The organism is Citreimonas salinaria, assembly GCF_900107235.1.
Lineage (GTDB): Bacteria > Pseudomonadota > Alphaproteobacteria > Rhodobacterales > Rhodobacteraceae > Citreimonas > Citreimonas salinaria.
In genome coordinates this window covers 54673-100716 of record NZ_FNPF01000016.1, presented here as the reverse complement: position 1 = coordinate 100716, position 46044 = coordinate 54673, and the positions used below count along the sequence as shown (strand labels likewise).

The window sequence follows — 46044 nt, the reverse complement described above, 5'->3', positions numbered from 1 at the left end:
GGCGAAGGTCGCCACGGTAAGCATGCTGGTCGCGACGATGGTCAGGATGGTCTGCGTCGCGCTTTCCGGTATGTCCACCGGCAGGTCCTGCGGCAACAAGGCGGCGGAATAGTGCGCCGCCGCCACCGTCGCCAGCGCCGCGAGCGAGAGGACCGCCGGCAGGAACCACATCTGGAGCGCGAGCTGGCGCAGTCTGACAAGGAGCTTCATGCGGCGTCCCGGACCAAGGAGGCGAGGCTTGCGGCCGTGCCCGACCGCCGGTGACGGGCGCGTGCGTCTGACTCACTGCTTTGGGAACATCCCTGCGCGGGTCGCTGTTCCCCCGTGCACGAGATTTCAGTATGGTGCCGTTGGACGGTCGGGCGTGCAAGGGAGTGCGGCAAGGACCACCGAGCTACCGGCGAGACTTCTATGGCGCCGTCGAACGTCCGGCGTCGGATGCCATGCTGCGCCTGCCACGCCGCGCCACCGCAAGTCCGCTTTCTGCCTTTCGTGACGGGCGGCTCGGCGGGGGCGGCAGCGATCGCGTCGCCGCCGCGAAAGACTTGGAGACCGCCCAGCCGACGTTGAGCTTCGGCTTGATGCTACAGGTGGGGAGGGGTTCGAACCTCCGAGTAACGGTTTTCGAGACCGTTTTTGGGGCAGGGTGGGGATGTCGCATCCTTATTTATATGGGTCCGCTCGAACAATATGCGCGGGTTCGGCACGCTGAGCGGTGTAAGACGGCATAGTTGGGCGGCATAGCATCCAAGCGTCGCACTACCTCCCTGTGAGGCGGCTTCCCTCAGCCGACGCGGGCACTTGATCAGGAGGATATTGGCACTATCACCATCGGGGTGCGATGGTCTGCTTCGAGCCCAAGTTGACCACGGCGTTCCAAGTCAAGTTCGCGTGTGCAGCGAAGCAAGCTTCGTCGCAATCGGCCCGGAGCGGACCTTCAGTTTGATCCGCCGTTCCCTGAGGGTTTGCCGAAAGCCTCCCTCAGATCTTCTCACTGACCGTCAACCCCAGTATGCGAATCAAGCTTGCGCGAATTCCGCGACCATGTGGTAAACTGCGCAGGTATCGTGACGGTGCCCCATGGCATGTTGCCATAGCTTTCAGGACCGCGAAGATGGCGATTCTCGCTTACGCCACCCCCACGGACGATCAGATTGCCTGGCTCGACGCGGCCAGCGCGCCGGATCTCCTGCCTGCCCATCTTGTTGCGTTCCTGCAATGCGGCGTCAGCATCACCTTGGGCGCGTGCGGCCGGACCGGGCGGCCTGTTGTCGGGTCCGGCGTCGCCTGCCGCGTGAGCGGGATGAACACCGTGCGCGTCCTGCTCTCGCGGCGCACCGAAGCGGCCGTGATCGACGCCGTCGAGGGCGGCAGCGCCATCGCGGCGACCTTCTCGCGCGCGCGGGACCACAGGTCGATCCAGCTGAAGGCCTCGCGCGCCCTTGTCCGGCCGGTCGCGCCGGATGACGCGAGCGAGGCGGCGCGGCAATGCGCACTCCTGGCGGACGATCTCGTCGAGCTTGGCTACGCGCGGGCCCAGGCGGACGTCTATGCCTTGCTGGGGGCGCCGGACCTCGTCTCGCTCGAGTTCCGGCCCGAGCGCGTCTTCACCCAGACGCCCGGTCCCGGTGCCGGGGCGGAGTTGCCGCGATGAGCGCCGTCGACCTGCGCGCGCTCCGCGGATCGATGGAGGGCTTCTGCGCGTCCACCTTGTGCACTTGCGACGAGGAAGGCCTGCCCAACGCCTCGATGATCAGCCAGGTGCACTGGGTCAACGAGGACCACGTCGCGCTTTCCTACCAGTTCTTCAACAAGACGCGTCGGAACCTGCTCGCCACGCGACAGGCTTGCGTTCAGCTCTTCGACCCCTCGACCCTCGCGATCCATCGGCTCGACCTCGACTACGTGGAGACGCGCACCTCGGGCCCGCTCTTCGAAACAATGAAGGCCAAGCTCGCCGGCATCGCCTCGCATCACGGGCTCGAGAAGGTGTTCCGGCTGCTCGGCGCGGACGTCTTCCGCGTGGTGGCGGTGGAGCAGGTGCAGCCGCCATCGGCGCCGCCTGCCTGTCGCAGCGTCTCGCTTCTCACGGCGGTGCGGGCCTGCGTCGACGACCTTGCGCGCTGCCGGGACTTCGATGACCTCGCCGATGCCGTGCTCGACGGCATGGTCCGTCACCTCGGTATCTCCAATGCGATACTTCTGATGGCGGAATGCGACGGGCGTCTCTTCGCGCTCGGCTCGCGCGGCTACGCGGTCTCCGGCATTGGGGCCGAGATCCTGCCGGGCGAGGGTGTCATTGGCATTGCTTCGCGCGAGGGCGTGCCGATCCGCATCGGCCACATGAGCGCGGAATATCGCTACGGCGCAGCACTTGGCGCCGCGGCGCGCAGTGCGGGCCTCATCGCAGAGGAACCGCCCGGTGTCCCCTTCCCAGGCCTCGGCACGCCGCACAGCCAGATCGCGGTTCCCGTCATGGCGGCGGGCCGAGTCCTCGGCGTCCTCTTCGCGGAGTCGGACGAGGTCATGCGCTTCGACCACGAGTGCGAGGACGCGCTTCTGCTCGTCGCGACCCACCTTGGGGCGATGATGGCGCTCCTGCGTGAGGAGGACGCGGAGGAGACGCCGCCCGCACACGTTCCGGCTGTCCTGCCAGGGGGTGGCGTGACGGTCCGCCGCTACCCGCGCGACGACAGCTTGTTCATCGGCCACGACTACCTCATCAAGGGCGTGGCGGGCGCGATCCTCTGGCGGCTCCTGCGGGAGCACACGACGACCGGGCGCACCGACTTCACCACCCGGGAGCTGCGTCTCGACCAATCACTGAAGCTGCCGGACCATGCCGAAAACCTCGATGCACGTCTCGTGCTCCTGCGTCGCAGGCTTGAGGAGCGCGGAGCTTGCCTCCAGATCGAGAAGACGGGCCGCGGCCTTTTCCGCCTCGTCTGCCGCTGCCGGATCACGCTTGAGGAAGTCGGAAAAGCGGACGCGATTGAGGTCGCCTGAGGCATCTCACGATCCTGTGAGTATTTCTTTAGCATCCATTTAGGCTTTCGTGACGCGAGACTTAGCAAGCCTCGCGCCGTGGCCCACCTTATAGAGCTCCACAGGAGGCGGAACCGCCAGAGCAGCCGGCGGAATCGCCCCACCCGACACCACCGAAACCGACGGCGCGGCATGCGCCGCCTTCCACCGACCCGAGAGGGCCCGGCCCTGAAGCCGTGCCCGGAAGAGAGACGAGATGAAGACCGACATCCTCAAGACGCGCCTTCGCGGCACGCTCATCACGGCGTTCGAACCGCGCCTCGGCGCAGAGACCGACGCGCTCACCTGGAACGGCCGCAAGCCGGCGCGCCGAGCGAAGCTCATCGTCCGTGCGGCCTGCGCCCAAGACGTGGCCGAGGCCGTGCGCTTCGCATCCGTGAACGGCCTGAGCGTGTCGCCCAGGGGCGGCGGGCACCAGTTCACCGGCATCGCCGCGCAGGCCGACATGGTGATCGACCTTGGCGCCCTCGACGGCCTGAAGCTCGACACCGCGGCGCGCACCGCCCGCGTGGAGCCTGCCGTGACCAATGCCCGCCTGGCCGCCGCGCTGGAGCGCCACGGCCTCGCCTTCCCGCTCGGCCATTGCGGCAGCGTGCCGATGTCGGGTTACCTGCTCGGGGGCGGCGTCGGCTGGAACTCGGCCGAATGGGGCTTCGCCTGCTTCTCGGTCACGGCCGTCGAGGTTGTCCTCGCCGACGGGCGCATGGTGACTGCCAGCGCCGAGGAGAACGCAGACATCTACTGGGCCGTGCGCGGCGCGGGGCCGGAGTTCTTCGGCGTCGTGACCCTCTATCACCTGAAGCTTCAGGAGGCCGCGAAGGCCACCAGCACCACGATCAGGATCTACCCGGCCGCGATGGTCGCCGAGGTCGCGGACTGGGCGGAGACCGTCATGGCGAAGGCGTTGCCTTCCGTCGAGTTCACGACGAAGGTCACGCCGACGCCGGACGGCCCCGTGCTCGCCGCGATGGCCACCGTCTTCGCCAGGACCGACGCCGAGGCCTGCGCGATCCACACCGCCCTGGGGGAAGGCGCCCCCGAGGCGCTCCAGGTCATCGGCCCCATGCCCACGCCCATCGGCGCGCTCTACGAGGCGACGGAGCCTTCCATGCCGAAGGGACGGCGCTACGCCGTCGACACACTCTGGTCGGAAGCCCGTTACGGCGAGATCCTGGCGCGCGTCGCCCACGGCATGACGCTTGCGCCTTCGGAGGCGAGCATGGCGCTGGTCGTTCTGCGTTCGAACGCCGTCGCAACTCCGACAGACGCCGCCTTTTCCTGCCACGGGCGTGTCTTCGGCGCGCTCTACGCGATCTGGGAAGACGACGACGCAGACGCGGCCAACATCGGATGGCTCCGGGCCACGATCGACGGCGTCGCGCCCCTCTGCACCGGCGCCTATGTGGGCGAGGCCGATCTCGACCGTCCCGACCGGGTCCTGCGGACGCTGAGCCCGGAGGCTCGGTCGCGCCTCCAGCACCTTCGCGGACTCCACGATCCCCGCGGCCGCTTCCTGCGCCGCGCCGGCACCTCGGCCATTGCCGCCGAGTGAAACGATCCCGCGCGGAGCCTCCGCGCCGGAACCACCACAACAACCATTTACCCAGACGAAGGAGAGACCCTCATGACCATCCACCGCACCCTCCGCGCCGCGCTCCTGGCGGGCATGGCGCCGCTTGCCGCCGCAGCGCAGGGCATTGAGTTCGGCCCAGACATGCAACTCGGCGAAGGCACCGTGCGCGCCTTTGCCGAGACCGACGCCGCGGGCATCGCCACGCGCATCGGCATCGAGATGAGCGAAGACGCCGTTGGCACCCTCGGCCACGACATGATCTTCGTCACGGTGCCGCTGCCCGAGGTCGCGCTTGAAGCGGGCTACGACCACGTCTCGCTTGACTGGATGCCACACGGCCACGCTCCCGGCGATCTCTTCGGCGTGCCGCATTTCGACGTGCACTTCTACATGACCACGGAGGCCGAGCGGCTGGCCATCGACCCCGCCGATCCATTCTTCATGGAGAAGGCCGCGAACCGACCCTCCGCAGACCTCATGCCGCCGAACTTCATGCCGCCGCCGGAGCTCGATCCAATCCCGGCGATGGGCGAGCACTGGCTCGATGTCACGGACCCGGTCTTCGCAGGACAGCCCTTCGAGGCGGTGCTGATCTACGGCGCCTGGGACGGCGACGTGATCTTCGTCGAACCGATGGTGACGCGCGACCTCCTGCTTTCCCGCCGCGACTACGGCGGGGCGCTCGGCCAGCCCGCCCGCGTCGAGGCGCCCGTGTCGCTCCCGAACGCGTGGAGCGTGTCCTTCGACGCAGAGACCGGCGTCCACGTCGTCTCGATCGACGCACTCGAGGCGCGCGGTCCGGACGAAGGGATCGCCGCGCCGGCCACGAACTGAGCCATCGTTTCCGGGCGGCACATCGCCGCCCGGGACATCTGGAGCGCCTGCATCGGGCTGAAGCCGGCCGACACGACCGGCACCCTGCGCGGCCCCCGTCATAATGCCCTTGGGCACCGAGAGGAGACTTGCAATGACCATCCACTTCACCCCCGCCAAATCGGCTACGGGAAAAATCCGCCTGAGCCGCGTGCTCGGCCACCACGAGATCCGCCGCCGGCCTTCCGGGCCGAGTTGATGCGGATCCCGCGGTTTTCGCGCGCGCCTTGACCTCGGGTGCCAGAAACGGTCTCAATCGTGGCAGGGACTTTCGTCCGCAACGATACAATCTGAGGGAGACAACCGATGACCAGACCGATCCTTGGGGCCGCGCTGGCTGCGGCAACCGCGCTGGGCGCAGCAGGCGCAGCGACCGCGCAGGACGCGCAAGAGACGTTCATCAGCATCGGCACCGGTGGCGTCACCGGCGTCTACTACCCGACCGGCGGCGCGATCTGCCGCCTGGTGAACCGCAACCGCTCCGAGCACGGCATCCGCTGCGGCGTCGAATCCACCGGCGGGTCGGTGTTCAACATCAACGCCATCCGCAACGGCGAGCTCGAGTTCGGCGTGGCGCAATCCGACTGGCAGTACCACGCCTACGAAGGCACCTCGCGCTTCGAGGAGCAGGGCGCGTTCGAGGAACTGCGCTCGGTCTTCTCGGTCCACCCGGAACCCTTTACCGTGGTCGCGCGTGCAGACGCTGGCATCGAGACGTTCGAGGACCTCAAGGGCAAGCGCGTCAACGTCGGCAACCCCGGTTCCGGCCAGCGCGGCACCATGGAGGTGCTGATGAACGAGATGGGCTGGACCATGGACGACTTCGCCGTGGCGTCCGAGCTTCAGGCCGCCGAGCAGAGCCAGGCGCTGTGCGACAACAACATCGACGCGATGGTCTATACCGTCGGCCACCCGTCGGGCTCGATCCAGGAGGCGACCACCGCCTGCGACAGCGTGCTGGTCGACGTCGACAACGAGGCCGTGGACACGCTGGTCGAGGAAAACCCCTTCTACCGCAAGGCGACCATCCCGGCCGGCATGTATCGCGGCAACGACGAGGATACGCAGACCTTCGGCGTCGGCGCGACTTTCGTGACCTCGTCGGAGGTGTCCGAGGACGTGGTCTACCAGGTGGTCAAGGCGGTGTTCGAGAACATCGACCAGTTCCGCAGCCTGCACCCGGCCTTCGCCAACCTCGACCCCGAGGAGATGGCCAATGACGGCCTGTCCGCGCCGCTGCATGCCGGCGCCGAGCGCTACTTCCGCGAGGCCGGCCTGATCGAGTGATTCGGTCCGGCGGACCGCTCTCGGCGGTCCGCACGCGAACAGGGGGCTGCCGACCGGCGGCCCCCATCTGCCAGTCAGGCCGCCGCGGCGGCTCGAATCGGGGGCCGATGCGCGGCCCCTGCATGACCAGGCCGGGGCTGGGACAAGGCGCCGGGCGCAGGGGAACGGGACGGCGGCGGTCAAGGTCCGGCCGCAGTGCAGGGGAGCCGGGATGAGCGAACGGAACGAGGCCGGCGGATCGGGTCGCCATTTCACGGACGAGGACCTGCAGGATCTCGTCACTTCCAGCGACAGCGGGGCGCGCAGCCCGTCCTCGCGTCCGGTCGCGCTGCTGATCGCCGGGCTGGCGCTGGCGTGGTCGCTTTTCCAGCTCTGGATCGCACAGCCCCAGCTTTGGTTCGCCGAGTACCTGCCCGCGCTCAACTCGTCGCAGACGCGGCCGATCCACCTGACCTTTGCGATGGTTCTGGCGTTCCTGGCCTATCCGGCTTTCACGTCTTCTCCGCGCCATCGCATTCCGCTGGTCGACTGGGCGCTGGCAGCGATCGGCGGGTTCTGCGCATTCTACGTCTTCCTGGCATCCGACACGCTGGCGATGACCGCGCGGTCGGGCCTGCCGACCGAGTTCCAGGTCTGGGTCGGCGCGATCGGGCTAGTCGTGTTGCTCGAGGCGTCGCGTCGCGCGCTCGGCCCCGCGCTGACGATCGTGGGCGCGCTTTTCCTGCTCTACGCCTACATGGGGACCGGCTGGCTGATCCCGGAACTGATCGAGCACGAGGGCCTGAGCTTCACCGCGCTGATCAACGCGCAGTGGCTGGACACGGCGGGCGTGTTCGGCATTCCGCTCGGCGTTTCAACAGCTTTCGTGTTCCTCTTCGTGTTGTTCGGTTCGCTGCTCGACAAGGCCGGGGCCGGCAACTACTTCATCAAGTTGGCCTTCGCGGGCCTTGGCCACCTGCGCGGCGGGCCGGCCAAGGCCGCGGTGGTCGGCAGCGCGATGACCGGCCTTATCTCCGGCTCGTCGATCGCCAACGTGGTCACCACCGGCACCTTCACCATCCCGCTGATGAAGCGCGTAGGCTTCACCAGCGAGCAGGCTGGATCGGTCGAGGTCGCGTCCTCGGTCAACGGGCAGATCATGCCTCCGGTCATGGGCGCGGCCGCCTTCCTGATGGTCGAGTTCATCGGTATCAGCTATCTGGAGGTCATCAAGCACGCCTTCATACCGGCGGTCATCTCGTACATCGCGCTGGTCTACATCGTGCATCTCGAGGCGCTGAAGAAGGACATGCCGGCGCTGGGGAAGGCCAAGAGCTTTCCGCTGATGATCCTGAAGTTCTTCGTGGGCTTCGCCGTGGCGGGCGCGGGCTTCACCGTGCTGATCTACGCGATGAACGCGCTCGAGGCGGCGCTGCCGTCGCTCGCCGCGCCGATCTCGATCGCGGTGCTGCTGGGTGTCTATGTCCTGCTGGTCGCCATCGCAGCGCGGCGCCCCGATCTGGAGGTCGACGATCCGAACGATCCCGAGATCAAGCTACCCACCGTGGCCGAGGTCTACGCCACGGGACTGCACTACATCCTGCCGATCCTGGTGCTGGTCTGGTTCCTGATGGTGGAGCGGCAAAGTCCGGCGAAATCAGCGTTCTACGCCACGTCTCTCATGCTGTTCATCATCGTCACGCAGCGCCCGCTCAAGGAGCTGTTCCGTGGTGAAGGGGGCGCCTTGGGAGCAGAGATCAGGAACGGTTTCATCGACTTGATCGACGGTCTCATCGCGGGCGCGCGGAACATGATTGGCATCGGCGTGGCCACGGCGGCGGCGGGCATCATCGTCGCCACGGTGACCAAGACGCCCATCGGGACCGAGCTTGCCGGCCTGGTCGAGCAACTGTCCTTCGGGATCCTTTTCCTGATGCTGGTGCTGATCGGGCTGTTCTCTCTGGTCCTCGGGATGGGGCTGCCGACGACGGCGAACTACATCGTCGTGTCGTCGCTGATGGCGTCCGTGGTGGTCAGCCTGGGCGCGCAGGAAGGCTTGATCGTGCCGCTGATCGCCGCGCACCTGTTCGTGTTCTACTTCGGCATCATGGCGGACGTGACGCCGCCGGTGGGGCTGGCCAGTTTCGCTGCCGCCGCGGTATCTGGCGGCGACCCGATCAAGACCGGCTTCACGGCGTTCTTCTACAGCCTTCGCACCGTGGCGCTGCCCTTCCTGTTCATCTACAATCCCACGCTGATCCTGTACGGCGTCGACCTGGGCACCTGGGCCGGCATTGGCGAGGCGGTCTTCGTTTTTGTGGTCGCCACCTTCGCCATGTTGCTGTTCGCGGCGGCGACGCAGGGCTATTTTCTGGCCCGGTCGCGGATCTTTGAAAGCGCTGCGCTGCTGCTGGTGGCCTTCACGTTCTTCGTGCCGAACGTTTGGCTGGACATGGTGCAGCCGCGCTTCGAGGAGGTACCGCCGGCGCAGTTCGAACAGGTCCTGGCCGAAGTCCCCGAGGGAACGCGCCTGCGCCTTCGGATCGAGGGGCCGGACTTCAACACCGGCACGGTGGCCGAGACAACGCTGGTCATGTTCGCCGAGGGCGACAGCGCGCAGGAGCGGATCGCCAATTCAGGGCTTCTGCTGATGCCCGAGGGCGACACCGTGCGGCTGGACGAGCCCATGTTCGGGACCGAGGCCGCCGAGAAGCTGGGCAATTTCGACTTCTACGCCGAGGAGCCTGTCCGGCTGGGGCAGGTGCAGGTGCCGCGCGACAGGCTGCCCGCGCAGGTTTTCTACATTCCCGCGCTGCTGCTGCTGGCCCTCGTGATCGTGTTGCAGCGCCGTCGCCAGACCAAGCCGGCCTTCTGAGGATCGCACCGATGTTCAACACCATCCTTCTGCCGATCGACCTGTCGGACGAAACCACCTGGGCCGCCGCCCTTCCGGCTGCATTGCGTCTGGGGGGCGACGACATCGTCCTGCACGTTGCCACGGTCCTGCCGGATTTCGGCATGTCTGTCGTCGGCAGCTTCTTCCGCGAGGGCTACGAGGAAGGCGCGCTCCACGAGATGGGCTCGCATCTGGCCGCCTGGGTCGACGCGCATGTCCCGGAAGGGGTCGAGGTGCATCCGCATGTCCTGCACGGCCGCGTATACGACGAGATCATCAAGGCCGGCGAAAAGCTGAACGTCGACGCCATCGTGTTGGCCTCGCACCGCCCGGAGCTGTCGGATTATCTGCTGGGCCCGAATGCCGCGCGGGTGGTCCGGCACGCTCGGCAATCCGTGTTCGTGGTGCGCGGCTGATGGGAGGGCACGTCTTCGGCCGCAGCTCGGCGCCGCTGCCCACCGCGGTGCGGGGCGAGGGGTGCTATATTTTCGATGCAAACGGGCGTGCTTGGCTCGACGGCTCGGGCGGGGCGGCGGTGTCCTGCCTTGGCCACTCGGATCCGGACGTGCGCGCCGCGGTGCATGCCCAGCTTGACCGGCTGGCCTTTGCCCATACCGGGTTCTTCACGTCCGAGCCCGCCGAGGCGCTGGCCGACCTGCTGGTCGAGAACGCGCCCGAAGGCATCGACAAGGTCTACCTGCTGTCCGGAGGCTCCGAGGCCGTCGAGGCCGCGATCAAGCTCGCGCGACAGTATTTCCTCGAGATCGGGCAGCCCGGCCGGCACCGGGTCATCGCCCGGCAGCAGAGCTACCACGGCAACACGCTGGGCGCGCTGGCCGCCGGAGGAAACGCCTGGCGGCGCGAGAAATACGCGCCGCTGCTGGTCGAGACGTCGCACATCGCGCCCTGCTACGAATACCGCTTCCGCGAGGACGCCGAGAGCGCCGAGGCCTACGGTCTGCGCACCGCAAACGAGCTGGAGGCCGAGATCGAGCGCCTCGGTCCCGAAAGCGTCATGGCCTTCATCGCCGAGCCGGTGGTCGGCGCCACCGCCGGGGCCGTCCCGGCGGTCGAGGGCTATTTCAAACGCATCCGCGAGATCTGCGGCCGTCACGGCGTGTTGCTGATCCTCGACGAGGTCATGTGTGGCATGGGGCGCACCGGCACGCTCTTTGCCTGCGAACAGGACGGCATTTCGCCCGATATCGTGACCATCGCCAAGGGGCTAGGCGCGGGATACATGCCGATCGGCGCCATGCTGTGCAGCGCCGCGATCCACGACGCGATCGCGCAAGGGTCGGGAAGTTTCCAGCACGGGCACACCTATCACGGCCATCCGCTGGCTGCCGCCGCGGGGGGCGCCGCGATCCGCGCGATCCTGGATCGCGGGCTGCTGCCTCGCGTGAGAGAGAAAGGTGCGGTGCTGGACGCCGCGCTGCGCGCCCGCTTCGGGCAGCATCCGCATGTGGGCGACATTCGCGGCCGTGGCCTGTTCCGCGCCATCGAGATCGTCGAGGATCGCGGGACGAAAGAGCCCTTCGATCCCGCCCGCAAGATCAATGCCAAAGTGAAGGCCGCCGTGATGAGCGAAGGCCTGATCTGCTACCCAGCCGGCGGCACGGTCGACGGACGCAAGGGCGACCACGTGCTGATCGCGCCGCCCTACATCATCGAGGACGACCAGATCGACGAGCTGACCGACAAGCTGGGCCGCGCGGTCGAGACCGCGCTGGGGTGATCGACGAGGCCGCCTTCAGGACCGGTCCCGCCGTTTCGCGCGCAGGGTCGGGTCCGCCTGTGTCGGGTCCTCGGGCCAGGGGTGGCGCGGATAGCGGGCGCGCATGTCCTTGCGCACGTCGACATAGGACCCGGCCCAGAACCCCGGCAGGTCCATCGTCACCTGCACCGGGCGTTGCGCAGGCGACAGCAGGGTGATCTTCAGCGGGCGCCCGGCGACCTGCGGATGCGTGGTCTGGCCAAACAGCTCCTGCAGGCGCAGGGCTATCTCGGGTTCGTCGCCCGAATAGTCGATGGGGATTTTCCGGCCCAGCGGCGTGGTGAAGCTGCCGGGCACCGATGCGTCCAGCGCCTGCCGTTGCGCGAAGTCCAACTGCGCCTCGAGCGCGGTCAGGATGTCGAAGCGTTTCCACTGCTCGGCGGTGGCGATGCCGCAAAGGAAGGGTAGCAGCCAGCCCTCGAGCGTTGCCATCAGCGCGGGCTCGGACAGGTCCGGCAGGTCGAACCCGCCGCCGCGGGCCAGCGCCACGCGCGCCATGAAGCGGCGCGCCCTGTCGCCGGGCGACAGGCCCAGCAACCGGACGCCGTCAAGCATGGCGCGCGAAAGTGCCTCGGGCGGCGCGTCGGCCCAGATCCGGTCGTCAAGAGCGATGGCGCCCAGCCGTTCCTGCTGACGCGCGATCACGCGGCGGTCGCGGCGCGACCACTCGCAGACGTCCATCCAGCCGATCCGGTCGGGGAACAACGCTCGTACCGCCGAAAGCGGGATCTCGATCGCCTGCCGGATGCGCGCCTCACGGGGGTTGCCGTCGGTGTCGGTCACCACGATCAACCGCGCGCCGGCCAGTGGGTCGGCATCGTCCATGCAGGCGCCCTTGCCGCCGGAAAGCTGGAAGCGCGCCGCATCGCCTTTGCGCCGCAACCCGATCCGGTCGGGATAGGCCAGCGCCGCCATCTCGGCCGGCGACAGGCCGGGGCGGATGCCCGGCCCGGCGGCCTTGGTGAGGCGTTTGGCCTCCGTCCGAATGCGCTCGATCCCGGCCCAGTCCATCGCGTGCGGGCGCGTCTCGGCATAGCGGCGCGGATCGCGCAGCGCCTCGAGCCGCAGCGACAGGTCGGCGGGTGCGCCGCGCAGGGGGTCGCGTTCGGACAGCAGGGCAGCCAGCGGCGCGGCGTCGGGTCCGACCTCGGTCAGCATATGCGCCAGGCGGGGGTGCAGCGGCAGCGTGGCCAGGCGCTTTCCGCGCGGCGTGATCAGCCCTCCTTCGTCGAGCGCGCCCAGCATCGTCAGCAGCGCGCGCGCCTCGGCGAAGGCGCCCTCGGGCGGCGGCGTGGGAAAGTTCAGCTGCTCGGGCGTGGCACCCCACACCGCCAGTTCCAGCGCGAGCGGTGCGAGGTCGGCCGCTTCGACCTCGGCCGGGGGGAACGCGGCCAGCGCGCCGTCCTCGCCCCTTGTCCAAAGCCTGTAGGCCACGCCCGGCGCGACGCGGCCCGCCCTGCCGGCGCGCTGCGTCGCCTCGGCCCGCGTCACGCGTTCGGTCACCAGCCGTGACATGCCGGCACCCGGGTCGAAGCGCGCCCGCCGCGCCCGGCCGCCATCGACCACCACGCGCACATCCTCGATCGTCAGCGAGGTTTCGGCGATGGCGGTGGCGAGCACCAGTTTTCGCTCCTCCGGCTCGGGGCGGATCGCGGCGCGCTGGTCCTTGAAGGGCAGGGCGCCGAAGAGCGGCCGCAGGCGCACGCCGGCAGGCAGGCGACCCTTCAGCGCGGCCTCGGTGCGGCGAATCTCGCCCTCGCCGGGCAGGAAGGCCAGCACGCCGCCTTCGGTCTCGGCCAGCGCCTGAACGATTAGGTCGGCCATGGCGGCCTCGAAGCGCGCACCCTTGGCGACGGGCCGGTCGAGCCAGCGCGTGTCGACCGGGAAGGCGCGGCCTTCGGACGTCACCACCGGCGCGTCCATCAGCGCGCCCACCGGCTCGGCATCCAGCGTCGCGGACATCGTCAGCAGCATCAGGTCGTCGCGCAACGCGCCCGCAATCTCGAGGCACAGCGCCAGCCCCAGATCCGCGTTGAGCGAGCGTTCGTGGAACTCGTCGAAGATGACCGCGCCGATGCCGGGGAGCTCGGGGTCGGACTGGATCATGCGGGTCAGGATGCCCTCGGTGACGACCTCGATCCGGGTGGCCTTCGACACCTTCGCCTCGCCCCGGATGCGGTAGCCGACGGTCTGGCCGAGATCATCACCCAGCGTCTCCGCCATCCGGGCGGCGGCGGTGCGCGCGGCGATGCGGCGCGGCTCGAGCATCACGATGCGGCCCTGCACCAGCCCGGCGTCCAGCATCGCCAGCGGAACGCGCGTCGTCTTGCCCGCACCGGGCGGCGCCTGCAGCACGGCACGGCCGCGCGCGCGGAGCGCGTCGAGCAGGGCGGGCAGGGCGTTGTCGATGGGCAGGCGCATGGGGCGCGTTATGCGGCAGCGCGTCGGGCTTGGCCAGCCGGGCTGGACTTCGGCCCACGCGCGGGGCATCCCAAGGGCATGGATATCGAGGATCTCGCGACCCGCATCGAGGCGGGCGAACGCCGCGCGCTGGCGCGCGCCATCACGCTGGTGGAAAGCGGGCGCGCGGATCATCGCGCTGACGCCACGGCGCTGCTGGAGCGCCTGAAGGACCGGCCGGCGCAGGCGCTGCGCATCGGGTTGTCGGGCACGCCCGGCGTGGGCAAATCGACCTTCATCGAGGCGTTCGGCCTTATGCTGACCGGACAGGGGTTGCGCGTCGCGGTGCTGGCGGTCGATCCAAGCTCGGCACGGTCGGGCGGCTCGATCCTGGGCGACAAGACGCGGATGGAGCACCTGTCACGCGACCCGAACGCGTTTATCCGCCCGTCGCCGGCGCAAAGCCAGCTGGGCGGCGTCGCCCGCCGCACGCGCGAGGCGATCGACCTGTGCGAGGCCGCGGGCTTCCACGTGGTGCTGGTGGAAACCGTCGGCGTCGGCCAGTCAGAGACCATGGTGGCCGAGATGGCGGACCTGTTCCTGCTGCTACTCGCGCCGGGCGGCGGGGATGAACTGCAGGGGGTCAAGCGCGGCATCATGGAGATCGCGGACATCCTGCTGGTCAACAAGGCCGACGGCGACCTGCGCGCCACCGCGACGCGCACTTGTGCCGATTACGCAGGAGCCCTGCGGTTGCTGCGCAAGCGGGCGCAGGACCCGCAGGGCTTCCCCAAGGCGATGACCGTCTCGGCGGTCGAACACGCGGGGCTGGACAAGGCTTGGTCCGAGATGCAGGCGCTGGCCGATTGGCGCCGCGAGGCCGGGCATTTCGCCGCCCGCCGCGCCGACCAGGCCCGGTTCTGGTTCGAGGCCGAGGTCCGGGAAGGCCTGCTGGCCCGTCTCAAGCGCGAGCCGGTGCGCGGCGCGATGGCGACGCTCGGCCGTCAGGTGGCCGAGGGCGCGATCACGCCCACCGCCGCGGCCGAGGAACTGCTTATTCAGTACCTGCAGCTGGGCCTTGCCGACCGGGCGCCGGACGACCCGCAATCGCCTTCCCCCAAGGCTTGACGCCCGCACCGGCCGCGTCTAGAGAAGCGCGACGAGATTCCGGGCGCCATCAGGCGGCCCTGCATATTGGTTGCGCGGGACCATGCCCGCTGCCCGAAGAAAAACGAGGATGATCCCATGTCGCGTGTCTGCGAACTGACCGGAAAAGGGCCCGTGGTCGGCAACAATGTCAGCCATGCCAACAACCGCACCCGCCGGCGTTTCCTGCCGAACCTGAACGATGTCACGCTGCAGTCCGAGGCGCTGGGCCGCGGCATCAAGCTGCGCATCTCGGCCCACGCGCTGCGCTCGGTCGATCACCGCGGTGGGCTCGACAAGTTCCTGTTGAAGGCGAAGGACACCGAGCTGTCCGACCGCGCGTTGAAGGTCAAGAAAGAGCTGACGAAGGCGCAGGCCGAGGCCTGATCCGTCGCTCCGGCGAATATCTCGGCCCTGTGGTGATGCGCCGCAGGGCCGTTTGCGTTGCGGGGTTGCGCTGCGCTCGGTTGGGTAGAAGCAACCTTCCGACGGGTGCCGGGGCCCGCATCGAAAGCGGCCGCGCCAGCCGCACACTGCACGGCTACCAGTTCAAGGGCGTTATGATGCTGACCAAGATTCTTTCCGCCGGTGCGCTTGCGCTCACCGTGGCAAGCCCGGCCTGGGCCGAAATTGTCGTGACTGACGCCTATGCCCGCAGCACCATGCCCGGTGCGCCGACGGGCGCGGCCTTCATGGTGATCGGGAACACCGGCGAGACCGACGACCGCCTGGTCGAGGTCTTGTCGGACGTGGCCGAGAGGGTCGAACTACACACCCACCGCGCCGAAGGCGACGGGGTCGTGCGCATGGTTCACGTCGAAGAGGGCATCGTCATTCCCGCCGGCGGGCAGCATGCACTGCAGCGCGGAGGTGATCACGTGATGATGATGGGATTAACCCGCGACCTGAAGCAAGGCGACACGTTCGCCCTGACGCTCGTGTTCGAAAACGCGGGCGAAAGGAAGATCGAGGTTCCCGTCGATCTCAAGCGCGTCGCCGACCATTCCGGCATGGCGCACGACTGACCTAGCGCATCGGGGCGAGCACCGCCTCGACCCAGTCCGGCACGATTTTTGAGGCGGGGCCGGTCAGCCGGTCGTCGAACAAGTCCGACAGCTCGGTGAGTTCGAGATTGAGTTCGACCTTGCGGGCGCCTGCGCGGGCGGCCTCCTGCACGAAGCCGGCGGCGGGATAGACGTTGCCCGAGGTGCCGATCGCCGCGAAGAGGTCGCAGGACAGCAGGTGCCGCGCGATCTCGTCCATGTGATAGGGCATCTCGCCGAACCAGACCACGTCGGGGCGCGTGGCACGGGCGTCGCAGGCGGGGCAGGAATCGTCGTGGCGCATGGCGGGCGGGGCGGGCCAGCGGTGATCGCAGGCATGGCACTTCGCGCGGCCGAGCTCTCCGTGCATGTGGATCGCGGTGGCGCCGGCGCGTTCGTGCAGAGCGTCGACGTTCTGGGTCACGATGGTGACCGAGCCGGGATGCTGCGCCTGCAGGCGGGCCAGGGCCACGTGAGCCGCGTTGGGTCGCGCGGCGGCGGCCTGGGCGCGGCGTTCGTTGTAGAAGGCGTGGACGCGGTCGGGGTCGCGGGCGAAGGCGTCGGGGGTGGCGACGTCCTCGATCCGGTGGCGGGTCCAGATGCCGCCCTTGTCGCGGAAGGTGCCGAGGCCGCTTTCGGCGGACAGGCCGGCGCCGGTCAGGATGACGATCCGGTCGGGCATCGGGGCCTCGTGGGCGGCGGGAAAAGAAAAGGCCCGGCAGCGCGGGGCGGCCGGACCGGGAATTCAGTCGCGCTGGGCGAGGGGTGGCTTATGCCAGCTCGATGTTGGTCGCGCTTTCGCGGCCGTCACGGCCGGCCTGCAGGTCGAACGTGACCTTCTGGTTGTCGGCGAGGCCGGTGAGGCCCGAACGCTCGACCGCCGAGATGTGGACGAATACGTCCTTGCCGCCCGAGTCGGGCGCGATGAAGCCGTAGCCTTTGGTGGTGTTGAACCATTTCACGGTGCCGGTGGCCATCGTGAGATCTCCTGTCAGTGTCTTCCCGCTCGCAGTAGTGCAGCGGCGCGGCGTAGTCAGAGCAGTATCGGTTGCTCCGTCGCCGGATCGGCGGACAGGATAGGCGATAGTGGTAACATAGCGGGTTCAGTATGACAGGTTGTTTTCGACCGGGCAAGATATCTTGAAACGGGGGTGTCCCACGGTGGGACATCTTTTCGGCCCAGTAAAATCAATGACTTGAAGAAGCGGATTCACGATCTGTCAATCCTTGGGCGTCGTCCGGGCGGCACCGTGCGTGCCGTTAAGGCACCTTGGCGGGCGGGCGGAAAGGGGCCGATTCCGACGGTTGATTCCGGGATCGGGACCACCCGCGCCGCGCGGGTGAACAATCGGGGGCGGCCTGCGTTGAGAGGGGGACACATCAGCCCAAGGAGGTTCGAGATGCTACAGCGACTGATCCGCACCCTGACCGGCGCAATGCGCCGCCGTCGCCGCACCCCCGGCCGCACCGCCAGCCCCAAGGCGCGGGCGGCACAGAGCGCGGTTCGCACGGCGAAGCGAAAGATATGAGAGACGGGACTGGGTTCCCGGTGGGTGCCCAGTCCGCGCAGCATGCAAAGTAAACGAATAATCGAGTTGAAGAGCGATGTTGCACCCGGCTCGTGCTATGAATGCTCTAGTTGCGTAGTGCCTATCTTCGTCAGCGATGCCGGCGATGTGGTTTGCCCTTAAGTTCTTTTTCTCTTGAGTTCTCTAGTTATCTCCGATTGATTTGCAGCCACATTTGTAGGGCAAGCTGTCGACGAGGTCGCATTGGATACTTCTGCATCTAAACTTCGAGCTGTCTTGAAAGAAGTCTCCACTTATAAGCCAGAGGAAGAGACCGTGGCCAAAGCGGCCGCATCAGTTCTCGGCCTCAATGGGGAAGATAGTGACATTGAAGCAGCTGGCGTATTGGCACGAATTGTGCGGGAGATTAATGATCAAATCGCGAAAATAGATGCTGACGAAGAAACGAAGAGGTTTGTAAGAGAGCGGTTCAAACAGTTTAAGGGCCTTGGAAATTTAGGCGGCGTCAATCAGCCTGTTAAAAATGCGAGAGGGAGCATTCTAAAGGCAGAAGTTCTAAACGAATTGCTGGCCGTCCATGCGACGCTTTCTGGCCATTTTAGAATGCTGGAGAACCCGGAACTCAACGGTATTGCAAGCGACCTAAGGAAAATGGCCGAGCAGTTGGGTGCGATGGATGCACCCGTAGAAATTCGAGAGTATCTTTACGGCATATTGAGCAATGTAGCGACCATCTTGGATGGGATCGACGTTTTTGGGCCTGAATATGCTGAGCGGAAAATTCAGGAAATGATAGGCGCCCTAGCAATGAAGGGCGGTGCCATTAAGGAAGCCGAGCCCAAGTACTGGGAAAAGTTAAAGAATAAGCTGTCGCAAGGTGGCCGCGCTGTGCAGGCTGCCGCGCGGACCACTGATGCAATCGACAGAATTGGCCAATCAGACATCGCCAAGAACGTGGTTGATTTTCTTGGCAATGGAGCCTCTTGAACGTCACCGCGCAAACTTCTTGAACTTCACCCGCTTCGGCTCGACGGCGTCGGGGCCAAGGCGGCGCTTCTTGTCTTCCTCGTAGTCCGAGAATCCGCCCTCGAACCATTCCACGTGGGCTTCGCCTTCAAATGCAAGGATATGCGTGCAGATGCGGTCGAGGAAGAAGCGGTCGTGCGAGATGACCACGGCGCAGCCGGCGAAGTCGACGAGGGCGTCTTCCAGCGCGCGCAGGGTCTCCACGTCGAGGTCGTTTGTCGGTTCGTCGAGCAGGATGACGTTGCCGCCGGATTTCAGCAGGCGGGCCATGTGGACGCGGTTGCGCTCGCCCCCCGACAGGAGGCCCACCTTCTTTTGCTGGTCGCCGCCCTTGAAGTTGAAGGCCGAGCAATAGGCGCGGGAGTTCATCTCGGCGTCGCCCAGCTTGATGACCTCGGCGCCGCCGGTGATCGCCTGCCACACGGTGTCGTCGGGCGCGAGGTCGTCGCGCGACTGGTCGACATAGGACAGGTCGACCGTGTCGCCGTACTCGATCGTGCCGGCGTCGGGCTTTTCCTTGCCGGTCAGCATCTTGAACAGCGTGGACTTGCCCGCGCCGTTGGGGCCAATCACGCCGACGATGCCGCCGGGGGGCAGGCTGAAGGACAGGTCCTCGATCAGCTGCTTGTCGCCCATGTGCTTGGCGAGGTTCTCGACCTCGATCACCTTGTTGCCGAGGCGCTGGCCGTTGGGGATGATGATCTGCGCGCGGGCGAGTTTCTCGCGCTCGGTCTGGTTGGCGAGTTCGTTGTAGTTCTGGATGCGGGCCTTGGACTTCGCCTGACGGGCCTTGGCGCCCTGGCGCATCCAGTCGAGTTCGCGTTCCAGCGTCTTCTGCTTGGCCTTGTCCTCGCGCGCTTCCTGCGCCAGCCGCTTGGCCTTCTGTTCCAGCCAGGCGGAATAATTGCCCTCGTACGGGATGCCGCGGCCGCGGTCGAGTTCGAGGATCCAGCCGGTGATGTCGTCGAGGAAATACCGGTCGTGGGTGATGATCAGGATCGTGCCCTTGTACTCGACCAGGTGGTTCTGCAGCCAGGCGATAGTTTCCGCGTCGAGGTGGTTGGTCGGCTCGTCCAGCAGCAGCATGTCGGGCGCGTCGAGCAGCAGCTTGCACAGCGCGACGCGGCGGATCTCGCCCCCCGACAGGGTGGTGACGTCGGCGTCGTCGGGCGGGCAGCGCAGGGCCTCCATCGCGACGTCGATCTGGCTGTCGAGGTCCCACAGGTCCTGCGAATCGATCTCGTCCTGAAGCTGCGCCATCTCGTCGGCGGTCTCGTCCGAGTAGTTCATGGCGAGCTCGTTGAAGCGGTCGAGCTTGGCCTTCTTGGCGGCGACGCCTTCCATGACGTTCTCGCGCACGGTCTTGGTCTCGTCGAGCTTGGGTTCCTGGCTGAGGTAGCCGATGCGCGCCCCCTCGGCGGCCCAGGCCTCGCCCTGGAAGTCCTTGTCGATGCCGGCCATGATCCGCATGAGCGAGGACTTGCCGGCGCCGTTGACGCCGACGACGCCGATCTTGACGCCGGGGAGGAAGTTCAGGCGGACGTCCTCGAACACCTTCTTGCCACCGGGGTAGGTCTTGGAGACGCCATCCATGTGGTAGACGAACTTGTACGATGCCATTGGGCCGGACTCCTGAGGGCTGGGTTGGGGGCGACTGATACCGAAGGGGCGCGCGCGGGGCAATCACCTTGCGGCGGGCGCGGGCGGCGCGGTATCCGGGGCGCATGGTGGACGAGCCGATACGGGATTTGCGCGCGGGGATGCGCGTGGGGCTGCTGGGCGGGTCGTTCGATCCGGTCCATGCGGGGCACGTGCACATCGCGCGCGAGGCGCTGCGGCGGTTCGGGCTGGACCGGGTGATCCTGCTGGTGAGCCCGGGCAACCCGCTGAAGGCGAACCCGCCGGCGCCGCTGGACGTGCGGATCGCGCAGGCGCGGGCGGTCGCCTTGCATCCGCGCGTGCAGGTGAGCGGGATCGAGGCCGAGCTTGGCACGCGGATGACGGCGGACACTCTGGCGCGACTGGTGGAGCGCTGCCCGGGCGTGCGGTTCGTGTGGCTGATGGGGGCGGACAACCTGGCGCAGTTCGACCGCTGGGCGCGCTGGCGCAGGATCGTGCAGATGATGCCGGTGGGGGTACTGGCGCGACCCGGGCACGGGCTGGTGGCGGGCCGGGCTCCGGCGGCGCGGATCCTCCGGGGCGCGCGGATCCCGGCAAGCGCGTCGCGGCTGCTGCCGCTGCAGGAGCCGCCGGCCTGGTGCTACGTGACTGTGCCGCTGATCGGCCTGTCGTCGAGCGAGATCCGCGCGGCGCGTCGCGGCGCAACACCCTAGCGCCGCGTCACCTTTTCGGGATGTGGTTGTCGAACCTGCCCGGGTGCGCTTAGATCGCCGTCATGACACGCCACATCTCTCGCCGGGCCTTCGTCGCCGCGCTGGCTTCGGTGCCCATCGCGGCCCGCGCCGCCGCGCCGCAGGACTCGTCGCGCCCGGTCCCGCGCCCCGGGTCGGTGCCGCCGCCGCCGCCGCCGGGAATCGACGAACTGATCGAACGCTCGGGCCTGACGGGGCAGGTCAGCTGTGCCGTGGCCGACGCGGAAAGCGGCCGGCTGCTCGAGTCGCACAACGGGGCGCTTGCGCTGGCGCCCGCCAGTGTCGCCAAGGCGATAACGGCGGCCTACGCACTGGAGCATCTGGGAGCGGATCACCGCTTCGTCACGCGCGTCATCGCCACCGGGCCTGTCAAGGACGGCGTGGTCGAGGGCGACCTGGTGCTGGCGGGGGGCGGCGATCCGACGCTGGACACCGACGCGCTGGGCGCGCTTGCGGGCGAGCTGGTCGGGCAGGGCATCACCGGCGTGTCCGGGCGGTTCCTGGTCTGGGGTGGCGCGCTGCCCACGGAGCGCGCGATCGACCCGATCCAGCCCGAGCACCTGGCCTACAATCCATCCGTGTCGGGGCTAAACCTGAACTACAACCGCGTGCATTTCAAATGGGAGCGCGCGGGCGGGGATTACGACCTGAGCCTGGGCGCGCATTCTGCCAATTACCGCCCGGCGGTGCAGGTGGCGCGGATCAGCGCGGCGGACCGCGCCGGCCCGGTCTACACCTACGAGGAGGTAGAGGGCCGCGACGAATGGACGGTCGCGCGCGGCGCGCTGGGCGATGGCGGCAGCCGCTGGCTTCCGGTGCGGCGCCCGGAAATCTATGCAGGCGAGGCGTTCCAGGCGGTGGCGATCGCTGCCGGGATGGCGCTGCCCGCCCCTGAACCGGTCGAGGACCTGCCAGCGGGCGTGCTGCTGGCCGCGCACGACAGCGCGCCGCTGCGCAACATCCTGGGCGACATGCTGGAATGGTCGACCAACATCACCGCCGAACTGGTGGGCATGGCGGCGACCAAGCAAATGACTGGCCGCGCGCCCGAAAGCCTGCACGCCTCGGCCGAGGCGATGAACGCCTGGGCGCGCGACCGCTTCGGGATGCACACGATCGCGCTGGTCGACCATTCGGGGCTGGGCGACGAAAGCCGCATCTCGGCCGAGGACATGATGGTGGCGCTGCAGGCGCTGCACGTCGACGAAGTGATCCAGCCGCTGCTGAAGGAATTCACGTTGCGCGACGAGGCTGGTCGACCGATGCCCAGCCACCCGATCGTGGTCAAGGCGAAGACCGGCACGCTGAACTTCGTCAGCGGCCTGGCGGGCTATGTCGAGCCGAAGGGGGGCGACGAGCTGGTCTTTGCCATCTTCGTGGCCGACCTCGACCACCGTGCCACCCTGTCGCGCGAGGAGCTGGAGCGGCCGGAGGGTGGGCGCGCGTGGAACCGACGCGCCAAATGGCTTCAACAGGCGCTGATCGAACGCTGGAGCGCGCTTTACGCCTGAGGCGGCGCACGGCGTTCCGCGTTTCTTCTTTCCCCGAATCCCGGGGGGGCGGCGGGGCAGAGCCCCTGCCACGTCCAGTCGGCCGCGCGCCTCAGCCGTGCATGTGGCGGGCGCGGGCGCCGCGCTCGATCGCGGCGGCGTGAAGCCGGTCGAGTTCGAGCTCGTAGCGGATTTCCTCGAGCAGGCGAAGCTCGGCATCGGCCAGGGTGCCGTCGGCTGCGGCCACGTCGCAGGCCAGCGCGTAGGCGGTCTCGTACAGGCGCTGGGGCAGGTCGCGGCGCAGCAGGTTGAACAGGGCGTCGAGCCCGTCCTCGCGGGCCAGAAGCTGCATGACCAGGGTCGAGACCGCGCGCACCCGGTCGGGATCGTAGGCGCCGAAGATCGGCAGCGTCCTGACGGCCGTGTCGATCTTGAGCAGTTCGGTCGTGCGCATCGTCTCGTCCGAGGCCGAGACGACGATCATCAGCGCGACCAGGCAGTCCTGCGGGCTGAGCGGGTCTTGGAGGTCGGTCATGGCAATCCCCTTGTTGCTGGCCGGGCTTTGCCCATGCGTGTGGCGGCCGGGCCCTTGCGTCACGCGCTGTTTATTGACGCGGCCCCTGCGCGGCAATAGGAAGCCCGCCTGAACCCCCCTTAGGAGTGAACGGGATGTCCGAACTGCGCGACGCAGGCATGAGCGCCAAGGCCTGGCCCTTCGAAGAAGCGCGCCGGATCCTGAAACGCTACGAGGCGGCGCCGCCCGAGAAGGGCTACGTGCTGTTCGAGACGGGCTACGGCCCGTCGGGCCTGCCGCATATCGGCACCTTCGGCGAGGTCGCGCGGACGACGATGATCCGCCGCGCCTTCGAGACGATCAGCGACATCCCGACGCGGCTGATCTGCTTCTCGGACGACCTGGACGGGATGCGCAAGGTGCCCGAAAACGTGCCCGACCCGGACATGCTGCGCACGCACCTGCAGAAGCCGCTGACCAGCGTGCCGGACCCGTTCGGCACGCATGACAGTTTCGGCCACCACAACAACGCGATGCTGCGGCGGTTCCTTGACACGTTCGGGTTCGAGTACGAGTTCATCAGCGCGACCGAGTTCTATGCCTCGGGGCAGTTCGACGAGGTGCTGGTGCGCGCCGCGGAACGCTACGACGCGCTGATGGAGATCATGCTGAAGAGCTTGCGCGACGAGCGACGCAAGACCTATTCGATCTTCCTGCCGATCCACCCCGAAACCGGCCGCGTGCTGTACGTGCCGATGAAGCACGTGGATGCCGCCAAGGGCGAGATCACGTTCGACGACGAGACCGGGCGCGAGTGGACGCTGCCGGTGACCGGCGGAAACGTGAAGCTGCAGTGGAAGCCCGATTTCGGCGCGCGCTGGGCCGCGCTGGGCGTCGATTTCGAGATGTACGGCAAGGATCACAGCACCAACACGCCGATCTACGACGGGATCTGCAAGGCCTTGGGCGTGCGCCCGCCCGAGCATTTCACCTACGAGCTGTTCCTCGACGAGAACGGCGAGAAGATCTCCAAGTCGAAGGGCAACGGGCTGACCATCGACGAATGGCTGACCTATGCCTCGACGGAGTCGCTGAGCTATTACATGTTCCTCAAGCCGCGCACCGCCAAGCGGCTGAGCTGGGACGTGATCCCCAAGGCGGTGGACGAGTACCACCAGCAGCTGCGCGCCTACGAGGGGCAGGACATCGCGGCGCGGGTGAACAACCCGGTCTGGCACATCCACAACGGCAACCCGCCGGAAAGCCGCATGGTGGTGCCGTTCTCGATGCTGCTGAACCTCGCCAGCGCGGCGGGGGCCGAGGACAAGGACGCGCTGTGGGGCTTCATCCGCCGCTATGCGCCCGATGCCTCGCCCGAGACGCATCCCGACCTCGACCAGGCGGCGGGCTTTGCGGTGAAGTACTACGAGGACTTCGTGAAGCCTTCCAAGACCTACCGCGCGCCCACCGAGGCCGAGCGCGCGGCGCTGTCGGACCTGGCCGCGCGGCTGCGCACCCATGGGGGACCGCAGGACGACGAGATGCTGCAGACGCTGGTCTTCGCCGTCGGCAAGGAGCACGGCTACGACCCGCTGCGCGACTGGTTCAGGACGCTCTACGAGGTGCTGCTGGGCCAGAGCCAGGGCCCGCGCTTCGGCGGGTTCATCGCGCTTTACGGCGTGGCCGAGACGGCGTCGCTGATCGAGGTGGCGCTGGAAGGGCGGCTCGCCTCGGCGTGATCGCCTGAAACTTCGCGCGGTTTTGACGCGTGTCTCTCCCGGCTTACCTTTGGGCAAACCGGGAGAGACACGCATGAGACAGACGCTGTTGGGGCTGGTCGCGGCATTGGCGCTGGTGGGGGCGGTGCGGGCGCAGGATGTCCTGCCGCCCGAGCCCGGGATCGAGGCCACGATCCAGAGCCAGATCGACGCCTTCCTGCGCGACGACCTCGAGACGGCCTTCGGCTATTCCGCGCCGTCGATCCAGGGGATGTTCCAGACCCCCGATAATTTCGGAGCGATGGTGCGCAACGGCTACCCGATGGTCTGGCGCCCCGAGGACCTGCGCTTCGGCGATCTTGTCGACCTGCCGGGCGGCGTGGCGCAGACGGTCATCGTGACCGACGCGGCGGGCGTCGAGCACTGGCTGGAATACCGCATGACGCGGACCGGGGAAGGCTGGCTGATCGCCGGCGTCCGCATCGTCGAGGCGCCGGGCCTGAGCGCCTGACCCGGGCATGACCTTGGCGCCCTGCCGCGCAACACCCCTGCGCACGGTGGCCGCAGGGCGCGTTAAGCCGCGATCGCTACATCCTTTTCCCAAGCGGGGCCTGCGCGCCCATTTGATGAAAGGGATAGCGATGAACAAGGCAGTCACCGAAGGTCTGGTCTTCATGCCGCCGGCGTTTTCGAGCGACACGCTGAACCAGTGGTCGCGCAGCGACGGCTCGCCGGGCTCGGACACCTACGCGTATTTCTCCGGCGCGGCCTTCGTGCCGGCCGATGCGGATTTCGGCGGCTGCCTCGAGATCCAGAAGCTGGACCAGACGCAGCGGCTGCGCTTCATGGGACAGACGCCGATCCCGGCGGGTTGCTATCTGCGGGTGACGGTGCGGATCAAGGCGATCGCCGGCGCGCTTCCGACCATCGCGATCGCCGGTCGTCCGGTGCAGGCGAACGACAGCACGGTCACCGGCGTCGCCACGAGGGCGCAGCCGGTGACGATCGCGCGCTACGGGCAGATCTACGAGGTCAGCGCCATCGTCGGCGCGGGCGCGCGGCGAGGCGTCGACCTGGTCTGGGGGCCGCAGGCGGCGTTCGGCCATTTCGGGTTCGACCTGACGGGACCGAACGGCGGCGTCGTCCGCGTCGACGACATCCGGATCGAGGACGTGACCTCGGTCTTCCACCGCGAGATGATGGACTGGGTCGACGTGCGCGACTTCGGCGCCATCGGCGACGGCTCCACCGACGACAGCGCAGCCTTCGAGGCAGCCGACCAGGCCGCGCGCGGGCGCCGGGTGCTGGTGTCGAAGGGCACCTACCGCCTGGCGCAATCGGTCACGCTCGACAGCCGCGTACAGTTCGAAGGCCGCGTGACCATGCCCGACGCGGCGATCCTGTCGCTGACCAAGGACTACGACCTGCCGAAATACATCGACGCCTTCGGCGGCGACGAGGCGCTGGCGCTGAAGAAGGCGCTGCAGGCGCTGATGAACAATTCCGACCACGAGAGCCTGGACATGGGCGGGCGCCGCGTGTCGGTGTTCGAGCCGATCGACTTGCGCGCCGCCGTGCCCAACCGGTCGAGCTACGCGCAGCGCCGGGTGCTGCGCAACGGCCAGATCCGGGCGGAAACCAGCGCGGCCTGGAACCCGACGGTGGTCACCAGCCAGGCCAGCTATGCCGCCTCGAACCGCTGGCGGCTGACCAACGTGGCCAACATCGCCAACATCCCCGTGGGCAGCCTTGTGGAAGGCGCGGGCGTAGGCCGCGAGGTCTACGTGCGCTCGGTCAACGTGGGCGCCCGCGAGGTCGGCCTGTCGCAGCCGCTGTCGGACGCGCAGGGCACCCAGACCTACACCTTCACCCGGTTCAAGTACCTGCTGGACCTGAGCGGGTTCGACCGGCTGGACAAGTTCGAGATCGACGACGTCGAGTTCCAGTGCTCGGAGGTGGCCTCGGGCGTGCTGCTGCCGCCGTCGGGGGTGGTGAACGTGATCCGCAACTGCGTGTTCAACCGTCCCGGCCATCGCGGCATCAGCTCGCACGGGGAAGGGTGCCAGGGGCTTCTGATCGACCACAACCAGTTCATCAGCTGGGAGCCCGACAAGCTGACGCAGGACCGCTACACGATCGGGTTCAACGTCAACGCCAACGACGTGAAGATCCGCAACAACCGCGCCAGCCAGTTCCGCCATTTCGCGGTGATCAGCGGCGCGCACAACATCATCTCGGGCAACCACTTCTTCCAGGGCGACCCGGCATCGAGCGGGTTGCGCAGCGCGGGGATCGTGCTGTGCCTGCGCGCCTGCAACACGCAGATCACCGGCAACTACGTCGACAACTGCTTCATCGAGTGGACGAACGAGCGCGAGCCCGACCCGGACTTCACCGGCGGCTGGGGCTTTGCCGGCCTGTCGATCACGAACAACGTGATGCTGTGCTCGAACGTGCCGACCTGGTTCTCGTTCATCGTGGTCAAGCCCTACGGCTCGGGCCACCGGATCTACGGCATGAATGTGACGGGCAACACGTTCCGGTCCACCGGGATCGTGATCGACCGGGCCGAGCGGGTGGACACGTCGTTCGCGCCGCTGGACCTTGCCAGCATGCGCAGCGTGCATTTCAGCGGCAACACGTATCACAACGTGCATCTTGCCTCGGCCAATCCGCTGTTGGTCCAGCACGCGCAGAACAGCGCCGCGTCGGTCTGGCAGGTCGAGACGGGCGCCGCGCTGCCCTTCGACGGCTACGCGATGGAGGTCGAGAGCGTCGTGACGCGCGGTCCTTCGCGCACCGGGTCCAACGCGGTGCGTCACCACATGCCCTATGCCAGCGTCCGCGCCGGCGCGTCGCAGAACGCGGTCCAGCTGACCTGGCCCGAGGCGATGCAGGGCGCGGTCACGCTGCGGGTGCGGATGGACGTCTGAGGTCATCCGTCCGGTGGGCCCCCGGGGAGTTTCCGGGGGCCTTCGCGTAGCTGGGCGGGGGCGGGTTCAGAACTCGGACCAAAGCCCGGCGGTGACGCCCATAGACGTGTCGCCGGCCACCCCCCAGGCGACGCCGCTTTCCAGCCGCAGCCGACTGTTGATCGGGATGACGAAGGACGGGGCGAGCCGCGCGAATGGCTCGTCGGTCTGCGTGTCGCCGGTCTGAAGCTGGACGATCAGCTTGGCGTCGCGGCGCAGGTTCCGGCCCCAGGTGATGTCGAGCTTGTAGTCGATGGCGCCGTCCTCCAGCCCGATCTCGGCCACGCCGTCAAAGGACAACCAGCCGTGCGGCAGGCTCCAGCCGACCGACAGGCCGGGCCGGACGATCTGCGTTTCGGCGATCCGGCCGAACCCCATCTGCGCGGCAATGGCGGGCCCGGTGTCCCGCTGGCGCAGCGGGTACTGCACGAAGGCCACCGTCTTGCCGGCGCCCGACACCGCCCGCCCCAGGTCGAGCCCGACGGTCACTTCGGACGTCAGCCCGTATTCGACGTAGATCGTCCGGTAGACCTGCGTGGGGTCTGTGCTGGTCCAGGTGGCGATGTCCTGCGGCCAGGCCAGCCGGACCGTCGCGGCGGCAAACAGGCTGCCCTTGTCGCGCGGCCAGGCCCCGGCCTGCGCGATGCTCGCGTACAAACCCGCCAGCATCGCCCATGTCAGCAAGATCCTCAGGCGCATCGCAGACCCTTTCGCGGCAAAGCTTGTGCCTTTCATGGTTAATGGCGGGTTAACGGCGGGGCGGGCTGGATTTCGCCATGCCGCACGTGCAAGGTCGGACCGAAGAGGGACAGGAGCACGCGATGAGCGGGCAGGTGATCACCATCGCGCAGCAGAAGGGCGGCAGCGGCAAGACCACGCTGGCCGCGAATCTGGCGACCGCGCTGCGCGCGCAGGGCAAGCGCGTGGCGCTGGTCGATCTCGACCCGCAGGGCAGCCTGGGGCGCTGGTTCATGACGCGGCTCGAAAGCGACCCTGCCCTGTGCGAGGGGCTGGAATTCGCCACGTCCTCGGCCTGGGGGGTCAGCTACGAATGCCGTAAGCTGGCCGGCAGCCACGACATCGTCATCATCGACACGCCGCCCAAGGCCGACAGCGACCTGCGCCCGGCGCTGCGGGTGGCGGACCTGGTGATCGTGCCGGTCGCGGTCAGCCATGTCGATCTGTGGGCGACCGAGTCGGTGCTCGACCTCGCCGCGCGCGAGGGCAAGCCGGCGCTCGTGGTGCTGAACCGCGGCCGGCCCGGCACGCGGCTGGGCGCGCAGGTGGCCGAGGCGGCGGGCAAGCTGGAGGCCACCGTGGCCAAGTCGTCGCTGGCGGCACGGGTCGTCTACGCCGAGGCGCTGGGCCTTGGCCGCGGCGTCGGCGAGATGCCCAAGGGTCCGGCGCGCGAGGAAGTGGCCGCGCTGGCCGCAGAGGTGGCCAAGGCGCTGCCGCCGCGCTAGGGAAGCGGCGACACATCAAGGCGCCCAGGGAGCCCGCCATGACCGACCTTTCCGCGCTGACCGACCTCATCCGCCGCGACGCCGCAAGCCGCGGGCAGACCGTGTCGAAGCTGGGCTATTTCTGCGCGCCGTTCCGCCCCTCCGAGGGGCCTTTCGCGGACAAGGTGATCAAGGTCTATCGCGGGCTGGACGACGACGCGGCGCTGGACCGGCTGGCGCGGTGTCACGACGATTACGTCGCGGCCCTTCTGTCCGCCGACGTGCCGATGCCGGGGACCGAGTTCCACCTGCTCGACATCTCCGGCCGCCGCGTGCCGGTGATCGTGCAGCAGGCGCTGCCGGCCGACAGCCTGATGCGCCCGCTGATGCAGACCGGCACGCGCGACGAGACGCTGGCGATGATGCAGGCGGCGGGGCTGGTGATCGCGCGGTTCTGGCACTGGGCCGCAGGGCGCGACGAGCGCGTCGGCTTCCACCCGTCGATCCGCAACTTTGCGATCCGTGGCGAGGAGGCGGTGTTCTTCGACACGTTCCCGCCGCTGATCCACTACTCGCGCGAGGAAATGGGCCGGATGCTGCTGCAATTCTCGGACAAGCGGCTGATGCGCCTGGTCGGCCCGCTGATGCAGGCCCGCGTCACGGGCATCCAGGAGGAATGGTACTCGCCGCCCGAAACGCTGGTTGGCCTCGTCGGCTCGGCCTGTCGGCTGCGGCCGGAATTCGCGCAGGACTACCTGGAATGGGGCCGCGGTTTCGCCACCGCAGAGATGGCGCCGTGGGCGGACGAGGCGCTGGCCGGCCTTCGCGAACCGCCGCGCCTGCCGGGCTACTGGACCGGCTTTCGCAAGCTGCTGGGCCTGCAGGGCGAACCGAACGTCTGACCGCCGAACTGCCCGCGAGCTGCCCGTTCCCGTCTTCTTTGGTCCAGAAATATCCCGGAGAAGTCCCGAAGGGACGGGGGCAGCGCCCCCGATCCTGAATTTTATCCGCCAGGCGGAAGGGGCAGCGCCCCCGCCACGCTCAGACGATCTTGATGCCGGCCTTCTTCGCGTCCGCGACGAACGCGTCCAGACCCTTGTCGGTCAGCACGTGGTTCGCCATCGCGTGGATCACCGCCGGCGGCGCGGTGGCCACGTCGGCGCCGATCTTGGCGGCGTCGCTCATGTGGTTGGCGTTGCGGATCGACGCGGCGAGGATCTGCGTCTCGAACCCGTAATTGTCGTAGATCTGGCGGATATCGGCGATCAGCTCCATCCCATCCAGGTTCAGGTCGTCCAGCCGGCCGATGAAGGGAGAGATGAACGTCGCCCCCGCCTTGGCCGCCAGCAGCGCCTGGTTTGCCGAGAAGCACAGCGTGACGTTCACCATCTGGCCGTGGTCGGTGAAGTGCTTGCACGCCTTCAGGCCGTCCCAGGTCAGCGGCACCTTGATCGCGATGTTGTCGGCGATCTCGGCCAGCTTGCTGCCTTCGCGGACCATCGAGTCGTAATCGAGCGCGATCACCTCGGCCGAGACGGGCCCGTCGACCAGGTCGCAGATCTCCTTGGTCACCTCGTGGATGTCGCGGCCCGATTTCAGGATCAGCGACGGGTTGGTGGTCACCCCGTCCACCATGCCAAGCGCGTGCAACTCGCGGATGGCGTCGATGTCGGCGGTGTCGACGAAGAATTTCATTGGGGGCTCCGTTGATGGCTTGGCCTCTGACACCCAGCGCTTTAACCCGGTTTCATGCCACCCGAAACCCCGGACATCATTCCCGAACCGCCCGCCTTCTACGACGAGGGCGCGCTGGTTGGCGTTCTGACCACGCAGCCGCTGGGCAAGCCGCTGGATTACCGCGCGCCCGAGGGCGGCGCGTGGGCCGGCGCCTTTGTCGAGGTGCCGCTGGGCCCGCGCAAGGTGGCGGGCGTGGTCTGGGGGGCGGGGCAGGGCGACTACGACATGTCCAAGGTGCGCTCGGTCATCCGCGTGCTGGACGCGCCGCCGATGCGGGACGAACTGCGGATATTCATCGAGAAGGCTGCAGCCTACACGCTGACGCCGCTGCCGGCGATGCTGCGGCTGGCGACGCGCGCGCCGGGGCTGGGCGACCCGCCGTCGATGCGCAAGGTCTACCGCCGGGGCGAGGGCGAGCCTGAGCGCATGACCGATGCCCGCGCCCGCGTGCTGGACGCGGCCGAGGAGATCGGCGGCCTCGCCCTGACGCTGAAGGAGCTTGCCGACGCGGCGGGTGTGACCCCGCAGGTGGTCAAGGGGCTGGTGAAGACCGGCGCCATCCTCGAAGAGGAAAGCCCACGCGACACGCCGTTCCCCCGGCTCGACCCCGACCTGCCCGGCAAGCCGCTGACCGACGACCAGGCCCGCGCGACGGAAACCCTGCGGGCGGGCCAGCGCTCGGGGCGCTACGGCACCACGCTGCTGAAGGGCGTTACCGGGTCGGGCAAGACCGAGGTCTATCTCGAGGCCGTGGCCGAATGTCTGCGGCAGGGACGGCAGGCGCTGGTCCTGCTGCCCGAGATCGCGCTGACGGCGGAATTCTTGACGCGCGTCGAGGCGCGGTTCGGCGCGAAACCGGCCGAGTGGCATTCGGGCGTCACGATGACCGAGCGCCGCCGCGTCTGGCGCATGGCGGCCGAGGGGCGCGCGCAGATGATGATCGGGGCGCGCTCGGCGCTGTTCCTGCCGTTCCAGGACCTCGGGCTGGTGGTCGTCGACGAGGAACACGACACGTCCTACAAGCAGGAGGACGGGGTGCTTTACAACGCGCGCGACATGGCGGTGCTGCGGGCCTCGATCCTCGATGCGCGGGTGGTGCTGGCCTCGGCCACGCCCAGCCTGGAATCCTGGGCCAACGCCGACGCGGGCAAGTACGAGCGGCTGGACCTGACCTCGCGCTTCGGTCCGGCGATCCTGCCCGAGATGCGCACCATCGACATGCGCGACCAGGACCTGCCGTCGAACCGCTGGGTGTCGCCCGCGCTGGCGCGCGCGGTCAGGGACCGGCTGGCCAAGGGCGAGCAGGCGATGCTGTTCCTCAACCGCCGCGGCTATGCGCCGGTGACGCTGTGCCGGGCCTGCGGCCAGCAGATCGCCTGCGAGCACTGCGACGCGCGCATGGTCGAGCACCGGTTTCTCAAGCGCCTGGTCTGCCACCAATGCGGCGAAAGCCGACCCATCCCCACCGCCTGTCCGTCCTGCGAGGTCGAGGGCAAGCTGGCCGCCGTGGGCCCCGGCGTCGAGCGCATGGCCGAGGAGGCCGCGGCGCTGTTTCCCGACGCGCGGGTGGCGGTGCTGTCCTCGGACCTGTTCGGTACGGCGCGCGAGTTGAAGGCGCAGATCGAGGCCATAGCCGCGGGCGCGGCCGACATCATCATCGGCACGCAGCTGGTCGCCAAGGGGCACAACTTTCCGCTGCTGACGCTGGTGGGGGTGATCGACGCCGACCTCGGCCTGCAGGGGTCGGACCTGAGGGCTGCGGAACGGACGTTTCAACTGATGCGGCAGGTCGCGGGCCGCGCGGGGCGGGCGGAAAGGCCGGGACTGGCGCTGCTGCAGACCTTCCAGCCCGAGCACCCGGTGATCCGCGCGATCCTAGGCGGCGACGAGGAAGCCTTCTGGCGCGCCGAGGCGGCCGAGCGCCGGGCGACCGGAATGCCGCCCTATGGGCGCCTCGCGGGGATCATCCTTTCGGGGCCGGAGGCGGGTCCGGTCTTCGACCTCGGCATGGCGCTGGCGCGCAACGACGCGCCCCTGCGGCGGGTCGGCGCGCAAGTCTTCGGCCCGGCGCCCGCGCCCATCGCGCGGGTGCGCGGCCGCCACCGGGTGCGGCTGCTGGTCAAGGCGCCAAAAGGCGTGGCGTTGCAATCGGCGCTGGCAGAATGGGTGGCGCCCGTCAGGCTGAAGGGCGACCTTCGGCTGGCCATCGACATCGACCCGCAAAGCTTCTTCTGACGGGGCGGGAATGGACACCCCGCCCTTCCGCGACACAGTCGTCGGCAGGATCGCTTGCCCTCGCAAATTCCTTCCCGAAGATTTTCGAGGCGCAATGAGACACATGACCCGGCGGCGCGGCTTGCTTCTTTGCGCCGCGCGGCTTGTTTCATCCCGCGCACCCCTCTACATCGCTGACCATGGCAGGATGGAACCTCTTCAACAGAAAGCGCCCCTTGGTCGCCGTGGTGCGGCTGCAGGGCGCGATCGGCATGGCCGGCCGAACCACCATGTCCGACCGGTCGACGGCGTCGCTGCTGGAAAAGGCGTTCAAGCGCGGCAAGCCCGCGGCGGTCGCGCTCGAGATCAACTCGCCCGGCGGATCGCCGGTGCAATCGGCGCTGATCGGTGCGCGCATCCGGCGGCTGGCGGACGAGCACAAGGTGCCCGTCTTCGCCTTCGTCGAGGATGTGGCGGCCTCGGGCGGGTACTGGCTGGCGGCGGCGGCTGACGAGATCTGGGTCGACGACAGCTCGGTCGTGGGGTCGATCGGCGTCATTTCGGCGGGCTTCGGCGCGCATGGCTTCCTCGACCGCCACGGGATCGAGCGGAGGGTGCACACCGCCGGCAAGTCCAAGAGCATGATGGACCCGTTTCGCCCCGAGAAGGAAGAGGATGTCGCCCGGCTCAAGCGCCTGCTCAAGCAGATCCACGGCAATTTCATCGACCACGTGCGCGCCCGCCGCGGGCCGAAGCTGGCCGACGATCCCGACCTGTTCACCGGCGAGATCTGGGTCGGCCGCGCCGCGGTCGAGAAGGGTCTGGCCGACGCGGTGGGCCACCTGGCGCCGCAGATGAAGGCGCGCTTCGGCGACAAGGTGCGCCTGCGCCGTTACGAACAGAGACGGCCGCTGCTGCCGCGCCTCGGCATGGCGCTGGCAGGCGGCGTGATCGGCGACATAGAGGAACGCGCCCAGTTCGCGCGGTTCGGGCTTTAGATGCTCGTCAAGATCGTCGCCCTGTTCCTTGTCTTCATGGCCGTGCTGGCCATGTTCGGCCGGCTGCGCATGCCGGGCGCCAAGCGCCTGCGCGACGCGCGCTGCACCCGGTGCGGCCGGTTCCGCATCGGCAAGGGCCAGTGTCCCTGCACCAAAGGATAGGCTTTTCATGGTTTTCGTCTACGCGGCCCTCGGGCTGATCATCCTTCTGCTTGCCGGCGACGCGCTTGTGAAGGGGGCCGTGAACGTGAGCCTGCGGCTGGGCGTGCCCGCGCTGATCGTTAGCCTGACCATCGTCGCCTTCGGCACTTCGGCCCCCGAACTTCTGATCTCGGTCCAGGCCGCGCTGGCGGGAGTGCCGGGGATCGCGCTGGGCAACGTGGTGGGATCGAACACCGCCAACGTGCTGCTGGTGCTGGGCATCCCGGCGCTGATCGCGGTCATGCACACGTCCGAGCACGATACCCGCACCAGCTATGTGCAGATGCTGGCCGCGTCGGTGCTGTTCATCGCGCTGGCGTTCCGCGGCGTGTTCGACTGGATCGCGGGGCTCGGCCTTCTGGCCGGGCTGGCCGTCATGCTGTTCGTGGCGTTTCGCGACGCGCGCGCGCACCGCAAGTCGTCGCCGAAGCCCGAGCAGGTGGAGGGTGCGGACCCGGACATGCCGTGGTGGAAGATCATCGTCTACCTGATCGTGGGCCTTATCGGCCTGCCGATCGGCGCGGACCTGCTGATCGACAGCGCCACCGAGATCGCCCGCATGTTCGGCCTGTCCGAGTCGGTGATCGGGCTGACGCTGGTGGCGGTGGGCACGTCGATGCCGGAACTGGCGACGACCGTCATGGCCGCGATCCGCCGGCAGGCGGACGTGGCGCTTGGCAACGTGATCGGGTCGAACATGTTCAACCTGCTGGGCATCATCGGCATCGCCGCGCTGGTGGCGCCGATCCCGGTCGATCCGGCGTTCCTGCGCTTCGACCTGTGGGTGATGCTGGGCGCGTCGCTGCTGCTGATCCCGTTCGTCTACCTGCGCCGCGACATCGGCCGGGTCTGGGGCGTGGCCTTGTCGGCGCTCTACGTGGGCTATGTGGCCATCGTGCTGACCGCCTGAGAGGGACGACGACGATGCCAGACACTCCACGCGCGCTGGTGACCGGCGCGGGCAAGCGGCTGGGCCGCGAGATGGCGCTGTACCTGGCGCGACGGGGCCACGACGTGGCCGTGCATTACGCAGGCTCGGCCGACGCCGCCGAGGACACCCGCGCCGAGATCGAGGCCATGGGCCGACGGGCGGTGACGCTGCAGGCCGACCTGCTGGACGAGGACGCGATGCACCGCCTGCTGCCGCGTGCCGCCGAGGCGCTGGGCGGGCCTGTCTCGGTGCTGGTCAACAACGCCTCGATCTTCGAATACGACAGGATCGACAGCGCCACCCGCGAAAGCTGGGACCGGCACATGGAAAGTAACCTGCGCGCGCCCTTCGTGCTGATTCAGGCGCTGGCCGCGCAGATGCCCGAGCCCGCGCGGGATGACGCCGGAGAGCCGCTGGCGCGGGGGCTGGTGGTCAACATGATCGACCAGCGCGTGCGCAAGCTGACGCCCGAGTTCATGACCTATACGCTGGCCAAGGCGGGGCTGTGGACGCTGACGCAAACGGCCGCACAGGCGCTGGCCCCGCGGGTGCGGGTCAACGCGATCGGCCCGGGCCCGACGCTGCAGGGCGCACGCCAGTCCGACCGCCATTTCGCCGCGCAGCGCGCCGCGACGGTGTTGGGACGGGGCGCGAACCCGGACGACATCACCGCCGCGCTGGGTTATTTCCTCGACGCGCCGGCGGTCACCGGGCAGCTCCTGTGCATCGATGGCGGGCAGCACCTTGCCTGGCAGACGCCGGACGTTCTTGGCATCGAGTGACCCGCGCTGCGACACTTTTGCACCCTTGGTCGAGCCGTCGCGAAAGCGTTACAAATCGCTTAATGCTTTCAAAGGTTTGCGGCGGGGGAGCGAGAAATTGACGCTTTTACAGGGCTTTATGGCAATGCTTAATTTTTGGGCAACCCGGTGAAAGGCATGTGGAACAAGGCAAATTCGAGAAACACCCGAATTTGCCTACAGACTTGTCCACAGATTGCGTGGATGCCTTAACGCTTGCAAACCGGCGGCGTCCGGCGGCGGAGAACGGGAATCGGGCCTGACATGGCAGAGAACGAAACGCAGACCACCGAAGGCGGGCAGGGGGCACCGGCGCAGCCCGTCCCGACGGGCCACGCGGTCATCCAGGACTACCTGCGGACGCTCGACAATTCGCCCGGCGTCTACCGGATGCTGGATGCGCAAAGCCGGGTTCTCTATGTCGGCAAGGCGCGCAACCTGCGGGCGCGGGTGTCCAACTATGCCCGGCCCGCGGGTCATTCGCGGCGCATCGCGCGGATGATCTCGGAAACCGCGTCGATGATGTTCCTGACCACGCGGACCGAGACCGAGGCGCTGCTGCTCGAGCAGAACCTGATCAAGCAGCTCAAGCCGAAGTTCAACGTGCTGCTGCGCGACGACAAGTCGTTTCCGAACATCCTGATCTCGAAGCACGCCTATCCCCAGATCCGCAAGCACCGCGGCTCGAAGCGCGACGAGGGCAGCTATTTCGGCCCCTTCGCCAGCGCGGGTGCGGTGAACCGCACGCTCAACCAGCTGCAGAAGGCGTTCCTGCTGCGCAACTGCACGGATTCGATGTTCGAAGGGCGCACGCGGCCCTGCCTTCTGCACCAGATCAAGCGGTGCAGCGCGCCCTGCGTCGGCAAGATCTCCGAGGCCGAGTACGCGCAGAGCGTGCGCGACGCGGAACGCTTCCTGTCGGGCAAGTCGACCCGCATCCAGGAACAGCTGGCCGCGCAGATGGAGGAGGCGTCCGAGGCAATGGAGTTCGAGCGCGCCGCAGCCCTGCGCGACCGGATCCGCGCGCTGACGAACGTGCAATCGGCGCAGGGCATCAACCCGCAGGGCGTGTCCGAGGCCGACGTGATCGCGCTGCATCTCGAACACGGGCAGGCCTGCGTGCAGGTCTTCTTCATCCGGGCGAACCAGAACTGGGGCAACCAGGACTTCTATCCCCGGGTGGGCGAGGACGTGGATCATGCCGAGGTGCTCGAGGCGTTCCTGGGCCAGTTCTACGACCAGAAGGACCCCGCGCGCCGCATCCTGCTGAGCCACGAACTGGAGAACCGCGACCTGATGGCGGCCGCGCTGAGCGAGAAGCTGGGCCGCAAGGTCGAGATCGCCGTGCCCCGGCGCGGCGAGAAGGCTGAACTGGTGGACGGCGCGCTGCGCAACGCCCGCGAAAGTCTGGGCCGGAAGATGGCCGAGAGTGCCGCGCAGGGGAAGCTGCTGCGCGGGCTGGCCGAGGCGTTCGGGCTGGAGGCGCCGCCGGCGCGGGTCGAGGTCTACGACAACTCCCACATCCAGGGGACGAACGCGGTGGGCGCGATGATCGTCGCGGGGCCGGACGGGTACATGAAGAACCAGTACCGGAAATTCAACATCCGCGGCGAGGAGCTGGTGCCGGGTGACGATTTCGGGATGATGAAGGAGGTGCTGGGCCGGCGGCTGAAACGCCTGCTGAAGGACGACCCGGACCGCGACAAGGGGCTGTGGCCCGACCTCATGCTGATCGACGGCGGCGCGGGACAGGTCAGCGCCGTGGCCGAGATCATGGCCGAGCACGGGGTCGAGGACGTGCCGTTCGTGGGCGTGGCCAAGGGCGTGGACCGCGACCACGGCAAGGAGGAGTTCCACCGCCCCGGGCAGCGGCCCTTCGCGCTGCGGAGGAACGACCCGGTGCTGTACTTCGTCCAGCGGCTGCGGGACGAGGCGCACCGCTTCGCGATCGGGACCCACAGGGCCAAGCGGGCCAAGGCGCAGATGGCCAACCCGCTGGACGAGGTGCCCGGGGTGGGGGCGTCGCGCAAGCGGGCGCTGCTGGCGCATTTCGGCTCGGCCAAGGCGGTGAGCCGGGCGAACCTGGCGGACCTGCGGGCCGTGGACGGGGTCAGCGAGGCGCTGGCGGAACGGATCTACGCCTTCTTCCACGAGAAGGGGTGATCCGGTGTCCCACGGTGGGACAGGAATGCGCCGTAAGGAAATCAAGGGCTTGCAGAGACGGATTCAGGATCCGTTAACGCTCGGGGTGCGGAGGGGGCATCGCGCAAGGTGCCGGCGGGCGTGTTGCCGGTTGGCGGGCGGGGCGCGCCTGCGGCGCGCGCATGGCTCTCGGCCCGCGCTTGGGCGCGGGCCTCGGGGCGAGGGGCTGCGCCCCTCTGGCGCCTGCGGCGCCATTCACCCCGGGCCGCGCGCGGCCGTGCCGATCGCGCCCGGTCGGGCGGCGCGGATCACGCGGGAAGGACGAGGGTCTGGAAGGTGCGGCGCAGCGCGTCCGGCAGCGGCGCGGGGCGGCCGGCGGGGCTGGTGTGGACCTCGGTGAAGAAGCCCTCGGTGCAGGCGGTTCGGTCGTCGTTGCGGAAGAGGCCGATCTCGAACCGGACCGAACTTTTGCCCAGGTGGCCGACGCGCAGGCCGGCATGCAGCGTGTCGGGAAACCCGGCCTCGGCATGGTAGCGGATGCCGGATTCCACCACCAGCATTCGGGTGGCCCCGGGGCCCCGCAGGACGAGGCCGTTTTCCATCTGCCACAGGCTGACCGCGGTGTCGAATATCTCGAGATAGGTCGCGTTGTTCATGTGCCCGTACTCGTCGTTGTCGTTCCAGCGCGTGGGCATCGCGCGGAAGGCGGTGTAGGCGTCGCGGCCGGCCGGGGGCTGGCGGGTCATTGCGGGCGCATCAGGCGGAAGGCGGCCGAGGCGGCCCAGCCGGCGGCGATGGCGATGGCCAGCGACATCAGCCCGTAGAGCAGCGGCTGCTGGTGCGACAGGGTGAACAGCCAGCGCTCCAGCCCGACCTTGCGCACGGGGATCGTCGTGTCGAACCGCGCCACCACGGCCCGGTCGCGGGTCAGGAAGACGCGCGTCGTGTAAAGCCCCTCGGTCAGGTTCGCGGGCAGGGCGATCGCGGTGTCGAACAGGGTCTGTTCGCGAAGGTCGACGGCGCCTTCCTTGTGGATGTAGAGGCCGTTCGCCCGCCGGATCCGGATCACCGCGTCGGTGAAGGCCTGTGGCTCCAGCACGCCAGAGGGCGCGCCCACCGAGCGGATCGCGCGCGGGATCGAGACCGCGTGGCGCAGGTCCTCGGTGTGGCTGATGACCTCCTCCCACGGGCCGGACGTGGCGACGGCGTAGAAGCTGGGGGCGGAATCGACCTCGACCGCGTCGACGTTGACCCAGATGCCGGCGCGGCGTTCCTTGCGGCGCACGGTCACGGGGCGGTCGGGCCCCTGGACGGTCACGACCACCTCGAGCGGCGGGCCTTCGGGAATCGCGGTTTCGCGCTTGACGGCGCCGAAGATCAGGATTTCCGAGCCGGAGAAGCTGGTGGAGATCGACACCTGGTCCTGGCTGAGGCCGAGCACGACCTCTTCGGCGGTGCGGGCGGGCCCGGCGGCGAGCAGCAGCAGTAGGGCGAGCCAGAGGCGCATCACACAGCCCCCGTGCTGAGGGTGTAGAGTTCCTCGGGGCGCAGCAGCAGGTCGAGCGCGAGCTTGCCGCAGACCAGCAGCACCAGCGTCGCCAGCAGGATGCGCAGCTGCTCGGCCCGCATGCGCGCGCCGAAGACCGCGCCGAACTGCGCGCCCAGCACGCCGCCCACCAGCAGCAGCACCGCCAGCACCACGTCGACCGTCTGGTTCGTGACCGCGTGCAGCAGCGTGGTGAAGGCGGCGACGAAGATGATCTGGAACAGCGAGGTGCCGATCACCACCTTGGTGGGCATCCCCAGCAGGTAGATCATCGCCGGCACCATGATGAAGCCGCCGCCCACGCCCATGATCGCGGCCAGCATGCCCACGGCGACGCCCACCAGGACCGGGGGGATGACCGAGATGTAGAGGCCGGACGTGCGGAACCGCATCTTGAGCGGCAGGCCGTGGATCCAGGTGTGCTTCTTGCGCGGGGCGATCTTGCCGCCGCGGGTCTTGCGCAGGGCGCGCAGGGATTCGACGAACATCAGCGCGCCGATGATCCCGAGGAAGACGACGTAGCAGAGCCGCACCAGCAGGTCGACCTGGCCCATCTCGCGCAGGATGTTGAACACGACGATCCCGAGGCCTGATCCGACAAGGCCGCCGGCCAGCAGCACGAAGCCCATGCGCAGATCGACCGTGCGGCGCCGGAAATGCGCCAGCACCGCCGAGAAGGACGCCGCGACGATCTGGTTGGCCGAGGTGGCCACCGCGACCGCCGGGGGGATGCCGATGAAGAACAGCAGCGGCGTGATCAGGAATCCTCCGCCGACGCCGAACATGCCCGACAGGATGCCCACCAGCCCGCCCAGTCCCAGCAGCAGGAACGCGTTGACCGAGACCTCGGCGATGGGGAGGTAGATCATCATGGGGATTGTTAGCGCGCGCGGTGCAGGCTTGGCAACGGGGCGGCGTCAGCGCTCCTTCACGTAAGGCTGGCCGCCGGCGCGGGGCGGGATGGCCTTGCCGACGAAGCCCGCAAGGATCACCACCGTCAGGATGTAGGGCAGCGCGTCCATCACCTGCACCGGCACGGTAAAGGCGCCGAGGTCGATGTTCTGGTAGCGCAGCGCGATGGCCTGCAGGAAGCCGAACAGAAGGCACGCCCCCAGCGCGTACCACGGCCGCCACTTGGCGAAGATCAGCGCGGCGAGCGCGATGTAGCCGCGCCCGGCGGTCATCTCGCGCACGAAGCCGGCCTGCAGGCCGGTGGCGAGGTAGGCGCCGGCAAGGCCGCACAGAAGGCCCGCGATGGCCAGCGCGGCGAAGCGCAGGCCGGCGACCGAGACGCCGGCGGTGTCGACAGCCTCGGGGGCCTCGCCCACGGCGCGCAGGCGCAGGCCGAAGCGGGTGCGCTGCAGCACCCACCATGTCAGCGGCACCATCAGAAAGCCCACGTAGACCAGGATCGAGTGCCCCGAGATGAGCTCGGCGTAGATCGGGCCGAGGACGGGGATGGGGCGGAGGGTTTCGGCGAAGGGCAGGGCGATGTCGGAAAAGCGCCCGCCGGTCATCAGCGACGGCGTGCGGCCGCCTTCGGAGAACCAGACCTGGGCGATCATCACCGTGAGGCCCGAGGCGAGAAAGTTCAGCGCCACGCCCGAGATCAGCTGGTTGCCGCGGAAGGTGATCGACGCGAGGCCGTGGATCGCCGACAGCACCATCGACGCCGCGATCCCCGCCAGCATGCCGAGCCAGACCGAGCCGGTGGCGAAGGCCACCGCGGCCGAGAAGAAGGCGGCGATGAGCATCTTGCCCTCGAGGCCGATGTCGATGATGCCCGAGCGTTCGGAAAACAAACCCGCCAGACAGGCCAGCAGCAGTGGGATCGCCAGCCGGACGGTCGAATCGAGCACCTGCAGGATAGTCGCGAGATCCATTGGTCTAGTCCCTCGGGCTGGTGGGCTTGGGTTTCGGGCCGCGGCGGGCGCGCAACGCGCCGAACATCGCCTCGAGCGGCATGCGGACCATGTTGTCGAGCGCGCCGGTGAACAGGATCACCAGCGCCTGGATCACGGTGATCAGCTCGCGCGGGATGTCGGTCCAGAGGGCAAGCTCGGCGCCGCCCTGGTAGAGGAAGCCGAAGAGCAGCGCCGCCAGGAACACGCCCACGGGATGCGAGCGGCCCATCAGCGCCACGGCGATGCCGATGAAGCCCGCGCCCTCGGTCGCGTTCAGCACCAGGCGCTCGGCCTCGCCCATGGTGGTATTGAGGCCCATGAGGCCCGCCAGCGCGCCCGAGATCAGCATCGCCAGCACGGTGATCCGCACGGTCGAGATGCCGGCGTAGCGCGCGGCGGTGTCGGAATGGCCGAAGGCGCGGATCTCGTAGCCCAGCCGCGTGCGCCAGATCAGCAGCCAGACGGCGATGCAGGCCAGCACCGCGAGGAAGAAGGTCACGTTCGCGGGCGAGCCGCGGAACAGCGTGCCGCCGAAGGCGAACATGTCCTGGAAGGTGGGCAGGTGGGTCGCGGGCGGGAAGGTTGCGGAGGCCGGCTCCATCGCGCCCACGGGGCGCATCAGGTTGACCAGCACGTAGTTCAGCAGCGCCGCGGCGATGAAGTTGAACATGATCGTGGTGATCACGATGTGGCTGCCGCGCGTCGCCTGAAGCCAGGCCGGGATGAAGGCCCAGGCCGCGCCAAACAGCCCGCCCGCGAGCGTTGCGCCGGCCAGCGCCAGCGTCCAGTGCGGCCAAGGGATGTAGAGCGCCACCAGCGCCACGCCGAGGCCGCCGATCATGGCCTGCCCCTCGCCGCCGATGTTGAACATGCGCGCGTGGAAGGCGACCGCCACGGCCAGGCCGGTGAAGGTGAAGTTCGTGGCGTAATAGAGCGTGTAGCCCCAGCCGGTCGAGCGCATCAGCGCGCCCTCGACCATCAGCGAGAACGCGGCGACCGGGTTCTCGCCGATGGCGAGGATCACCAGCGCCGACAGGATCGCGGCCAGCAGGATCGAGATCAGCGGCACGAGCACCGCGTCGGCCCAGGCAGGCATTCGGTTCATGGGCAGGGTCCGGTGGTTCGGGCCGTCGTGCCCGGGACGCGGGCATCGGCTGTTGTCTGGGTGGCGTGCGCGCGTGCCGCGTGCGCGGTGCGCGTGCAGCCTGCGGCGGCCTCCGGCGGGAGTATTCGTGCCAGAAAGAAGCCGCCGACCTGCATGAAGCCGTCCGCCTGCGCGCTTGGTGGAAGGGCGGGTCCGGCGCGGCGGAACGCGGAGGCAAGGCCGCCGCGCCCTCCCACCGGTTGCGGATCGTCAGTCATGGCGGGCAGCCTCGCGCCTTTCCTTGTCGCGCAGCGACTCTTCGACCGCGTCGAGACCGGACCCGGCGGGCGCCTCGGTCACGCCGGCCATCAGCAGGCCAAGCTCGCGCTGGTCGGTCTCGGACGGCAGGCGTTCGCCCATGATGCGGCCGTCGAACATCACCGCGATGCGGTCCGCGAGGCCCAGGATCTCGTCCAGCTCGACCGAGACGAGCAGGATCGCCTTGCCCTTGTCGCGCAGGCGCACGATTTCCTGGTGGATGAACTCGATCGCGCCGATGTCGACGCCGCGGGTGGGCTGGCCGACCAGCAGCACCTCGGGGTCGCGCTCGATCTCGCGGGCAAGGACGATCTTCTGCTGGTTCCCGCCCGAGAAGTTCCGCGCCTCGAGCCAGGGGTCGGGCGGGCGCACGTCGTAGCGCTTCATCTTGTCCTCGGCATCGCGGCGCAGGGCGACGTTGTCCATCAGTGTGCCGCGCCCGTAGCGGTCGTCGTGGTGATAGCCGAAGGCGATGTTCTCCCATGCGTGGAATCGCATGATCAGCCCTTCGTGCTGGCGGTCCTCGGGCACGTGGGCGATGCCCTGCGCGCGGCGTGTCTTGCCGTCGGCCTTGCGCCCGGTCAGCGGGATCTCGTGGCCGTTCAGCCGCACGCTGCCGGTGGCCGTGGCCATGCCGCCCAGCACCTCGAGCAGCTCGGACTGGCCGTTGCCCGATACGCCGGCGATGCCGACGATTTCGCCGGCGCGGACGGTCAGCGAGACGTCGCGCAGACGCTGCACGCCGCTGGCATCGGTGTGGCTGAGATTCTCGATCTCGAGGATCGGGCGGCCGGGCTGCGCCGGCGCCTTGTCGACGCGCAGCAGCACCTTGCGGCCGACCATCAGCTCGGCCAGCTCGGACGGATTGCTTCGGGCGGTCTCGACGGTGGCGACCATCTCGCCCCGGCGCATGACGCTGACCGTGTCGGTGATCTCCATGATCTCGCGCAGCTTGTGGGTGATCAGGACGATGGTCTTCCCCTCGTCCCGCAGGCCGCGCAGGATGCGGAACAGGTGGTCGGCCTCGGCCGGGGTGAGCACGCCGGTGGGCTCGTCCAGGATGAGGATGTCGGCCTCGCGGTAGAGCGCCTTGAGGATTTCCACGCGCTGCTGGTGGCCGACGCTGAGGTCCTCGATCAGGGCGTTGGGGTCGACGCGCAGCTCGTAATCGTCGGCCAGCTTCTTCAGCACGCCGCGGGCCTTCGACAGCGAGGGTCTGAGCAGGCCGCCCTCCTCGGCGCCGAGGATGACGTTTTCCAGCACGGTGAAGTTCTGCACCAGCTTGAAGTGCTGGAACACCATGCCGATGCCGGCGCGGATCGCGGCCTGGCTGTCGGGGATCTCGGTCTTCCTGCCGCCGATGAAGATCTCGCCCGCGTCGGCCTTGTAGAAACCGTAGAGGATCGACATCAGCGTCGACTTGCCGGCGCCGTTCTCGCCGATGATGCCGTGGATCGTGCCCGGCATGACGCGGATCGAGATGTCCTTGTTGGCCTGCACGGGCCCGAAGGCCTTCGAGATGCCCTTGAGCTCGATCGCGGGGGTGTCGGTCATTGCTGTCGGCCTTTTCGGCAGGTCGTGCTGGTGGTCGTGCAATGGTGCAGGGGCCGCGTCGCCGCGGCCCCTGCATCGGGCCCGCCGCGTGGCGGGCCATCGCGTCGCGCGATCAGAACGTCAGCGCCGGGCAGCTGTCGTCGCTGGTGTAGTCGTGCACCGTGATCTCGCCGTCGATGATCTTGGCCTGCGCCTCGTTGACGGCGGCCTGCATCTCGTCGCCGATCAGTTCGGCGTTGTTCTCGTCCAGCGCGTAACCCACGCCTTCCTCGGCCAGGCCCAACACCTGGACGCCGGTTTCCAGTTCCTCGCCCGCGCTCATCGCCTCGTAGACGGCGACGTCGACGCGCTTGAGCATCGAGGTCAGGACCGAGCCGGGGTGCAGGTAGTTCTGGTTGCTGTCCACGCCGATGGACAGGATGCCCTCGTCCGCGGCGGTCTGCAGAACGCCCAGGCCGGTGCCGCCGGCGGCGGCGAAGATCACGTCGGCGCCCTGGCTGATCTGCGCCTTGGCCAGTTCCGAGCCCTTGACCGGGTCGTTCCAGGCGGCGGGTGTGGTGCCGGTCATGTTCGAGATGATCGTCGCGTCCGCGTTCACGGCCTTGACGCCCTGGGCGTAGCCGCAGGCGAACTTGCGGATCAGCGGGATGTCCATGCCGCCGACGAAGCCCACCGTGCCGGATTCGGAGGCCATCGCCGCCAGCATGCCGACGAGGAAGCTGCCTTCGTGCTCGGAGAACAGGATCGACAGGACGTTGGGGTGCGCCTCAGGGTCGACGTAGCCGTCGATGGTGACGAACTTGGTGTCGGGATAATCGGGGGCGACGTTGGCGATGATCGTCGAATAGCTGAAGCCGGTGGTCACGACCGGGTTGAAGCCGTTCTCGGCGAAGCGGCGCAGGGCCTGCTCGCGCTGGGCCTCGGACTGGATCTCGATGTCGCGGAACTCGCCGCCGGTTTCCTCGGCCCAGCGCTGGGCGCCGTTGAAGGCGGCCTCGTTGAACGACTTGTCGAACTTGCCGCCCAGATCGTAGATCAGCGCGGGGTCGGCCAGTGCGGCGCCGGCGCTCAGCGCCAGTGCGGCGACCGAGCCGAGGGTCTTGCGAACGAAGGACATTTGGTAGCTCCCTGGGGTGGACCGGGCGGGGTTGGCCCGCCTCGTGAGGTGGCGCCAATTTAGGCCTTGGGTGCAAGGGGTGGTCAACCGCTTTTTCGGCGGACGCAGCGTTCGGGCCGCGGTGCCGGGCTGCCTGCCTCAGGCCAGGTCCCTGGTCAGGATCAGCGCATCGTCGGTCATGCCGTCCGGCAGCCGGTAATAGGCGCGGCGGCGCCCGGCCTCGGCGAAGCCGCGCGCGGCGTAGAAGGCACGGGCGGGCGCGTTCCGGGCAGCGACCTCGAGGAACAGGCGCGTGGCGCCACGGGCGCGCGCCGCGGTCTCGAAGGCGGCCAGGGCGGCGCTGGCCTGACCGGTGCGCTGCGTCGCGGGGTCCGCGGCCAGCGCAAGGATCTCGGCCTCGTCCGCGATCGCGCGGC

General features: G+C 68.4%; 41 protein-coding genes (1 of these 41 only partly in view). 25 read left to right on the top strand and 16 right to left on the bottom strand.

Translation table 11 applies throughout. The annotated features are described in order from the left end of the window. The coding region (locus BLW27_RS16635) for a DUF2254 domain-containing protein (RefSeq protein WP_143042315.1) at positions 1 to 210 on the bottom strand (210 nt) is incomplete at its 3' end. 904 nt (positions 211 to 1114) lie between these two features. Here BLW27_RS16635 and BLW27_RS16630 point away from each other — a divergent pair. The 8 genes from BLW27_RS16630 (at position 1115) to BLW27_RS16595 (ending at position 11391) form a co-directional block, all read left to right on the top strand. Further along, positions 1115 to 1654: a hypothetical protein gene (locus tag BLW27_RS16630; protein ID WP_089885002.1), complete on the top strand. Its 540-nt coding sequence runs from the start codon at positions 1115 to 1117 to the stop codon at positions 1652 to 1654. Then, on the top strand, positions 1651 to 3006 hold the full coding sequence (locus BLW27_RS16625; protein WP_089885000.1) for a GAF domain-containing protein: 1356 nt from the start codon (positions 1651 to 1653) through the stop codon (positions 3004 to 3006). The genes BLW27_RS16630 and BLW27_RS16625 overlap by 4 nt, the downstream gene beginning before the upstream one ends. 235 nt (positions 3007 to 3241) lie before the next feature. Continuing rightward, positions 3242 to 4597 (top strand): FAD-binding oxidoreductase, encoded by a 1356-nt coding sequence (locus tag BLW27_RS16620; RefSeq protein ID WP_089884997.1) that lies wholly within the window; start codon positions 3242 to 3244, stop codon positions 4595 to 4597. A gap of 72 nt (positions 4598 to 4669) precedes the next feature. Further along, complete coding sequence (locus BLW27_RS16615; protein ID WP_089884995.1) at positions 4670 to 5452, top strand: hypothetical protein; 783 nt, start codon at positions 4670 to 4672, stop codon at positions 5450 to 5452. Positions 5453 to 5797: 345 nt separating this feature from the next. Further along, positions 5798 to 6778: a TAXI family TRAP transporter solute-binding subunit gene (locus tag BLW27_RS16610; RefSeq protein WP_089884993.1), complete on the top strand. Its 981-nt coding sequence runs from the start codon at positions 5798 to 5800 to the stop codon at positions 6776 to 6778. Positions 6779 to 6989: 211 nt separating this feature from the next. Then, complete coding sequence (locus tag BLW27_RS16605; RefSeq protein WP_089884991.1) at positions 6990 to 9632, top strand: TRAP transporter permease; 2643 nt, start codon at positions 6990 to 6992, stop codon at positions 9630 to 9632. A gap of 11 nt (positions 9633 to 9643) precedes the next feature. Then, a complete protein-coding gene (locus BLW27_RS16600) occupies positions 9644 to 10069 on the top strand; it encodes a universal stress protein (RefSeq protein WP_089884989.1) in 426 nt (141 codons plus the stop codon). After that, positions 10069 to 11391 carry an aspartate aminotransferase family protein gene (locus BLW27_RS16595; protein WP_089884987.1) on the top strand — a complete coding sequence of 441 codons (1323 nt, stop codon included), beginning with the start codon at positions 10069 to 10071 and terminating at the stop codon, positions 11389 to 11391. The genes BLW27_RS16600 and BLW27_RS16595 overlap by 1 nt, the downstream gene beginning before the upstream one ends. 15 nt (positions 11392 to 11406) lie before the next feature. Here BLW27_RS16595 and hrpB read toward each other — a convergent pair whose 3' ends face one another. After that, positions 11407 to 13851, bottom strand: a complete 2445-nt coding sequence (gene hrpB / locus BLW27_RS16590; RefSeq protein WP_089885022.1) for an ATP-dependent helicase HrpB — start codon at positions 13849 to 13851, stop codon at positions 11407 to 11409. 78 nt (positions 13852 to 13929) lie between these two features. On the opposite strand from hrpB, the gene meaB reads away from it, so the two are divergent. The 3 genes from meaB (at position 13930) to BLW27_RS16575 (ending at position 16001) form a co-directional block, all read left to right on the top strand. Beyond that, a complete protein-coding gene (gene meaB, locus BLW27_RS16585) occupies positions 13930 to 14958 on the top strand; it encodes a methylmalonyl Co-A mutase-associated GTPase MeaB (RefSeq protein WP_089884985.1) in 1029 nt (342 codons plus the stop codon). Positions 14959 to 15075: 117 nt separating this feature from the next. Then, positions 15076 to 15363 (top strand): 50S ribosomal protein L28, encoded by a 288-nt coding sequence (gene rpmB, locus BLW27_RS16580; RefSeq protein ID WP_089884983.1) that lies wholly within the window; start codon positions 15076 to 15078, stop codon positions 15361 to 15363. Positions 15364 to 15539: 176 nt separating this feature from the next. Then, positions 15540 to 16001: a copper chaperone PCu(A)C gene (locus BLW27_RS16575; RefSeq protein WP_342708082.1), complete on the top strand. Its 462-nt coding sequence runs from the start codon at positions 15540 to 15542 to the stop codon at positions 15999 to 16001. Between the two features lies 1 nt (position 16002). Here the strand turns inward: BLW27_RS16575 and BLW27_RS16570 are convergent, their stop codons facing one another. Both BLW27_RS16570 and BLW27_RS16565 read right to left on the bottom strand, forming a co-directional pair. Then, positions 16003 to 16701, bottom strand: coding sequence for an NAD-dependent deacylase (locus BLW27_RS16570; protein WP_089884981.1), 699 nt, complete (start codon positions 16699 to 16701; stop codon positions 16003 to 16005). A gap of 88 nt (positions 16702 to 16789) precedes the next feature. Further along, positions 16790 to 16996, bottom strand: a complete 207-nt coding sequence (locus BLW27_RS16565; protein ID WP_089884979.1) for a cold-shock protein — start codon at positions 16994 to 16996, stop codon at positions 16790 to 16792. A gap of 867 nt (positions 16997 to 17863) precedes the next feature. Between BLW27_RS16565 and BLW27_RS20870 the strand changes: the two genes are divergently transcribed. Further along, positions 17864 to 18535 (top strand): hypothetical protein, encoded by a 672-nt coding sequence (locus BLW27_RS20870; protein WP_143042314.1) that lies wholly within the window; start codon positions 17864 to 17866, stop codon positions 18533 to 18535. A gap of 3 nt (positions 18536 to 18538) precedes the next feature. Here the strand turns inward: BLW27_RS20870 and ettA are convergent, their stop codons facing one another. Continuing rightward, a complete protein-coding gene (ettA, locus tag BLW27_RS16555) occupies positions 18539 to 20194 on the bottom strand; it encodes an energy-dependent translational throttle protein EttA (protein ID WP_089884975.1) in 1656 nt (551 codons plus the stop codon). Positions 20195 to 20298: 104 nt separating this feature from the next. On the opposite strand from ettA, the gene BLW27_RS16550 reads away from it, so the two are divergent. Both BLW27_RS16550 and dacB read left to right on the top strand, forming a co-directional pair. Then, positions 20299 to 20907, top strand: a complete 609-nt coding sequence (locus BLW27_RS16550; RefSeq protein ID WP_425429303.1) for a nicotinate-nucleotide adenylyltransferase — start codon at positions 20299 to 20301, stop codon at positions 20905 to 20907. A 62-nt stretch (positions 20908 to 20969) separates the two neighbouring features. Further along, positions 20970 to 22457, top strand: a complete 1488-nt coding sequence (dacB, locus tag BLW27_RS16545) for a D-alanyl-D-alanine carboxypeptidase/D-alanyl-D-alanine endopeptidase (RefSeq protein ID WP_089884971.1) — start codon at positions 20970 to 20972, stop codon at positions 22455 to 22457. 91 nt (positions 22458 to 22548) lie between these two features. Here dacB and BLW27_RS16540 read toward each other — a convergent pair whose 3' ends face one another. Further along, on the bottom strand, positions 22549 to 22971 hold the full coding sequence (locus tag BLW27_RS16540; RefSeq protein WP_089884969.1) for a tellurite resistance TerB family protein: 423 nt from the start codon (positions 22969 to 22971) through the stop codon (positions 22549 to 22551). Between the two features lie 134 nt (positions 22972 to 23105). On the opposite strand from BLW27_RS16540, the gene BLW27_RS16535 reads away from it, so the two are divergent. The 3 genes from BLW27_RS16535 (at position 23106) to BLW27_RS16525 (ending at position 27601) form a co-directional block, all read left to right on the top strand. Beyond that, complete coding sequence (locus BLW27_RS16535) at positions 23106 to 24689, top strand: lysine--tRNA ligase (protein ID WP_089884967.1); 1584 nt, start codon at positions 23106 to 23108, stop codon at positions 24687 to 24689. 73 nt (positions 24690 to 24762) lie between these two features. Then, the gene (locus BLW27_RS16530; protein ID WP_089884965.1) at positions 24763 to 25179 is read left to right on the top strand and encodes a DUF4864 domain-containing protein; all 417 of its coding nucleotides are present in this window, start codon (positions 24763 to 24765) and stop codon (positions 25177 to 25179) included. Positions 25180 to 25309: 130 nt separating this feature from the next. Continuing rightward, positions 25310 to 27601 carry a right-handed parallel beta-helix repeat-containing protein gene (locus BLW27_RS16525; RefSeq protein ID WP_089884963.1) on the top strand — a complete coding sequence of 764 codons (2292 nt, stop codon included), beginning with the start codon at positions 25310 to 25312 and terminating at the stop codon, positions 27599 to 27601. 66 nt (positions 27602 to 27667) lie between these two features. On the opposite strand, the gene BLW27_RS16520 is transcribed toward BLW27_RS16525, so the two are convergent. Then, positions 27668 to 28339, bottom strand: coding sequence for a hypothetical protein (locus tag BLW27_RS16520; RefSeq protein ID WP_089884961.1), 672 nt, complete (start codon positions 28337 to 28339; stop codon positions 27668 to 27670). A gap of 122 nt (positions 28340 to 28461) precedes the next feature. Here BLW27_RS16520 and parA point away from each other — a divergent pair, with 122 nt between their 5' ends. Continuing rightward, on the top strand, positions 28462 to 29103 hold the full coding sequence (gene parA / locus BLW27_RS16515) for a ParA family partition ATPase (protein ID WP_089884959.1): 642 nt from the start codon (positions 28462 to 28464) through the stop codon (positions 29101 to 29103). A 38-nt stretch (positions 29104 to 29141) separates the two neighbouring features. Continuing rightward, positions 29142 to 29984, top strand: coding sequence for a DUF6206 family protein (locus BLW27_RS16510; protein WP_089884957.1), 843 nt, complete (start codon positions 29142 to 29144; stop codon positions 29982 to 29984). Between the two features lie 139 nt (positions 29985 to 30123). On the opposite strand, the gene fsa is transcribed toward BLW27_RS16510, so the two are convergent. Further along, a complete protein-coding gene (fsa, locus tag BLW27_RS16505) occupies positions 30124 to 30777 on the bottom strand; it encodes a fructose-6-phosphate aldolase (protein WP_089884955.1) in 654 nt (217 codons plus the stop codon). Positions 30778 to 30831: 54 nt separating this feature from the next. Here fsa and BLW27_RS16500 point away from each other — a divergent pair, with 54 nt between their 5' ends. The 6 genes from BLW27_RS16500 to uvrC all read left to right on the top strand — a co-directional run bounded on the left by BLW27_RS16500 (position 30832) and on the right by uvrC (position 38126). Then, positions 30832 to 33054, top strand: a complete 2223-nt coding sequence (locus BLW27_RS16500) for a primosomal protein N' (RefSeq protein WP_089884953.1) — start codon at positions 30832 to 30834, stop codon at positions 33052 to 33054. A gap of 179 nt (positions 33055 to 33233) precedes the next feature. Further along, complete coding sequence (locus BLW27_RS16495) at positions 33234 to 34031, top strand: S49 family peptidase (RefSeq protein ID WP_089884951.1); 798 nt, start codon at positions 33234 to 33236, stop codon at positions 34029 to 34031. Then, complete coding sequence (locus BLW27_RS21285) at positions 34032 to 34193, top strand: hypothetical protein (RefSeq protein ID WP_177177954.1); 162 nt, start codon at positions 34032 to 34034, stop codon at positions 34191 to 34193. Between the two features lie 7 nt (positions 34194 to 34200). Then, positions 34201 to 35142: a calcium/sodium antiporter gene (locus BLW27_RS16490; protein ID WP_089884949.1), complete on the top strand. Its 942-nt coding sequence runs from the start codon at positions 34201 to 34203 to the stop codon at positions 35140 to 35142. A 14-nt stretch (positions 35143 to 35156) separates the two neighbouring features. Beyond that, positions 35157 to 35945 (top strand): SDR family oxidoreductase, encoded by a 789-nt coding sequence (locus tag BLW27_RS16485; RefSeq protein ID WP_089884947.1) that lies wholly within the window; start codon positions 35157 to 35159, stop codon positions 35943 to 35945. A gap of 282 nt (positions 35946 to 36227) precedes the next feature. After that, complete coding sequence (uvrC, locus tag BLW27_RS16480; RefSeq protein ID WP_089884945.1) at positions 36228 to 38126, top strand: excinuclease ABC subunit UvrC; 1899 nt, start codon at positions 36228 to 36230, stop codon at positions 38124 to 38126. A gap of 287 nt (positions 38127 to 38413) precedes the next feature. Here the strand turns inward: uvrC and BLW27_RS16475 are convergent, their stop codons facing one another. The 8 genes from BLW27_RS16475 to BLW27_RS16440 all read right to left on the bottom strand — a co-directional run. Next, complete coding sequence (locus BLW27_RS16475) at positions 38414 to 38851, bottom strand: acyl-CoA thioesterase (protein WP_089884943.1); 438 nt, start codon at positions 38849 to 38851, stop codon at positions 38414 to 38416. Next, positions 38848 to 39612 (bottom strand): TIGR02186 family protein, encoded by a 765-nt coding sequence (locus BLW27_RS16470; protein ID WP_089884940.1) that lies wholly within the window; start codon positions 39610 to 39612, stop codon positions 38848 to 38850. Before BLW27_RS16470 ends, BLW27_RS16475 begins: the two co-directional genes overlap by 4 nt. Further along, positions 39612 to 40523 (bottom strand): sulfite exporter TauE/SafE family protein, encoded by a 912-nt coding sequence (locus BLW27_RS16465; RefSeq protein ID WP_089884938.1) that lies wholly within the window; start codon positions 40521 to 40523, stop codon positions 39612 to 39614. The genes BLW27_RS16470 and BLW27_RS16465 overlap by 1 nt, the downstream gene beginning before the upstream one ends. A 45-nt stretch (positions 40524 to 40568) precedes the next feature. Beyond that, positions 40569 to 41534 carry an ABC transporter permease gene (locus BLW27_RS16460; RefSeq protein ID WP_089884937.1) on the bottom strand — a complete coding sequence of 322 codons (966 nt, stop codon included), beginning with the start codon at positions 41532 to 41534 and terminating at the stop codon, positions 40569 to 40571. Between the two features lie 4 nt (positions 41535 to 41538). Beyond that, a complete protein-coding gene (locus BLW27_RS16455; protein ID WP_089884935.1) occupies positions 41539 to 42660 on the bottom strand; it encodes an ABC transporter permease in 1122 nt (373 codons plus the stop codon). Between the two features lie 249 nt (positions 42661 to 42909). Next, entirely contained in the window at positions 42910 to 44511 is a 1602-nt protein-coding gene (locus BLW27_RS16450; RefSeq protein WP_089884933.1) for an ABC transporter ATP-binding protein, read from the bottom strand. Positions 44512 to 44623: 112 nt separating this feature from the next. Beyond that, complete coding sequence (locus BLW27_RS16445; RefSeq protein ID WP_089884931.1) at positions 44624 to 45628, bottom strand: BMP family lipoprotein; 1005 nt, start codon at positions 45626 to 45628, stop codon at positions 44624 to 44626. A gap of 138 nt (positions 45629 to 45766) precedes the next feature. Further along, positions 45767 to 46044 carry the 3' portion of a GNAT family N-acetyltransferase gene (locus BLW27_RS16440; RefSeq protein WP_089884929.1) on the bottom strand. 136 nt of this gene lie beyond the right edge of the window, so only the last 278 of its 414 coding nucleotides appear in the window; its start codon lies off the right edge, out of view — the gene reads right to left on this strand; its stop codon occupies positions 45767 to 45769.

What these genes read in the sequence shown, in the direction of transcription:
- BLW27_RS16630 (WP_089885002.1), top strand. Translation starts at nt 1,115, where the DNA reads ATGGCGATTCTCGCTTACGCCACCCCCACGGACGATCAGATTGCCTGG.
- BLW27_RS16625 (WP_089885000.1), top strand. Translation starts at nt 1,651, where the DNA reads ATGAGCGCCGTCGACCTGCGCGCGCTCCGCGGATCGATGGAGGGCTTC.
- BLW27_RS16620 (WP_089884997.1), top strand. Translation starts at nt 3,242, where the DNA reads ATGAAGACCGACATCCTCAAGACGCGCCTTCGCGGCACGCTCATCACG.
- BLW27_RS16615 (WP_089884995.1), top strand. Translation starts at nt 4,670, where the DNA reads ATGACCATCCACCGCACCCTCCGCGCCGCGCTCCTGGCGGGCATGGCG.
- BLW27_RS16610 (WP_089884993.1), top strand. Translation starts at nt 5,798, where the DNA reads ATGACCAGACCGATCCTTGGGGCCGCGCTGGCTGCGGCAACCGCGCTG.
- BLW27_RS16605 (WP_089884991.1), top strand. Translation starts at nt 6,990, where the DNA reads ATGAGCGAACGGAACGAGGCCGGCGGATCGGGTCGCCATTTCACGGAC.
- BLW27_RS16600 (WP_089884989.1), top strand. Translation starts at nt 9,644, where the DNA reads ATGTTCAACACCATCCTTCTGCCGATCGACCTGTCGGACGAAACCACC.
- BLW27_RS16595 (WP_089884987.1), top strand. Translation starts at nt 10,069, where the DNA reads ATGGGAGGGCACGTCTTCGGCCGCAGCTCGGCGCCGCTGCCCACCGCG.
- hrpB (WP_089885022.1), bottom strand. Translation starts at nt 13,851, where the DNA reads ATGCGCCTGCCCATCGACAACGCCCTGCCCGCCCTGCTCGACGCGCTC.
- meaB (WP_089884985.1), top strand. Translation starts at nt 13,930, where the DNA reads ATGGATATCGAGGATCTCGCGACCCGCATCGAGGCGGGCGAACGCCGC.
- rpmB (WP_089884983.1), top strand. Translation starts at nt 15,076, where the DNA reads ATGTCGCGTGTCTGCGAACTGACCGGAAAAGGGCCCGTGGTCGGCAAC.
- BLW27_RS16575 (WP_342708082.1), top strand. Translation starts at nt 15,540, where the DNA reads ATGCTGACCAAGATTCTTTCCGCCGGTGCGCTTGCGCTCACCGTGGCA.
- BLW27_RS16570 (WP_089884981.1), bottom strand. Translation starts at nt 16,701, where the DNA reads ATGCCCGACCGGATCGTCATCCTGACCGGCGCCGGCCTGTCCGCCGAA.
- BLW27_RS16565 (WP_089884979.1), bottom strand. Translation starts at nt 16,996, where the DNA reads ATGGCCACCGGCACCGTGAAATGGTTCAACACCACCAAAGGCTACGGC.
- ettA (WP_089884975.1), bottom strand. Translation starts at nt 20,194, where the DNA reads ATGGCATCGTACAAGTTCGTCTACCACATGGATGGCGTCTCCAAGACC.
- BLW27_RS16550 (WP_425429303.1), top strand. Translation starts at nt 20,299, where the DNA reads ATGGTGGACGAGCCGATACGGGATTTGCGCGCGGGGATGCGCGTGGGG.
- dacB (WP_089884971.1), top strand. Translation starts at nt 20,970, where the DNA reads ATGACACGCCACATCTCTCGCCGGGCCTTCGTCGCCGCGCTGGCTTCG.
- BLW27_RS16540 (WP_089884969.1), bottom strand. Translation starts at nt 22,971, where the DNA reads ATGACCGACCTCCAAGACCCGCTCAGCCCGCAGGACTGCCTGGTCGCG.
- BLW27_RS16535 (WP_089884967.1), top strand. Translation starts at nt 23,106, where the DNA reads ATGTCCGAACTGCGCGACGCAGGCATGAGCGCCAAGGCCTGGCCCTTC.
- BLW27_RS16530 (WP_089884965.1), top strand. Translation starts at nt 24,763, where the DNA reads ATGAGACAGACGCTGTTGGGGCTGGTCGCGGCATTGGCGCTGGTGGGG.
- BLW27_RS16525 (WP_089884963.1), top strand. Translation starts at nt 25,310, where the DNA reads ATGAACAAGGCAGTCACCGAAGGTCTGGTCTTCATGCCGCCGGCGTTT.
- BLW27_RS16520 (WP_089884961.1), bottom strand. Translation starts at nt 28,339, where the DNA reads ATGCGCCTGAGGATCTTGCTGACATGGGCGATGCTGGCGGGTTTGTAC.
- parA (WP_089884959.1), top strand. Translation starts at nt 28,462, where the DNA reads ATGAGCGGGCAGGTGATCACCATCGCGCAGCAGAAGGGCGGCAGCGGC.
- BLW27_RS16510 (WP_089884957.1), top strand. Translation starts at nt 29,142, where the DNA reads ATGACCGACCTTTCCGCGCTGACCGACCTCATCCGCCGCGACGCCGCA.
- fsa (WP_089884955.1), bottom strand. Translation starts at nt 30,777, where the DNA reads ATGAAATTCTTCGTCGACACCGCCGACATCGACGCCATCCGCGAGTTG.
- BLW27_RS16500 (WP_089884953.1), top strand. Translation starts at nt 30,832, where the DNA reads ATGCCACCCGAAACCCCGGACATCATTCCCGAACCGCCCGCCTTCTAC.
- BLW27_RS16495 (WP_089884951.1), top strand. Translation starts at nt 33,234, where the DNA reads ATGGCAGGATGGAACCTCTTCAACAGAAAGCGCCCCTTGGTCGCCGTG.
- BLW27_RS21285 (WP_177177954.1), top strand. Translation starts at nt 34,032, where the DNA reads ATGCTCGTCAAGATCGTCGCCCTGTTCCTTGTCTTCATGGCCGTGCTG.
- BLW27_RS16490 (WP_089884949.1), top strand. Translation starts at nt 34,201, where the DNA reads ATGGTTTTCGTCTACGCGGCCCTCGGGCTGATCATCCTTCTGCTTGCC.
- BLW27_RS16485 (WP_089884947.1), top strand. Translation starts at nt 35,157, where the DNA reads ATGCCAGACACTCCACGCGCGCTGGTGACCGGCGCGGGCAAGCGGCTG.
- uvrC (WP_089884945.1), top strand. Translation starts at nt 36,228, where the DNA reads ATGGCAGAGAACGAAACGCAGACCACCGAAGGCGGGCAGGGGGCACCG.
- BLW27_RS16475 (WP_089884943.1), bottom strand. Translation starts at nt 38,851, where the DNA reads ATGACCCGCCAGCCCCCGGCCGGCCGCGACGCCTACACCGCCTTCCGC.
- BLW27_RS16470 (WP_089884940.1), bottom strand. Translation starts at nt 39,612, where the DNA reads ATGCGCCTCTGGCTCGCCCTACTGCTGCTGCTCGCCGCCGGGCCCGCC.
- BLW27_RS16465 (WP_089884938.1), bottom strand. Translation starts at nt 40,523, where the DNA reads ATGATGATCTACCTCCCCATCGCCGAGGTCTCGGTCAACGCGTTCCTG.
- BLW27_RS16460 (WP_089884937.1), bottom strand. Translation starts at nt 41,534, where the DNA reads ATGGATCTCGCGACTATCCTGCAGGTGCTCGATTCGACCGTCCGGCTG.
- BLW27_RS16455 (WP_089884935.1), bottom strand. Translation starts at nt 42,660, where the DNA reads ATGAACCGAATGCCTGCCTGGGCCGACGCGGTGCTCGTGCCGCTGATC.
- BLW27_RS16450 (WP_089884933.1), bottom strand. Translation starts at nt 44,511, where the DNA reads ATGACCGACACCCCCGCGATCGAGCTCAAGGGCATCTCGAAGGCCTTC.
- BLW27_RS16445 (WP_089884931.1), bottom strand. Translation starts at nt 45,628, where the DNA reads ATGTCCTTCGTTCGCAAGACCCTCGGCTCGGTCGCCGCACTGGCGCTG.